Raw genomic sequence first — 54,933 nt, 5'->3', positions numbered from 1 at the left:
GGCCCCGCTAGTCGTGGGGGCCGGTGCGCCCGGCGGGGGAGGCGCCGGTGAACACCCGGTCCAGGTGGTAGGCGAGCACCGCCGAGGCGTCTTGGGGGGTGCGCCTGCCGGTGAGGAGGTCGGTGCCCAGGCCGTGGGTGAGGGCGAGCAGGCGGGCGGCCTCGGTGCCGGGGTCCAGCCCGGTGGCGAGTTCGCCGCCGTCGCGGGCGCGGGCCATGAGGTCGGCGAGGCGGCGCTCCAGCCGGTCGGTGCCGGCGACGAACGGCTGGTCGGCGAGGCCGGGGTCGGTCATGGCGAGCACGGCGAACGAGGTGAAGACGAGATGGAACACGCGGGTGTGCTCGTCGGTGGGCAGCGCCTCGGCGAGGAACCCCTCGACGGCGGCCCGAACGGACCCCTCGGGGTCACGCGCCACGCGCTCGGCCCAGCGCCGGTTGCTCTGCTCCTCGAGGTGGGTGAGGGCGGCGTTCACCAGGCGGCCCTTGCTGTGGAAGTAGTACTGCACCAGCCGCAGTGAGACCCCGGCCTCGGCGGCCACCGAGCGCATGGTGACGGCGTGCAGCCCGTCGCGTCCCGCGACGCGCAGCAGCCCCTCGATGATCTGGGTGCGGCGCTGCGCGTGGTCGGCGGTCCGGGGCATCCTCCGATTGTCCCCCATCCCCCGGACCGGCTCCCGATCTTGGCGGCCAGGTCCGCGCCCGTGAGGATGCCCACCCCGCGCCTCAGCGGTCGGGGGCGTGCCGTCCTTCCGCGCCGGGTGCGCGGTCTTGGTCCTGCCGCGTCGGGGCGTTCACCCGGTCACCGGTCCTCCCCGGCGGAGCGCGGCCTGCTGATCGGCCTTCTCCAACGCCCGGCCGCCGCAGTGAACCGGCGGCTCGCCGAACGGGTGATCCCGCGCCGCCGTGCCGTCGAGTCCCTCCGGTCCGTCGACCTCGCGCCTGCGCCCGCACGCTCCAGCCATCGGGCTGGCGGAAGGCGTCCACACGGCCCAAGGCTCTCTGACCTGCGTCTCTGCGCTCGGGAGAGCGTGCGGCGCAAGCCGGAGATGCCGCGACGGCTTTATGATACGCACGTATCATAAAGAGTCCCCGCACCGACGCCCGACCACGGAAGGACCCGCCGCGCCATGGCATCCCGATCACCGCGCCGCCCCGGCAGCACCTCCGGTTCCGGTTCCCGTCCCGGCCGGTCCGGCGCCGCTCCCATCCCCGCGCGCATCTGGTGGACGGCCGCCGTCACCGGTTCGGGCGCGTTCATGGCCATGCTCGACTCCACGGTCGCCAACCTGGCCCTGGAGCCGGTCCGCGCGGAGTTCGGGAGCACCCTCGCGCTGGTGCAGTGGGTGGCGACCGGGTACCTGGTCGCGGGCGCGGTCTCGCTTCCGGCCGCCGGCTGGCTGGGGGACCGGTTCGGCCACGGGCGGGTGTGGGCGGTGTCGCTGGCCGTATTCACGGCCGCCTCGGCGCTGTGCGCGCTGGCGACCGGCCCGGCGGCGCTCATCGCCGCCCGCGCGGTCCAGGGCCTGGCGGCCGGGGCCATGGTGCCCGCCGGGCAGGCGGTGATCGCCTCCGAGGCGGGGGCCGAGCGCCTGGGGCGGCTGATGGGGGCGCTGGGCGTGGTGGTCAGCCTCGGCCCGGCGGTGGGGCCCGCAGTGGGCGGCCTGCTGGTGGAGGCGGTGTCGTGGCGGTGGGTGTTCGCGATCAACGTGCCGGTGGGGATCGCGGCGCTGGCGGCGGCCCGCGCGCTTGTGCCGGCCGGCCGGGCGGACCGCTCCCGCCGCCTGGACTGGCCGGGCCTGCTGCTGCTCGGCTGCGGGCTGCCGCTGCTGCTCTACGGCGCCACCGAGGTCGGCGCGGGCGGCGCCGCGCCCGTGCCGCTGCTCGCCGCCGCGTCGGGCGCGGTGCTGACGGCGGTGTTCGCGGTGACGTCGGTGCGCACCGCGTCCCCGCTGCTGGACCTGCGGCTGCTGCGGCGCCCGGCGTTCGCCGCCGCGACGGCGACCACCACCCTCACGGGGGCGGCGATGTACGGCGGCCTGCTGCTGCTCGCGGTCTACCTGCCCCAGACGGGGCGCGGCGGAACCGAGGCGGGGCTGCTGCTCCTGGCGATGGGGCTGGGCAGCGCCGCCGCCCTGTACGCGGGCGGGGCGCTGACGGACCGCCGGGGGCCGCGCGCGGTCAGCGTCGTGGGCGCCGTGCTGCTGGCCGCCGCCACCGCCGCCGTCCTGGTGCCGGGACCGGCGGGCGCGCTGCCGACCGCCGCGCTGGCGGCGGTGCTGGTGGTGCGGGGCGTGGGGATGGCGCTGGCGCAGATGCCGGCGGTCACCGCCGCCTACGGCGCGGCCCCGCCGGAGCGGGTGGGCGACGCCGCGACCCTGGTCACCATCTCCCAGCGGGTGGGCGGGGCGCTCGGCTCGGCGGGCGTGGTGCTGGTGGTGGTCGCGGGCGGCGGCGGCCCGCAGGGGTACGCGATCGGGTTCGCGGCGCTGACGGCGGTCGCACTGCTGGCCGCGCTCACCGCCGCCGCACTGCGGCGCGGCGGCCCCGGCCCGGCAGCGGAGAGTCGAGGGGAGAGGGCCGACCGGTGAGGAGCCACGCGGCGCCCCTTCCTCACCGGCCTGAGGGGTCCCCGTCAGCGGACTCGGCCGTCCCCGCACCGGTCCGCAGGCGGAAGGCCGATGGGAGAGCCGACGAGGAGCGGTATCCGGCAACCGGCATCCAGCGCCGAGCATCGCCCCTCAGGCGCCGACGCATCCGCCTTCCCCCCGGTTCATTCCGGTCCTCCCGGGTGACCGGTCCCAGGTACCCGCGCCGATGGTGGAGCCTGCTGCACTGCGGCGGGCGCCGCAGGCCGAGATAATGCCTGACATGTTGCCGTTCCTCCGCCTCACCGAGCGTGCCGAGAAGGGCACGCGGGCGGCGCTCTACCTGAGCGTCGGCCTGGGCACCGGCCTGGTGTCGCTGCTGATCCTGGCGACGCTCCTGGTGTCGGTGGCGCTCGTCGCCGTGGCGGGCGCGGGCCTCATCGTGCTGCCGGTGCACCTGTCGCTGGTGCGCCGGTGGGCCGACGCGGAGCGGCGCCGCACCGGCAGCTTCCTGGGGCGGGTGATCCCGCCCCGCCACCGGCCGCTGCCCGCCGGGTTCGGCGCGCGGCTGCGGGCCACGCTGCTGGACACGGTCACCCTGCGGGAGGTGGCCTGGCTGGTCTGGCAGGCGGTCGCCGGCGTGGCGCTGGGCCTCATCGGCATGGTGGCGCTGGTGGGTGTGCCCAGCACGCTGCTCCAGACGGCGCTGTGGTGGATGGCGCCCGACGGCGAGCCGGCGACGCTGGCGCTGCGGCCGGTCTCCGACTGGCCGTCGGCGCTGCTCCTGGGGGCGGTGCAGTTCACGGTGCTGTCGGCGCTGCTGCTGTGGGGGGCGAGGCCGCTGGCGCGGCTGCACGCGACCGTCGCGGCGGCCCTGCTGGGGCGGTCCCGGGTGGACCGGTTGGCCGAGCGGGTGGAGACGCTGAGCCACACCCGCGCGGGGGCGCTGGACGCCCACGCCGCCGAGCTGCGGCGGATCGAGCGCGACCTGCACGACGGCACCCAGGCGCGGCTGGTGGCGCTGGCGATGCGCCTGGGACTGGCGCGCAGCCGCATCGACGAGGACCCCGAGCAGGCGGCGCGGCTGCTCGCCGAGGCGCAGTCGGGCGCCGAGGAGGCGATGACGGAGCTGCGGCAGGTCATCCGCACGATCTACCCGCCGGTCCTGTCGGACCGGGGGCTGGTGGGGGCGGTGGAGGCGCTGGCGGCGCGCAGCGTCGTGCCCGCGACGGTGTCGGTGGACGACCTGGGCGCGGTGCCCGCGTCGGTGGAGGCCACCGCCTACCACCTGGTGGCGGAGGCGCTGACCAACGTCGCCAAGCACGCGGAGGCGTCGCGGGCGGAGATCAGCCTGTCGCGGATCGGGGGGTGGCTGCGGATCGCGGTCACCGACGACGGGCGCGGCGGGGTGGAGGAGGGCAGCGGCACGGGAGTGGGCGGGATGCGGCGCCGCGTGGCGGCGCTGGACGGGGAGTTCACCGTGGTCAGCCCTGCGGGGGGACCGACGAGAGTGGAGGCGTTGCTGCCGTGCGGGTCGTGATCGTGGAGGACAGCGCGGTGCTGGCCGAGGGCCTGAACCTGCTGCTGAGTACCTCGGGGTTCGAGGTGGTGGCGACGGTGGACCAGGCCGCGCCGTTCCTGAAGATCGTGGAGGAGGGCGGCACGGACGCTGCGGTGGTCGACATCCGGCTGCCGCCGACGTTCCGCGACGAGGGGGTGCAGGCGGCCCTGGCCGCCCGCCGCCTGGTGCCGGGGCTGCCGGTGCTGGTGTTCTCGCAGTACGTGGAGCAGGTCTACGCCCGAGAACTGCTGTCGGACGGCCGGGGCGGGGTGGGCTACCTCCTCAAGGACCGGGTAAGCCGGGTGGGCGACTTCATCGACGCGCTGAAGCGGGTGGCGGCCGGAGGAACGGCGATCGACCCGGACGTGATCGGCCAATTGCTGGTGCGTCGGGACAGCCCCCTCACCCGCCTGACGGCGAGGGAGCGGGAGGTCCTGGAGCAGATGGCCCAAGGGCTGAGCAACGCCGAGATCGCCGCAAAACTGGTGGTGACGGAACGAGCCGTGCACAAGCACATCGGCAACATCTTCGCCAAGCTGGACCTGGACCCGGGAGATTCGGGCCACCGCCGAGTCAGGGCGGTGCTGACGTACCTGGACGCGTAGCGGGGGCGCACGAGGCGGAGGTGCCGTGGGCCATCCCCGCAGTGCGGGGAGCACCTCTGTACCAGACCGTCCCAGGAGTCCAGCAGCGGACCATCCCTGCAGGTGCGGGGAGCACTCGTCCGACGCCTCAATGATGATGTCCCGCGCGGGGCCATCCCCGCAGGTGCGGGGCGCACGGCCCGGGCGTAGTTTCTCCGCTGGAATCCACGGGACCATCCCCGCAGGTGCGGGGCGCACCCATGGGTGACCTCCGGGGCCGGTTACTTGGCGGGACCATCCCCGCAGGTGCGGGGCGCACTCTTCGTGACGTGGGGGAACAGTGCGGCGTTATGCGTTTGAGACCGAATGGGAGGTCATATACGCCTGTCGCGGCCAGGAACTGACTTCCTCTCACATCGCTTGCCACACCGTACATTCCCACGGTGACGCCGTTCCCCCCATGGCGTCCTACTCACCGGTATCAGCCACCCGGCGGAAGTACTGGCGCTTGTTCATGTCGCGCACCACGATTCCCAAGGCGTTGATTTCCTCGCGCAAATCCTCCGCGTCCGAGGACTGGTCCTTTTCCAGAGCCTTGGCTCGGGCGGCGAAGAGCGCGTGGGCTCCCACCGACAGTTCCGGCAGGCCGGGGACCCAGCGGCGGAAGTCCTCGGCGTGGGGGTCGCCGTCGTCGCGCCACGGGTAGGCGTGGGCCCGGAACGCCTTCGCCAGCCGGTGCGGCTTCAGGGCGACGACGCCGCCCGCCACTTCTTCACCTCGCGCGCCCAGCAGGACCAGCCGCTTGCCGTCCTTGAACACCGCGCGGACCTGCCCGCGCGGCGCGGTCCGTGTGCGGCCGTTGGCCGTCACGGACGCCTCGTGGTCCGTGACGGTGACCGTTCCGGCCTCGCTCTCGCCGATCATGGCGAGCACCAGCCCCGCCACCACCCCCACCACCGCGCCGCCGATCGTGGCGGGCAGGTCGGGGATCGAGGTGATCAGGCGTATCGGGCCTTCAAACGGCGCCCACGGCAGGGTCAGCGCCCATTCGGCCAGTGGGTTGAGCAGTGCACCGAGCACGCCTCCCACCAGCGGGAGCCCGCCCCACATCAGCAGCCGTTCACCGACAGGCGCGCCGACCACCGTGGCGTTCGGCGCCGACCTCGCTCGCGGACTCATCTCCCGTGCCCCTCCGTCCGGCCCGTCCGGGCCATCCGATCCATTGGTTCGCCTCCCGGCGCCCGCCCCGCCGCCCGCCGCTTCGGCATCCGCTCCGGCCTTGGCTGCGGCCCGCGCCCCCGCGCCCTCCTCCTCGCGCGCCGCCGCCCTCAGCCGGTCGACGGCGACGACCACGGCGGCTCCGGCGATCGCCACCGACGCGTTGGCGAAGACCTCGTATCCGGCCAGCAGCGGCACCCGGTTGAGGAGGAACACGCCCTCCCACGCGCGCGGACCGAGGTGGTCGGCCAGCCCGCCCGCGCCGAGCAGGAAGACCACCAGGCCGATGACCTGCACGACTCGTGCCATGCCTCGACGCTAGGCGCCGCCCCGCCTCCGGCGCGTCGGCCGCCGGTATCGGGCTTCGCGACGACGGCATCGACCTCGCGCGCCGCCGTGCGACGAAGGTCGCCCCGGGCCGCGACTTCGGTCGTCGATCGGGCCCGGAGGCGCCGCATCCGCCCGCTCGGCGAGTAGGTTCGCTGGTATGGACGGCTCCGCGCCCTCTTCCTCGCCCTCCCCGGACCACCGGCCCGGCGGCCGGGCCGCCGCCGCGAGCGCCGCGAGCGCCGCGAGCGCCACGAGTGCCATGGGCGCCACCGCGACCACGGACCCGACCGCCACCACGCCCACGTCGGCGACAACGGGCACGACCGCGAACGGCCCCCTCACCACCCCCGCCTCCCCCTCGGGGGCGCGGCGGCGGCGCGGCCCGCGCGAGTGGGTCGTGGACATCGCCCTGTTCGCGGTCGCGGTGCTCTACGGCCTGGCGTGGGCGATCGCGCTGGAGGAGGACCCCCAGGTCTCCGACGTGGCGCTGGTTCGCGAGCAGACCGTGTGCGTGCTCGCGTGCGCCGCGCTGTGGCTGCGCCGCCGCTGGCCGGTGGGGCTGGCGCTGGGGCTCATCCCGCTGTCGTCCTACGCCACGCTCGCCGACGGCGCCCAGTTCGTGGCGCTGTTCACGCTGGCGGTGCACCGGCCCGCCAAGGTCGCCGCGCCCGTGGGCGTCGCCGTCATCGTCGCCCAGGCGCTGTACTTCGGGCTGTACCTGCTGCTGCGGAGCGATGTCCGCGCGCCCGAAAGCGACATGCTGTGGATCGTGGGGTTCACCGCGATCACGGTGCTGGCGGTGCTCGGCTGGGGGATGATGGTCCGCCACCGCAGGCAGTTGGTGGTGTCGCTGCGCGAGCGGGCGGTGCGCGCCGAGGCCGAGGCGCAGTTGCGGGCCGAGCAGGCGCAGATGCGGGCGCGCGAGCAGATCGCCCGGGAGATGCACGACGTCCTGGGGCACCGGTTGTCGCTGCTGAGCGTGCACGCGGGGGCGCTGGAGTACCGCCCCGACGCGCCCGCCGAGGAGGTCGCGCGGGCGGCGGCGGTGATCCGGGGCAGCGCGCACCAGGCGTTGCAGGACCTGCGGGAGGTCATCGGGGTGCTGCGGGCGCCGGTGGGCGAGCTGCCGCAGCCGACGCTGGCCGACGTGCGGAGCCTGGTGGCGGAGTCGGTGGAGGCGGGGACACCGGTGACGCTGGTGGAGGAGGTGGCGGGGCGCGCGCCCGACACGGTGGGGCGCACGGCGTACCGGATCGTGCAGGAGGGGCTGACCAACGCCCGTCGGCACGCGCCCGGCGCGCCGGTGCGGGTGTCGCTGCGCGGCGCGGCCGGTGAGGGGCTGGAGGTGGAGGTCCGCAACGCGGCGGCTCCGGCCGGGGGGCCGGACGGGATGAGGGCGGTCGGCGTGCCGGGCGGAGGGCCGGGTCGGAGGGCGGATCCAGAGCCGGGCCGGGGCTCGGGGGTGTCGGCGCCGCCCGCCGGGGGTTCCGGTGTCCCCGGCGGGGGCCAGGGCCTCATCGGGTTGGCGGAGCGGGTGTCGCTGGCGGGCGGGCGCCTTTCCCACGGACCCGACGGAGAGGGCGGGTTCGAGCTGGCGGCCTGGCTACCCTGGCCCGCATGACCGACTCCTCCGCCGCCTCTTCCCCCGCATCCGATTCCGAGTCGGGCTCCGGCACCGGGGCCGGGGGCGGAGCGCCGTCCGGGGCGACGCCCGCGCCGCCGCCCGGCGAGCCCGTCCGCGTCGCCATCGTGGACGACGACCCGCTGCTGCGCGCGGGGCTGGCGATGATGCTGGGCGGCGCCCCCGACCTGGCGGTGGTGGGTGAGGCGGGCGACGGCTCGGAGGTGCCCGCGCTGGTGGAGCGGCACCGGCCCGACGTCGTGCTGATGGACATCCGGATGCCGGTGGTGGACGGACTGGCGGCCACGGAGGCGCTGCGGGCGCGGGGGAGCGCGCCCGAGGTGGTGGTGCTGACGACCTTCGACGCCGACGAGCACGTGCTGCGCGCCCTGCGCGCCGGTGCGGCGGGGTTCGTGCTGAAGGACACGCCTCCGGCGGAGATCGTGGAGGCGGTGCGGCGGGTGGCGCGCGGCGAGCCGGTGCTGTCGCCGCCGGTGATCCGCCGCCTGATCGCCCGCGCGGCGGGACCGGCGGCGGAGGAGGACCGCCGCCGCGCGCGGGCGCGGGAGCGGCTGGCGCAACTGAACGACCGGGAGCGGGACGTGGCGACGGCGGTCGGCGCGGGCGCGTCCAACGCGGAGATCAGCGCGTCACTGCACCTGAGCGTGCCGACGGTGAAGACGCACGTCTCGCGGATCCTCGCCAAGCTGGGCCTGTCCAACCGCGTGCAGGTAGCCCTGCTGGTCCACGACGCGGGGTGGGTGGAGGAGGACGGGCGCTAGGGCTGGCTCGGGGCGGGCGGTCATCGGCCCGCGCGCCAGTGGTCGGGGTTGGCGACGGAGCGGCGACGGCAGCCGGTGGCCCCGGCAGGCGTTCAACGGCTCCCGCACCGGTGGTCGGCGCGGGCGACGGCGGCAGCGACGGCGGCGGACGCTCGGGGCGGGCGGTCATCGGGTCGCGCGCCCGTGGTTGAGGTGCCCGACGGGGCGCCGAGGGCGGCGGGCGGCCCGGGTGGGCGGGACCGGTTCGGCCTGTCGGCGATTCCCGTTGGCCACCCCATTCCCAAACCGGGACGAATGCGTCACGAACCCTCTGGAATCTCACGCGGTGAGACAGAAACGGCCTCATTTGCGACGAGGTGCGGCTACGAGTCGCCGTCTCGAACGAAAGGCGCATCTCGCCGCTCATGAAAGCGGGCATAACAGACAAAAGGGCGCCGCGCATCCCTGGGTTGTCTCGCAATGTGGACACCGAAGCCTCCCAAAGGCTTCCCCAGTGCCACTGCGGCCGCCTTGGCTAGGGGTAAAAGGGGCAAAAAATGAGGAAACGCTGCGCCGCGCGCCGACGAGATGCGGATTCGACTCCCTCTGGCCCTCCGCAGGACTACTGCGCGCCCGGATGAGGCCACGGACCCCGCTGCGCCCGGCGCCTCCCCGACCATCCGCCCCGGCGGACGATGACCGCGCGCCCGGCCCCGCGCCTCGCCTTGGCGCCGCGTCGCTGCCTCGGTCAAGCGTCCGAGGACCGGTGTTCACGGGCTCGGGTCGGCGCTTCCCCTCGGCGCCTCGACGCCACCTCAGCCAACCTCGGCCATCCGCCCTGCTGGCCGATGGCCGCGCGCCCGGCCCACCGCCTCACCTCGCCTGCCGCCCCCGCCCCCGTCCCCGTCCCCCCGTCCCCGGCGGTGGGTCCCACCGGGGACGGGAGAGGGGAGGGCGGCCGGAGTTGGAGGCCGCGAGCGCCGCCCCCGAACCCCCGCCCCCACGCCCCCACCCACCCCCGGCCGTCCTCAGTCGCCTCCGCCCGGAGCCGGACGGCGGGGGTCCAGCGGTCCCCGCAGGGACTCGGTGATCTCCCAGAGCCGCCGGGCGTCGGCCTCGTTCATCGACGCGGCCGACGACGCGCGCGGGGTGAACCGGTCGTAGTAGCGGCCGTTGGCGATGCCGGGCGCGGTGGCCAGGTGCGCCAGCGGCCTGCCGCCCTGGGAGGGGTGCAGCAGCGTCGGCCGCATCGCCTGGTACAGCAGCCACAGCGGCGGGTTGCGCAGCCCCGTTCCCCGGATCAGCCGGGTGCTGACCATCCCGGGGTGCAGGGCCGCGACCGTGAAGCGGGGAAAGCGGCGGTGGAACTCGTAGGTGAAGAGCAGGTTGGCCAGCTTGGTCCGGCTGTACGCCTGGAACATCGAGTAACGGCGGCTCTCCAGGTCGTCGAAGTCCAGGGTGACCCGCATGCCGGTCAGCGTCGTGTGGTGCCCCTCGGAGTTGGTGTTGACGACGCGCCCCTCGCCGCGCTCCAGCAGCGGCAGCAGCAGCCCGGTCATGGTGTAGGGCGCCAGGTGGTGCACCGCGAAGTTCATCTCGTGGCCCTCGGCGGTGACCTGGCGGGTGGGCAGCATGCCCCCGGCGTTGTTGACGAGGGTGTCCACCCGGTCGGTGAGGTCGGCGACCCGCCGGGCCACCGTCTCGATCCCGGCGTGCGTGGCGACGTCGCCGGTGATGAACACGGCGGGGCGGGCGCCGCCCGCGCGGGCGTTGACGGCGGCGGCCACGGACTCCCCGCGCCGGGTGTCGCGCCCGACGAGGATGAGGCGGTGTCCCTGGCGGCCGAGCCGCAGGGCGGCGTGGCGGCCGATCCCCGAGGAGGCGCCGACGAGCACGATCGTGCGCGGGCGGATCTCGGGGGCGGCCGAGGCGGCCGATGACGGGCTCATGGCGGCGGACCTCCGGCTACCTGGCCGCGCCGCTGTCGGCGGCGCCGTTGACACCGTTGGCGCCGTTGACACCGCTGGCGCCCTTGGCCCCGGCCCCGCCGGCCGCGTGCCCCGCTCCAGTCGCACCGGCCCGGTCCAAGCCCATGACCTGGCGGACCAGGCGGTCGCGGGTGCGCAGGGGCAGCGATCCCAGCAGCCCCAGGACGCGGGTGTCGCCGCCCACGCTGTAGCGGGCGCGGGGCCGGGACGCGGTGACGGCGGTGGTGATCGCGTCGGCGACCAGCCGGGGCGGGCCGGGCTTGGCGTTGGCCTGCATGCGCTCCACGGCGGCGACCTGGTCGCGGTAGAGCGCCAGCACGGCGGGGTCGGCCCCGGCCTGCGCCTTGGCGGCGGCCGCGGCGGCGGTGGCGAAGATGGGGGTGTCCATCGTGCCGGGTTCCACGACGACCACGTCCACGCCCAGGTGCGCCAGCTCCACCCGCAGCGCGTCGGAGATGGACTGGAGCGCGGCCTTGCTCGCCGAGATGGGGGCGAGGAAGGGGGCGGCCAGGCGGGCGGTTCCGGCGGTGACGTTGACGACGCGGCCGCGCCCGGCCCGCAGCAGGGGCAGGAACGCGCGGATGACGCGGGCGGGGCCGTAGACGTTGACGTCGAACTGGCGGTGCAGTTCGTCGTCGGGCACGACCTCCAGCGGCCCCTGGACGATGACGCCCGCGTTGTTGACGACGGCGCGCAGTGACGTGACGCCCTGGGCGCGAAGCTCGGCGGCTGCCGCGGCGACGCTCGCGGGGTCGGTGACGTCGAGCCGCACCGGGTGCACGCCGGTGCCGCGCTGGACCGCGTCGGGGTTGCGGGCCGCAGCGTAGACGCGGAAGCCCTTCGCGGTCAGCGCGCGGACGGCCTCGGTGCCGACTCCGCCGGTGGCCCCGGTGATCAGCACGGCCGCAGACGTGGTGGCGTCCGCCATGGGAAGGCCCTCTCTCTCCAGTCAATCGACACGTGTGTACCGACATGTCGGTATGTACATCTCAGAGGGTAGCCGTGGTTCGGGGCATGTCAAGATGGTGTTAGTGCTGATCACGAAGGAGCCAGGACATGTCGTTGCGCCACGGACTGCTGGGTCTGCTCGCGGAGGGCCCCGCGAGCGGCTACGACCTCGCGCGTCGATTCCAGGAGTCCCTGGGGCTGGTGTGGCCCGCGCAGCACCCGCGGATCTACGTCGAGCTGACCCGGCTGGCCAAGGAAGGGCTGGCCGAGGTCGAGAGCCACGGGCCGCGCGGGCGCAAGGCGTACCGCATCACCGACGCCGGGGTGGCGGAGGTGCGGCAGTGGCTCACGGCCGAGGACACCGACCACACGCTGCGGATGGAGACCGTGCAGCGGGCCTACTTCTGCTGGCTGATGGAGCCGGCCGAGCGCAAGGCGTACCTGGAGCGGGAGCGCGCGCACTTCACGGCGATGGCGGCGACGCTGCGCGGCTACGCGCAGGCCAAGGACCGCGGCGAGTGGGGCACCGCGCCGCCGACGCGCGCGATGCGGGTGGCGATCGAGGCCGGGATCAGGGTGAACGAGGCGCTGGCGGACTGGGCGCGGTGGGCGGAGGAGGCCGACGTGATGTCCGACGAGGGGTTCGGCGCCGCCGCCGGCCCTCCCGCCGACCCCTCCGCCGCCGCCGCCCCCTCGGGCGGGGTCCCCGGCGGGGACGCTGGCGGGAAGCCCGGCGGACACGGGCGCGCGGCCGGGGACGGCGGCGGGCGCGCGGCGGGCCGGGCCCACCGCACGCCGGAGGGCTCCGGTGGCACGGCTGCGGGCTCCGGCGGCGCCCCGCCGCACGAGGACGAGGAGCCGACGTCCTGACCCCGCCCCCGCCCCTGCCCTCGGCCGGGTCGTCGACCCCGGCCGGGGCCTCGCCGCCTCGGCGGCGCGCCGCCGCACCCGGCCCCCGCCGCGCGGCGGCCAACGCGGATAATCGAGGCATGGCTGCTGGGCGTGAGAAGGAGACGGTGACGGATCGGACGCTGGACGTCCTGGAAGCTCTGGCGCACACCTCGCGGCTGGCCGACATCGCGGCGGCCACGGACCTGCCCAAGCCGACGGTGCACCGCATCCTGCAACGGATGGTGGCGCGCGACTTCGTCCGCACCGACGGGCAGGGCCACTACACCGGCGGCCCGCGCGTGCTGTCGCTGGCGGGGCGCTACATGCGCCAGCTCGACCTGCCGCAGCGCTCCTACCCGGTGCTGAACCGGCTCCAGCAGAGCACGGAGTGGACGGTGCACCTGGCGGTGCTCACCGGCGACGAGGCGGTCTACGCCGCCAAGCTGGAGGGCTCCAAGCCCTACCACCTGGCATCGCGGGTGGGGATGCAGTTGGCGCTGCACTGCACCTCGGTGGGCAAGGCGATGCTGGCGCGGCTGCCCGAGGACCGGGTGCGCGCGCTGCTGGCGCGCACGGGGATGCCGCCGCGGACGCCGAACACCATCACCGACGAGGAGCGCCTGCGCGCGGAACTGGAGGCGGTGCGCGCCCGGGGCTACGCCGAGGACCGCGAGGAGAACGAACTGGGCGTCCACGCGGTGGGCGCCGCCATCACCGACTACACCGGCGAGGTGGTGGCGGGGGTGAGCGCGGCGGCGCTGGTCCACCTGCCCACGGAGGGCACCGCCGCCTGGCGGGGCGAGCAGGTCGCGGCGGCGGCCCGTGAGATCTCCGGCCTGCTGGGGGCGCCCTGAGCGCCGAACCGGGTGGCCAGGCCGGCGGCGGGCCGACCCCCGGCGAGAGGGATCCGGCGAGGAGGATTCCGGCGAAGGGGATTCCGGGGCGCGAGATCCAGCGGAGGGGGTCCGGGGCGGCGGGAGGCCGCCCTCATCCGAGCGTCTCCGAGCGTCAGGTGACCTGCTTGAGCTGAGCCGACATGAAGGACCGCACCTCGTGGCCGCGCGCGGCCATGTCCCAGGCGTAGCCCAGGGTCTCGCGCTGGTCGCCGAACAGGCCGTAGAGGCGGCGGCCGGCGGTGACCTGGTCGCCGGTCTCGGTGCGCAGAACCGCGTCGGTCACCAGTTCCACGCGGCTGGCGAAGACGGTGCCCAGGTAGACCTCGGTGTAGCCCTCGGGGTGGGAGATCAGCGTCTCGACGTGCACCGGCGCGGCGTCGGGCTCGGCGGGCGCCGCGGCCTCGGCGGGGCGGCAGCGCCAGTAGCCGGACTCCGACGTCCACAGGTCGGCCAGCGAGCCGTCGGACGTCAGCCGCCACACGCGGCTGCGGTAGGTCAGGTGGGGGCCGCCGTCGTTGGTGAACTCGATCTCCTGGCCGAACTGGAACTCGTCCATGTCCGCGTAGCCGGCGACGCCGACGCCTTCCCAGCGACCGATCAAAAACGACAGCTTCTCCAGATCGGGGTGCACCTCGGGCTGCATAGTCCCCGAGCGTAACGGGCGCGGCCGGGTGGGCCGTACGCAGCGCGCCGCCGGGCCGGAGCCGGGGTGACACTTCGTGTTCGCCGCGCGGGGTGCGTAATCCAACTGTTATTCACGGTCCGGTCTCTCCTCTCAGGTATTACGGTGTTCACTCGAACACGCGCGGGCGCTCGCCGGTCGGGACGCGGCGCCGCGCCGTGCCCGGGGTCCCCGCGGCACCTGGTAAAGAGGATGCAATCCGCGGCGCGGCGGGGCGGCGCGTACGCAGACATCCCACTCGCGACCCAGAGAGGCGGCCTTCAATGCTGGTGATCATCGGGGTGGCCCTCCTGCTCGGCGCGCTGGTGCTGGCACCGCTGGCGGTGCGGGCGCTGCGCCGGTGGTCGCACCAGCGCGACCTGGAGCAGGTGCGGCCGCGCGCCTTCGCGCGCCGGGTGGGCGGCCTGGTGACCGTGTCGGGTGTGGCGGTGCCGGGGCCGGCCGGGCCGATCGAGTCGCGGCTGGCGCGCCACGACTGCGTGTGGCACGGCCACGAGGTGCTGCGGCACTACTGGTCGCTGACGCAGGACGCGGCCACGGGCGAGCGGGTGCGGGTGCGCGACTGCGACTCCATCGCCGACTACGCGTCCACGGAGCGGTTCGGGATCGTCGCCGACCCCGAGCGCCCCCGCGACCCGATGCCGCTGCTGGTGGAGCCCGAGGACGCCGCCCTCAAGGGCGCGGACCTGTGCCTCCAGCGGGTGGTGGGCCGCCCGCAGCGGGGGGTCCCGGCGCCGGCCGACGACCTGCTGCCGCGGGTGAAGGGCCGCATCTCGGGGCTGTTCCGCGGCGAGACGATCGAGTTCGAGTACCGCGAGTGGATCATCCGCCCGGGGGAGCCGGTGGTGGTGACGGGCCGCCTGGAACTGCGTGAGGGCCACCCGGTGATCACGGCCCCGCAGGACGGCCGCCTACGCATCGAACACGGCCACCCGGCGGAGGAGCCGCCGGCGGCGGACCGCGCCAACGCCCTGCTGCTGTGCGGCGGAGCGCTGGTATCGGCCTGCGCGGGCCTGCTGCTGACCCTGGCGGGAGCCTGACCGCCCGAGGCCCGCGGAAGCCCGCCCGGGGTCATGAGGAGCCGGGCGCCGAGGTGCTGAAGCCCGCCCAGGCGGGGATGTGCGAGGACCGGCCCGGGTGCGGGAACGGGCACCGGGGCGTGTCGGAAGCGTCACCGGGCGCCGCTACGCTTCCCCCATGGACCGCACACTCGTGATCAAGGCCACGGCAGGCCACGACGACCCCGAACGCTGCAACCAGGCGTTCACGGTCGCGGCGGCCGCGGTGGCCAGCGGCGTGCAGGTGTCGCTGTGGCTGACCGGTGAGGCATCGTGGTTCGCGGTCCCCGGCCGCGCCGCCGAGTTCACCCTGCCGCACGCGGCCCCCCTGCCCGACCTGCTGGAGTCGGTACTGCTGGCGGGCACCCTCACGGTCTGCACCCAGTGCGCCGCCCGCCGCGAACTCACCCAGGCCGACCTCATGGAGGGCGTCCGCATCGCCGGAGCCCCCACCTTCGTAGAGGAAATCACCCGCCAGGGCGCCCAGGCGCTGGTGTACTGACCCGGCCGCCCGTCGGGGAGGGAGTCCGGCGTCCAGGGCCAGGCGGGGACGTGGGTCCACATCCACCACAGCGGAAGCGACCAGTCAGGGACGGGCACCAACAGCCCATCCCCGTCGCCTTACGCCCGCGCGCGGGCTCTGGCACCATCCCGTCATGAACCTCGAACCGCTGTCGGCGGTGGCGGTGGCCGCGCTGGGCCTGGCGGGCGTCTACCTCCAGAGCCGGCGCAAGGAGCACGCCTACGACGAGATCAAGCATGAGTTGGAACTGCTGTCCCTCCTCCCGGAAAACAGCGAGATGCGCGGCCCGTTGCAGTCCCGCATCGAAAGCTCCCTGGCCGACCTGATCGCCAACCGCTCCAGAAAGTCCCGCGACTGGACGGGGATCTCGTTCGCGTCCTTCCTCCTGGCGGTGGCGGCGGCCCTGGCGTTCCCCATGCTGCAAGGCGGCTGGTGGTGGCTCCTGTCCATCCCGGTCGCCATCTGCACCATGTTCGGACTCGTGGGCTTCTTCGACTCCCTAGCCCTCACCGAACGCGACGCCTCGGGCAAAAGGATCGTCCCCCCACCGCCCAGCCCTCCGGCCGCAGACAAGGACGCCCAACCCTGACCGCGCACCCGGCGCGCTATCGGTGGCCGACCCCGCACACGCGGTCCCGTCAACAAGGTCTCCTCGGCAGAACCGGCGGGCCGAAGCGCCACACGGTTTCCCGGAAGCGACCGCACAGCGAAAAGCCCCCTTCCAGCGGCGGAACCGCAGGCAGGGGGCTCGTTTGTGGGCTTGCTACTTCTTGCCCTGGTTCTTGACGGCCTCGATGGCGGCCTTGGCTGCCTCAGGGTCTAGGTACTCTCCGCCCTGCTTGCGCGGGGTGAAGTCGTCGTTGAGGTCGTAGACGAGCGGGATGCCGGTGGGGATGTTGAGGCCGGCGATGGTCTCGTCGTCGATCTTGTCGAGGTGCTTGACCAGCGCGCGCAACGAGTTGCCGTGGGCGGCGACCAGGACGGTGCGGCCGGCGGCGAGGTCGGGGACGATGACGTCGTACCAGTAGGGCAGCATGCGGTCGACCACGTCGGCCAGGCACTCCGTGCGGGGCATCAGCTCGGGCGGGAGTTGGCCGTAGCGGCGGTCGTTGGCCTGCGAGTAGGGGTCGTCGTCGGCGATCGGCGGCGGCGGGGTGTCGTAGGAGCGGCGCCAGACCATGAACTGCTCTTCGCCGTACTCCTCACGGGTCTGAGCCTTGTTCTTGCCCTGCAAGGCGCCGTAGTGGCGCTCGTTGAGGCGCCAGGAGCGGCGCACGGGCAGCCAGTGCAGGTCGGCCGCTTCGAGCGCGATGTTGGCCGTGCGGATCGCGCGCTTGAGCACCGAGGTGTGCACGATGCCGGGCCGGAGGTCGGCGTCGCGCAGCAGCTCCCCGCCCCTGCGCGCCTCCTCCTCGCCGGTGGCCGACAGGTCGACGTCCACCCAGCCGGTGAACAGCCCTTCGGCGTTCCAGACACTTTCGCCGTGTCGCAGTAGAACGAGAGTCGCCATGGTGGCCAGCCTAGCGACTGGCGCGCCGACGGCGGTCCAACGGCGGCCCTACGGGGGGATACGGGGGCGTGAATGGTCCAGACCATTGACCCCCTTCCATCCCGCTGCGGGCGAACTCCTAGCCGCGCGCGGGCGGGGCCTCCCGGTCCTCCGCCGCGGCCGCCTCGGTGTCCTCCTCCACCAGGTGGCGGAACGCCTCCAGGTTGCGCAGGCTGTGGCCGCGCCGGTGGCGCCAGTCCCACTCCTTGCGGATGGAGGTGGCGAACCCGCGCTCCAGGGCGCCGTTGAAGTTGTCGTCGGAGTAGCTGAGCACGCAGCCCAGCAGCCGGTCGACCTCCTCGGGGGTGATGCCCGCCAGCGGGAGGCGGCCGGCGATGTAGACGTCGCCGACCTCGTCGGCGGTGAACGCCATGCCGTACATGGCATCGTTCTTTTGCAGCAGCCACCGGTAGAACTCGGCGTCGTTCTCGTCGGGGCGGCGGCAGAAGAACGTCTTCACCAGCAGGCTGTGCTCGCCCACGCTGATGACGACCATCGTCTTGAGCTTGCGCCGGCCGGGCAGCGCCACGACGAACGACTCGGGGGAGGACCGCTCGACCTCGAGTTCGGCCTCCTTGACGGCGGCCTCGACGGCGGCGATGGCGGCCGCCCTGACTTGCTCTGACATGCGTCCTCGAAACTGTCGACCCTGGCCGGCGGGCGGGCGCCCATCCCGGCTGTCCCCGCCGCGATCCGGTTCGCCTCCCGCCGGCGTCCTCTGCCGTCTTTCCCTTCCGCCGCGGTCGCCGCCGCTCCCGCGGCGCGCTCCCTCATGCTTTCGCGGCGGCCTCTACTGCCCCGCGGCGAGCGGGAGGCGCCCGCCGACCAGGGTCTCACGGTAGATCCCGAGGAGACCGTCGACCGTGGCGTCCCACCCCAGCCCGGCCGCGTGGCGCACCCCCTCGGCGCCCAGGCGCGCCCGCCAGGCGGGCTCGCGGACCATGCGGTGCAGCACCCGCGCGTAGTCCTGGGGAGAGTGGCCGTCGATGAGCACGCCCGACGCCCCGTCGCGCACCGCCGTGGGCAGCCCGCCCACCCGCGAGGCCACGACCGGGGTGCCGCACGCCTGGGACTCCACGGCCACCAGCCCGAACGACTCCGAGTAGGAGGGCACCACCGTGGCGGTGGCGGCCCGGTAGTAGGAGACGAGTTCGGCGCGCGAGCGCGGCGGCTCCCAGCGGACGATGTCGGCCACGCCCAGCGAGCGCGCCAGTTCGGCGAGCATGCGCGGCTGGGACAGGTCGCCGCCCGACAGCCCGCCGACGATCGCCACCACGAGGCGGTCGCGCAGCGCGGGGTCGCGCTCCAGCAGCGCGGCGGCGGCCCGCAGCAGCACGTCGGGGGCCTTGAGGCGCTGCACCCGGCCCACGAAGAGGAGCAGTTCGGCGTCGGCGGGCAGCCCCACCGCGCGCAGCGCCTCCCTGCGGGAGCCCGGGGTGAACAGCTCCAGGTCCACGCCCGGCGCCACGGTGCTGACGCGGCCGGGGTCGGCGCCGTAGTGGTCGATGAGCTGGCCGCGCTCCACGGCGGTGTTGGCGACCAGGTGGTCGGCCTGGCGCACGAGTTGGTCCTCGCCGCGCACCCGGTGCTCGGGCTCGGCGGTGTCGCCCTCGGCCAGCGCGAGGTTCTTCACCCGGGCCAGGGTGTGCATGGACTGCACGAGCGGCACGCCCCAGCGGTGCGCGGCGGCCAGGCCGGCGCGGCCCGACAGCCAGTAGTGGCCGTGGACGAGGTCGTAGTGGCCGGGTTCGTTGCCCGCCTCGGCCTGGAGGACCCCGAAGATGAACGGGCACAGGTAGTGCGCCAGGGCGTGCTTGTCGAGGGAGCCGTAGGGGCCGGCGGGGATGTGGTGGACGGTGACGCCGGGCAGCATCTCCACGACGGGCGGCTGGTCGGGGGCGGTGGCCCGGGTGAACACGTCGGTGGCGATGCCGCGCCGGGCGAGCCGCTTGGCGACCTCGACGGTGTAGACGTTGAGCCCGCCGGCGTCGCCGCTGCCGGGCTGCTCCAGGGGAGAGGTGTGCATGCTGACCGACGCGATCCGGCGGGGCGGGTCGGCGGCGTGGGGCGCGGCGGGGTCCGCGAGGGGCGGCGCGGCGGCCGGGGGGGTGGAGGGGCCGACGGATGCGCTGGGCGGGGCGCCGGCGGGTGCGCCGGGCGGGGCGCCGCCCGGCCGGGGTCTGCTCCCGGGGGCGGCGGGTTGGGTCTTGGGCGCGTCAGGACTGTCCGGCACCACTTGCAGTCGTCCCCTTCCCGGTGCTCATCGGCCTGTCTGCCCGGTCCGGCCGCGCTGCCGGAGCGCGCGCTCCCACCGCGCCCGGCACGGGGCGGCCGAACGCGGGTTTTACGTCTCGTTCACACAACAGGGCCGGGCCGCACGGTGTTCCATGATGGACGCGCAGTGTCGGGAAGGGTTCACCCGGGGTGGCCCCAAGGGGTCCCAGGGGGTCCGAAATGCACCCAAAGGCTACGAAAGGCTTCTGAGAGGCCCAGAGGACCCTCCGGGGCGGGCGCCGCGTCGGCCCCGCCCGCGTTCGCGCCCGGCCGCGCCCGCCCGGGCGCGGCTCAGTTGCCGCCCGGTGCCGCCATCGGCGCGGTCCAGCCCTCCACCAGGAAGTCGACCGCCTGCGGGAAGGTCGGCACCCAGGTCTCGAAGTCGTGGCCGCCCTTGGGGAACAGCGTCTCGACGGTCATGTCGCGCTCGCGCAGCAGGCCGGCGAAGCGTTCGGCCTCGCCGTGGATGCTGCCCTCCTGCAACGGGGTGTGGTCGTCCTTGCCCTCGATCAGCATGAACCTGATGTCGCGGACGCCGGGGTCGTCGAGGAGCTGGTCGGGCGCGTGGGCGTCGGGGTTGTCGCCGAAGGTGTCGCTGGGGTCGTCCACCTTGAAGTAGCCGGCCCAGCTCACCGCCTGGGAGTAGGTGTCGGGGTGGCGCAGCGGCAGCGCGGCGGCGCCGTAGCCGCCCATGGAGAACCCGCCGATGGCGCGTAGCTGGCGGGGGCGGGTGTGGTCGCCCTCGACGGCCTCGATCGCCTTCTCGGTGACGAAGGTCTCGATGTGGAACTCGCCGTCGGCGTCGTCGCCCCATTCGGTGTCGCGCCCGCCGACCTCCTGGCCGAAGGGCGCGGCGATCACGAACTCCACGCCGGTGCGGCACATCTGCTCGTCCATGGCCTTGCCCACGCCGGCGTCGCGGACGTCGAAGTGGGTGGTGGTGGAGCCGTGCAGGAGGTACAGCACGGGCAGGTCGGCGCTGTCGGGGCCGGGCGGGCGGCGCACCCAGATGGGGCGCTCGCCGTCGGGGGCGCCCTTGTCGGGGACGGTGATGATCTCGTCGGTTCCGGCCCGCTCGCACGAGGCGACCTCGCCGGGGCGCGGGTGCACGGCCGGGGCGTCCTGCGCGGCGCCGGGCAGGAACGCGGCGCCGGCCACCGGGGCGCTGGCGCCGGGCGGGTCCTCGTCGGCCCGCAGCGAGGCGAGCGTGCCCGCGGTGGCTACCACGAGTGAGGAAGCCACGAGCACCGCGGTTCTGCGTGAGAGCGTCGTGAACACACCGAGGTCCTAAGGGTCAAGGTCAAGGGAATGGTCCGGGGTCAGCCGAGCGCGCGTGCGAAGGCTTGATACGCTTCCCTGCCGAACAGCACGAACCGGACCTCACCCACTGTAGTCGACGCATCCTGGGTGGCGACCGCCCGGACGGTGCGCACCGCGATGCGGGCGGCGTCCTCCAGCGGCCAGCCGTAGACCCCGGTCGATATCGCGGGGAACGCCACCGTGCGCGCGCCCAGTCCGGCGGCCACCCGCAGGCTGCCGCGGTGGCAGGCGGCCAGGGTGGCCGACCGGTCCTCGCGGAGGCTGTGGACGGGTCCCACGGTGTGGATGATCCAGGTGGCCGGCAGGTCCCCGGCGGGTGTCGCCACCGCCTCCCCGGCCGGCAGGCCCTCGGGCAGGGTGGTGGCCCGCAGTTCCCGGCAGGCGGCCAGGACGCTGGGGCCGCCCCGGCGGTGGATGGCGCCGTCCACGCCGCCCCCGCCCAGCAGGGTGGAGTTGGCGGCGTTGACGACCGCGTCCACGCGCTGCTCGGTGATGTCGCCCTCGACCAGGGTGATGTCCATCGCGTTCCTCTCTCGGCCGTATCCGGGTGCGCCTCCAGTGTGGGCCGTTCCCCGCGAGGGCCGCCGCCGCTTTCGCGTGCTCGCGCCGAAGGCGTTCCACTACCCTCCGCGCGGGGGTTGCGCCTCCGCGCGGAGGGTTGCGACGGCCCTCCGGGGGGCGGCTGCGGCGGTGCCCGCCCGCCCGGGGGATGGGGCCGGTGAGGTGCGCAAAGCCCGGTGTGGCAGGGGGTCTGGGAGTTCACGAATCGGAAACGCGCCCCGCGACAGCGTGTAGTACTACCCGGGGTAGACTCCGGTTCATGAATCGGCTCGGCGACCTCGAACGCGCGGTGATGGATGTACTGTGGCAGCGGAACGAGCCTTTGACGGTCCGTGAGGTGGGCCGTGCTCTGGCGGACCGCGACCTCGCGCACACGACTGTCATGACCGTGCTCGACCGGCTCGCCAAGAAGGGGGTCGTCGCACGGGCTCGCGAAGGACGCGCGTGGCGCTACCGCCCGGCGGCCAGCCGGGAGAACTACGTCTCGGAGCTGATGTTCGACGCGCTCGGCCAGACGGGCGACCGCGATGCCGCCCTGGCCGCGTTCGTCCGCTCGATGAGCGGTCCCGAGGCCGAGGCGCTGCGCCGCGCGCTCGCGGAAATCGACGAGCCGAGGACGTAGCCGAATGGTCAGTGCCGCACTGCTCACCACCATCGCGGTTGGCTGCTTCGTGGCCGCGGCACGACTCCGGCGGGCCTCCTGGCCCGCGCGCGGACCCTACGTCGCCGTGATCGCCTGGCAGGTGCTGGGCCTGGCCTGGGGCTTCTCCACCATCGGCGCGCTGCTGGCCTTCGGTCTGGCGCCCTACGGCCGCGGCGTCATCGGCGGGTTGTTCGCGCTGACCGAGGACGCCTGGGCGCACGACCTCTACCTGTCGCGGATCTCGGGCACCACGCTGGGCGCCAGCCAGGTGGGCGCGGTGGTGCTCGCCTTCAGCCTGACCCTGCTGCTGTTCAGCGGGTTGACGGCGTCGTTCGTGCAGGTGCTGCGGGTGCGCCGCCGCCACCACGACCTGCTGCGGCTGGTCGCCCACGACGACCCCGAGGTCCCCGGCGCGCGCATCCTGGACCACCCCACCGCCGCCGCCTACTGCCTGCCGGGCGTGCTGCGCTCGGAGGTGGTGATCAGCGCGGGCGCGCTCAAGGTGCTCGACCCCAGCGAGCTGGCCGCCGTCATCGCCCACGAGCACGCCCACCTGCGCCAGCGCCACGACCTGGTGCTGCTGCCGTTCTCGTCGCTGAAGCGGGCGTTTCCGCACGTGAAGGTGGTCGAGACCTGCTACCGCGCGGTGGCGCTGCTGATCGAGATGTGCGCCGACGACCAGGCGCGGCGGGAGCGGTCGCCGCGCGAGCTGGCGATGGCGCTGCTGCGGTTCGGCGCCTCGGGGGCCTCGCCGGTCCCGGCGGGGGCGCTGGCGGTCACCACCGACGAGCCCGAGGTGCTGACCCGGGTGTCGCGGCTGCTGAACCCGGCCAAGGCGCTGACGCCGTCGCAGAGCGCGGGCGTGCTGGGCGCGGCCGTGCTGCTGATGGCGGCGATCCTGACCCTGTGGCACGTGCCGCTGTAGCCGCGCGGGCGAGGTGGGGCACGACGGCGGCTCCTTCGCCGCCGGTCGGCGTGCCGCTGCGGCCGCGCGGGCGGGTGCGGGGCGGCGCCCCGTCGGGGCGGCGCTGAGCGGGCACCATCGCGGGGTGCGGGCCGTTTAGTGTGGGAGAGGCCGGCGGCCCGCCGCCGGCCCGTCAGCCGCCGTCTGAGGTTCGGAGGGGTCCTGTGCTCGGCACGCTGAGTTTGGTGTGGTGGCTCATCTACGTCGCGATCTTCGTGACCAGCCTGTTCGCCCTGGTCGACGCCGCGCGCACGCCCTCCCAGGCGTTCCCCGCCATGGACAAGCAGACCAAGAAGATGTGGCTGATCCTGCTGGGGGTCTCCACGTTCGTGTCGTTCAGCGCGGTGTTCACCTCAGTACGGTTCTTCGTCTTCATCGCGCTGATCGTCGCGCTGATCTACCTGCTCGACGTCCGCCCGGCCGTGCGCGGTATCGGCCGCAAGGACGGGCCCTACGGCCCCTGGTAGCACCGGGTGCGCCTGGGCGGCGACGCCCTCGGCCGGCGGGCCGGGGTCCGCGCCCTGCGCACGGCCGCCGGCTCCCCCCTCCACAGCGGCCCGGGCGGCCCCCGGGCGCGCGGTCGGCGCCGCGAGCGCGCCGGCGTCCTCCTGGGCGCGCGGGTGCGCGCGTTCGGCCAGCAGCTCCACCGCCTCCGCCATCACCATCGCGTACACCGGGTCGCTGGTGTAGAGCGAGTGGCCCAGCACCTCCGGGCACAGCGCCTCGCCGGGCCGCACCCCGTAGTCGCGGGGGTCGGGCAGCGGCTCGGCGAACTCCACGGGGTGGGGGCCACCCTCCCGCGCCACGCACACCGGCCCGCCGATGGGGTCGGTGGCCCGCCACAGGTTGCGCCAGCACAGCGCCCGGGAGCCCAGGTCGCCCAGTGACGCCGGGCCGAAGTAGGCGGGGAAGTAGCGGGCGTAGAGCCGCGACAGCGGCGAGCCGTGGGTGAGCAGGACGATCCGGCCGCCGAGCCGGCGGGGGAGCTGCCACAGGGTGGCCGCCGCCAGGACCGACCCCTGGGAGTGGCCCGAGAGCACCACCCCGGTGCCCTCCTCGGCCATGTGCGCCACCCGCGCCGCCAGTTGGGGCACGGCGCGCTCGCCGTAGCTGGGCGGGGCCAGGGGGTGGGCCAGGCGGGGCCAGAACGTGCCGACGTCCCAGAGCACGCCCACGGCCTGGCGGGTGGGCTGGTTGCGGTAGGCGGTTCCGCCCAGCCACATCAGGGCCAGCAGGAACGCGCCGCCCAGGAACGAGCCCACGGTGACCATCACGGTGACGGCGGACTGGAGCGCGCCGGCGGTGACCGACTCGGGGCCGCCGGTGGTGCGGGTGCCGCCGCCTTCGGGCACGGCGGTGAGGTGGCCGGTGATCGCCGAGTACAGCACGAGCGCCACCAGCAGGCCCACCGGCACCAGCAGCGCGGCCACGCAGGCGGGCAGGAGTTCGGTGACGTCGCCGAAGGCGCGGGCGCGGGCGATCTCGCGGGTGCGGGCGGGGTCGTCGGCCCCGGGGTACATGACCCGTACGGTGCGCTCCTCCTCGGGTGCGCGGCGGCGCAGCACCACCAGGAGGGCCGCCGCGCACGCCAGCGCGATGGCGCCCTCCATGGTGAAGGCCAGTTGCAGCCAGGAGTAGGCGCCGGCGGGTTGCAGGCTGATGCAGCCGTCGTCCTCGGCGCCGGGGTAGTAGCAGCCGCCCAGCCAGCCGGCGGCCTGGTAGACGGTGGCGGCCGACAGCGCGCCGCCCAGCAGGGTGCCCAGGATCGCGGCGGCGGGTCCGGCGGTGCCGCTGAGGGGGGTGCTGGCGCGGGTGCCGCGCCGCAGGTGCAGGACGATGGCGGCGGCCAGCAGCACCGCGCCCAGCACGCACTGCACCGCGAACAGGGTGTTGAGGATGGTGCTGTACCAGGGGAGGGCGCCGTGGGCGCTCCACCCGGGGCGGGGCCACAGCGCGTAGGCCAGGGCCGCGACGAGCAGCCCCAGCGACAGGTCGCGGGCGACGCGGCAGACGAGGTCGGCCAGCCGGTGGCGGCGCGGGGTGTCGTCGGGCAGCACCACGCCGGCGGCGCTGAGCAGGACCACGGCGGCGGTGAGGACGGCGAGGGCGGCGCCGAGGGGTCCGGGTCCGCTGAGGCCGTCGGCGGTCAGGGGCGGGGCCAGCAGCAGCGCGGTGACGACGGCGACCGCCGTGGCGATGTGGGCGGAGCGCAGCCGGGCGGTGGTGGGTTCGCGGCGCCAGAACCCGGGGGTGCTCAGCGGCGCCTCGCCGGCGGGGTCGGGGTCGGGCAGGGCGCCGGTGACGGTGTAGGCGGCGGTGCGCCGCGACAGCCGCCACAGCACCGCCACCACCAGCAGCGGCAGCAGCGCGCCGACGGCCAGGGCGCGCGCCGGCTCGGCCATCGCCGCGCCGGGGGCCGACAGGGGGCCCAGCAGCGGGCGGAGTTCGGCGCAGGCGGCGCCGTGGCCGGCGCACTGCCAGCCGATGAGGTCCATGCCGATGCCGGCGGCGGCCAGGATGAGCAGGGCGGTGAGGCTGAGCGCCAGCAGCCGCACGGCCGAGCCGAACACGGCGTCGGCGGCGGCGCCGAGTTGGGAGCGGGGGTCGTCGAACCGGCCGGGCCGCATCCAGTAGGCGATGTTGACCAGCATGAACGGTAGGAGCAGCAGCCACAGCGCGCGGGAGGAGCGACCGGAGGTGAGGGTGCCCCAGGTGAAGATCTCGCGGGGGACGTCGGGCACGGTCTCGGTGTCGGGTTTGCGCCGCCAGCGGAAGAAACCGGCCAGGCGGTCGCCGGAGACCCGCACGGCGGGTTCGACGTCCAGCAGTTCCTCGGCCTCGCCCCCGCTTACCCCGTGGACCCGCAACTCCACCGCGCGTAGCTGCATGCCGCGATTTTCGCACGCGGCGCCGGGGCGTAGGCGGGATAGGGCGGTCCGGATTTGCCCGTGGCGGGGCGGCGCGGGGCCGGAAACCGGTGCGCCCGCGCGTTTCGGGTGCGCGGGGGTGCGCCGGTGCGGGGTGCGGGCGGCGCCGCAGGCCGGGTGACCAGGTCGTTCGCCGCCGAGGCGGTGCGGCGGGCGGGCGCGGCGGGGCCGCTACTGCACGAGGGCGTCGTCCTCAACGGCCCAGGTGTTGCAGGCCCCCGGCGACTGGTCGGCCATGCCGTGCTCCAGCCACAGGACGCTGTTCTCGGCCGAGCCGTGGGTGCGGTCCTCCTCGGGGCCGTTCTCGCGGTCGGCGGTGGCGGCGGCGTCCTCCAGCACGGCGTCGACGTCGGCGTCGGTGAGGGGGTAGGTGACCCGCACGGCGCCGAGGAAGACCCCGGCCAGGCAGTTGGCCTGGAGTTCGCTCTTGCGGGTCCACACGTTCTGGTCGATGCGGGTGGTCTCCAGGCTGCGCTGGTGGTGGTAGTACTCCAGCAGCCCGGCCTCGCCCTGGACGTGGTGACCGTACTCGTGGGCCAGGAGCGAGGCGTAGACGGCGCTGGTGTCGTTGCCGCCCCACTTGTCGACCACGTCGGAGGTGCCGATGTAGATGCTCTTGACGGCGCGGCAGTAGAACGCGCCGGCCGCCGAGGGGTAGGCGCGGCAGGGGCTGGTGCCGGGTTCGCTCCAGAACACCCGGCGGGGCGGTTCGAAGGGGACCCCGGCCTCGCGGAACTGGCGCGCCCAGGCGTCGTCCAGGCAGTCGGCGACGGTGTTGAGGAAGCGCTCCATGGACGCGGGGTCGCGCACGTGGAGGTCGGGGGCGGGGCAGGGCAGCGGCATCAGCCGGCCGGTGTTGTAGAGGGGGTTGGCCACCAGGGCGCTCTGGCCCGAGGGGCGCTGGGTGTCGCCCTGGTCGGGGGAGGCACCGGCCTGGGGCGGGGCGGCGGCACCCGGCCCGGCGCCGGGGGTGTCGCCGACCACGGCGATCCCGGTGAGGGCGGTGAAGGCGGCCAGCAGCGCGGCCAGGGCGGCGTAGAGCGCGCCGCGGCGGCGCGCGGGCGCGGCGGTGCCGCCGGCGGGGCCGGGGAGGGTCGCCATGGCGGGCGGGGCGGGTCAGCCGCCGTGCGGCCGGGCGGCGGCGCGTGGGGCGGTCAGCGGGCGCGTGGTGTTCAATCGACCAGTTCCTCCCGCGCCTCCCAGGTGTTGCACGCCGCCGGGTCGACCCGGTCCATGCCGTGCGCCGTCCACAGGCGGCCGTTCTCGGGTGAGCCGTGGGTGCGGTCGCCGGAATTGTAGTCGCCCCGGCGCTCGGCGTCGTCGAGGACGGCGTCGTGTTCGGCGGCGCCGAGGGGGTAGGAGCCGGCGGCGGCGCCGAGGAACACCCCGCCCAGGCAGTTGGCCTGGAGTTCGCTGCGCCGGGTGAGGAGGTCCTGGGCGGCGGGGTCGTCCTCGGCGGCGCGGGTGTGGTGGAAGTACTGGAGGACGCCGGCCTCGCCCTGGACGTGGTGGGCGTACTCGTGGCTGAGCAGGAAGGTGTAGGTCTCGCGGCGGGTGCTGTCGTTGGAGCTGTCGACGATGTCGGAGATGCCGAGGTAGAGGCCCTTGTTGGCCTGGCAGTAGAACGCGGCGGTGCCGGCCGTGGGGAAGTTGCCGCAGGGGCTCTGCCCGGCGGTGTACCAGTAGATGCGGCTGGGGGGCTCGAAGTCGGCGCCGGTGCCGGCGAACTGGTCGGCCCAGGCGCGGTCGAGGCAGTCGGTGATGTCGTGGAGGAAGTTCTCCATGGAGGTGGGGTCGTGGGCGTCGAGCGGGGGCGCCTCGCACTCGACCTCGGCCATGGCGCCGGTGGCGTAGAGGGGGTTCTGGGTGAGGACGTCGGAGCCGGTGTCGTCGCCGGCGGGGGTGTCGTCGGCGGCGGGCGCGGTGCCGGCGGGCAGGCCGGTGGCGGGGCCGGCGTGGGCGGGCGGGCCGAACATGGCCGAGACGCTGAGGAACGCCGCCAGGCCGATGGCGGCCAGCCCGGTGCACAGCACGATGCTGACGCCGGTGCCCAGCCGCTGGCGCGGGGGCCGGCGGGCGTAGCGGGGCAGCGGGGCGCGCCGGCCGGTGGCCGCCGTGCCGAACCCTCCGAAGCGTTCTGCCACGCGCTGGTCCCCCTCCCCGTTCGGTATACGTCCGTGTGTGCGGCAGCGCGACCGCACCACACCGATTATGGCGGTAGGCGGCGACAAGTTCGGGTGCCGCGTCGGCGGCGGCGCTCGCGTACCGGCCGCCCGACGTCGACCGATAGGCTCTCACGACATGGGCGGGACAGGACTTGCGCGTGCGGCGGCCGCGGCCGTCGTGCTGGCCGTGTCCGCCTCCGGCCCGGCGCTGGCCGAGCCGGCCGCCCCCGCCGAGCCCTCCCCCGCGGAGTCGCTGCCCGCGGCGCTGCCCGGTGACGACGAGCGCCGCCAGACCAGCAACGCCATCCGACTGGAACTGGGCGAGAACGGCGTCCTGCACGCCGAGGAGGCCATCTCCTTCGGCGCCGAGGTGCCCGAGGAGTTCGTGCGCACGCTGGTGGTGCGCGAGCCCTACGACGCCGACCACGACCGCCTGTTCGAGGTGAGCGACGTCTCAGCCGTGGACGTCTCCGGCGGCGCGGTCGAGGTGGAGCGCGCCGAGCGCGACGGCACCCTGGACCTGCGCATGGACACCGAGGGCCGCTCGGAGGTGGTGCTGCGCTACACCGTGCGCGGCGCCGTGGACCCGGTGGGCACCGGCACCGAGCTGGAGTGGACCGCCGTGGGCGGTTACAGCGCGCCCGTCGCCGAGACCACGGTGGTGGTGGACGCCGCCGTGCCGCCCAGCGCGCTGTCGTGCACCGCCGGCGCCCCGCGCAGCTCCATCTACTGCACCTCCTCCGACATGGGCGGCCACCAGGCGCTGCTGGCGCGGTTCCTCCAGACCGACATGGAGCCGGGCGACTCCCTCTACATCGTGGTGGGCTACCCGGCCGGCTCGATCGGCGGCGAGGCGATCCTGGCGCGCAACTGGACCCTCCAGTCGGCGTTCGCCATCACCCCGGCCACCGCCACCGTCTTCGGGCTGCTGCTGCTGGTGCCGGTGGGCGGGCTCGTCGCGCTGATCCGCATCCGCGGGCGCGACGAGCGCGCCCTGCGCAGCGAGGCGGCGGCCGGGCGGGCGCCGGTGGCCGCCGACGGCGGCGGCAGCGGCGAGCCCGACGCGGTGCGGTTCCGCCCGCCCGACAACGTCCACCCCGGCCAGATCGGCACGCTCATCGACGAGCAGGCCGACGTGGTCGACATCACCGCCACCGTGGTGGACCTGGCGGTGCGCGGCCACCTCACCATCCGCGAACTGCCCCACGCCCAGTACTCGGCGACCGACTGGCGGCTGGACAAGCGGCCCGGCCCCGTGGACGACGACCTGCTGCCCTATGAGCGGATGCTGCTGGACGCGCTGTTCCACCAGTGGCACCAGGTCAAGCTGTCGGAGCTGGGCCGCAGCGAGTTCCCGGCGCGGCTGTCGGAGGTCCGCGACGAGCTGTACCGCGACATGGTGCGGCTGAAGTGGTTCGCCAACCGGCCCAACGTGGAGCGCAACCGGTGGGCCACCGTGGGCATCGCCATCACGGTGGTGGGGGTGGCGCTGACCGTGCTGCTGGCGGTGTTCACCCAGGCGGCGTTCACCGGGCTGGCCGTGGTGATCGCCGGCGCCGCGGTGACGGTGGGCGCCCAGTTCATGCCGGCCAAGACCCGGCAGGGCAGCGTGGTGTTCGCCCACACCCTGGGCTTCCGCGACTACCTGCTCAGCGCCGAGGCCGAGGACGTGCCGCCCCGCCACCGCGTGGCGCTGTTCTCGCGCTACCTGCCCTACGCGATCATCTTCGACAACGTCGACCGGTGGGCGGCGATCCTGGCCTCGGCCACCAGCGAGGACCCCGCCGACGGGCTGCCGTGGTACGTCGGCCCCGACGACTGGCAGCTCCAGGACTTCGCCGACTCCATCCGGTCCTTCGCGCTGACCCTGACCGGGGTCATCTCCAACACGCGCCAGTTCCGCACGCTGCGCTGAGGCGCCGCGCGCGGCACACCCGGCGGCCCGGCGCCGCCGCCGTCCTGGAAGGGGGATCCGCATGCGGGCGGTCCTGCAACGGGTGTCGCACGCCCGGGTCACGGTGGCGGGCGCCGTCACCGGCGAGATCACCGGCCCGGGCCTGCTGGCCCTGGTGGGGGTGACCCACACCGACACCGCCGCCGAGGCGCGCCGCATGGCGGCCAAGATCTGGGGCCTGCGGATCCTGGAGGGCGAGCGGTCGTGCTCCGACGCCGGCGCGCCGGTGCTGGTGGTCAGCCAGTTCACGCTGTACGGGGACGCCCGGAAGGGCCGCCGGCCCACCTGGCAGGCGGCGGCCCCCGGTCCCGTGGCCGAGCCGCTGGTCGACGCCGTTGTCACTGAGCTGCGCGACCTGGGAGCCCACGTCGAGACGGGGGAGTTCGGCGCGATGATGTCGGTTGCGCTGACGAACGAGGGGCCGTTCACCGTCGTCGTCGAGGTGTGAACGGCGGCCGGCGGCGACGCTGCCGCTGGGTGTACCCGGCACCGGGCCGGGCGGTGGGTGCGCGCCGGTGAGGGCCGGTGCGCGCTGGTGGGGCGCCGTCGCGGGCGCGGGGGCTACTCCGCGGCCACCGGCTCGAACTTGTAGCCCAGGCCGCGCACCGTGACGATGAACTCGGGGTTGCCGGGGTCGGTCTCGATCTTGGCGCGCAGCCGCTTGACGTGGACGTCGAGGGTCTTGGTGTCGCCCACGTAGTCGGCGCCCCACACGCGGTCGATGAGCTGCATGCGGGTCAGCACCCGGCCGGCGTTGCGCAGCAGGACCTCCAGCAGCTCGAACTCCTTGAGCGGCAACTGGATGTTCTCGCCGCGCACCGTGACCACGTGCCGCTCCACGTCCATGCGGACGGGGCCGGCCTCCAGGGCGGTGGGCAGCAGCGCCTCGTCCTCGCCGCGGCGGCGCAGCACCGCGCGGATGCGGGCCACGAGTTCGCGGGAGGAGAACGGCTTGGTGACGTAGTCGTCGGCGCCCAGTTCCAGACCGACGACCTTGTCGATCTCGGAGTCCTTGGCGGTGAGCATGATGACCGGGACGTTGGACTTCTGCCGCAGGGTCCGGCACACCTCGGTGCCGGGCAGGCCGGGCAGCATCAGATCGAGCAGCACCAGGTCGGCCCCGGTGCGGTCGAACGTCTCCAACGCCACCGTTCCGGTCGGTGCGACCGCGACCTCGAACCCTTCCTTGCGCAGCATGTACGAGAGGGCATCGCTGTAGGATTCCTCGTCCTCAACGACGAGTACACGCGTCACTGTGCTGCCTCCTGATTGGTGTTCTCACCGGGGCTGAGCGGCTCCCGGGTCTGGGCGCGGGGCAGACGCAAGGTGAACGTCGACCCCGATCCCTCCTTGCTCCACACGGTCACTTCCCCGCGGTGGTGGGTCATGATGTGCTTGACGATCGCCAGGCCGAGGCCGGTGCCTCCGGTGGCCCGGCTCCGAGCGGCGTCCACACGGTAGAACCGCTCGAAGATGCGTTCCAGGTCCTGGGCGGGGATGCCGATCCCCTGGTCGGCGACGCTGATCTCGACCATGTCGTCGACCGCCTCGGCGGTGACCGAGACCCGGGTGCGCTCGGGGCTGTAGGCCACGGCGTTGGCCACCAGGTTGCGCATGGCGGTCACCAGCAGCCCTTCGTCGCCCAGCACGGTGGCGTCCTCGGTGCCGCTGGCCACCAGCTCGATCTCCTTGGAGTCGGCGGCCATGCGCACGGCGTCCAGCGCCTCGTCGACGACGCTCTCGACGGAGATGCGGTCGGGTTCGGCCATCGGCTCGGCGCCCTGGATGCGCGACAGGGTGATGAGGTCCTGGATGACGCTGGTCAGCCGGGCGGCCTCCTGCTGCATGCGGCCGGTGAAGCGGCGCACCGCCTCGGGGTCGTCGCTGGCGTCGGCCACGGTCTCGGCCAGCAGCGACAGCGCGCCGACCGGGGTTTTGAGCTCGTGGCTGATGTTGGCGACGAAGTCGCGGCGCACGGCCTCGACGCGGCGGCGCTCGGTCTGGTCCTCGGCCAGCACCAGCACCAGCCCGGTGCCGCCCAGGGGGGCCACGCGCACCGCGAAGGAGGTGGAGTCGGGGCCGAACTTGTGGACGGCGACCTCGATCTCGGTCTCGCGGATCACGCCGTCGCGGCGCACCTGGCGGGCCAGGGCCAGCAGGTCGCTGATGACGAGTTCGTCGCCGCGCACGATGCCGTAGGCGCGGGCGGCGGAGCTGGCGCGCAGCACCCGGTCGGCGGAGTCGAGGACGACCGCCGAGGAGGGCAGCGCGGCGAGCACCTCGGCGATGCCGGCGGGCAGTTCGGTCCGGCGCTGCGGCTCGTGGGGGCGAGGGCCGCCCGACTCGCTGATGCGGAACGCCAGACCCGCCGCGACGCCTGTCACGAGGCCGACGAGTCCCGCTATAGCGGCGAGCAGTTCTCCTTGCACAGTCCGATCGTAAGCGGCGGCTGGCCTGCTTTACCCTTCTGACCACGGGTTACAACCGAGGTTTCGGCACTATTCACCGATGATTCCGAAATGATTCAGCTACGACCTGGGACGATGTGAACCATGCGCGATACGTATCATGAGGAGCTTGACGCCCTCGGTGAGCGCCTCGTCGAGATGACGCGGCTTGCCCGGCACGCCATCGCACGCGCCACCACGGCGCTGCTCGACGCGGACCTCAACGCCGCGCAGGAGGTGATCTCCGGCGACGTGGAGCTGAACCGGCTCGACGAGGAGATCGAGGCCAGCGCCTTCGACCTGATGGCGCGCCAGCAGCCGGTCGCCTCGGACCTGCGGGTCATCATCACGGCGCTGCACATGTCGGGCGACCTGGAGCGGATGGGCGACCACGCGGTGCACATCGCCAAGATCGCGCGCCGCCGCCACCCCGACTCCGCGATCCCCGCGGAGCTGCGCTCCACGGTGCTGGAGATGGGCCACCAGGCCGAGCTGCTCGTCATCAAGGCCGGAGAGGTCGTGGCCCAGCGCGACGCCGACACCGCGCTGGAGCTGGACAAGGACGACGACCGCATGGACCGGCTGCGCCGCCGGCTGCTCACCCGGATCCTGGACCCGGGGTGGAGCCACGGCGTGGAGGCCACCATGGACGTCACCCTGGCCGGGCGGTTCTACGAGCGGTTCGGTGACCACGCCGTGCACGTCGCCGACAACCTGGTCTACATGGTGACCGGCCAGCGGCCCAAGGACATGGAAACCGAGAACTGACCCCGCCCCCATCCGATCCGCGAGACGGCGCGCCGCCCCCCCCCCCGGGCCCGCAAACAGCGTGCGGGGCGCCCCGCGGCCCGGGGTGCCAATACCCCCGGGGCGCCGCGGCGCGGTCGTTGGGGGCGCGGCGCGCGGAGCGAGGGGGCAAAGGTCGGGCCACCGCGCGGTGGTGAGATCATGGGGGGAGGTCTTCACCTTCACCCTGCGTGCTCGCCGGGCGGCCGCGGAGCCTGGCCGGCGGTGCCGGGAGCGCCCCGCGCGCCAGGGCGGCCGGAGCGTATTCCACCAGGTCCGAAGCACCTCGGGTGAGCTTTGTCAAGACCCCGAAAGCGGCATTGACCTGCGCGTACGTAAACCGAATAGGTACGTTAAGTCACAGATTCGTGGTATCCTGGTGGTAGCGGAAGGGGTACTTGTCACATGACTTTCAAGGTCGGCGACACCGTTGTCTATCCCCACCATGGGGCTGCCCGCATTGAGGCGATCGAGACTCGCACCATAAAGGGCCAGGATAAGACCTACCTCGTTCTGAGGGTCGACAAGGGTGATCTCACAGTACGCGTACCGGCGGACAACGCCCAGGATGTCGGCGTTCGTGACGTGGTCGGGCAGGATGGCCTCGACCGCGTCTTCGAGGTGCTGCGGGCGCCGCACACCGAGGAGCCCACGAACTGGTCGCGGCGCTACAAGGCGAACCTGGAGAAGCTCGCCTCCGGCGACGTGAACAAGGTGGCCGAGGTCGTCCGCGACCTCTGGCGCCGCGACAAGGAGCGCGGGCTCTCGGCCGGCGAGAAGCGCATGCTGGCCAAGGCGCGGCAGATTCTGGTAAGTGAGCTCGCCCTCGCCGAGAAGACGAACGAGGACAAGGCCGAGGCACTTCTCGACGAAGTTCTCACGAACTGATATTCAGCGACGCAGAACAATTCATTTGATGGTGAAAATGCCGAGGGTGGGCGTCGGGACCGACGTCCACCCTTTCATGTCCGGAAGAACTCTTTTCCTGGCCGGTTTGGAATGGCCGGGCGAGGACGGTGTGAGCGGGCACTCCGACGGCGACGTCGCCGCCCACGCCGCCTGCGACGCGCTGTTCTCCGCCTGCGGGCTGGGCGACCTCGGCGCGCAGTTCGGCACCGACGACCCCCGCTGGAAGGGCGCGTCGGGTGTCGCGCTGCTCACCGAGGCGGCGGCGCGGGTGCGGGCGGCCGGCTTCGAGATCGGCAACGTCGCGGTGCAGGTCGTCGGCAACCGGCCGAAGTTCGCGCCCCGGCGCGCCGAGGCCGAGAAGGTGCTGTCGGCGGCCGCGGGCGCGCCGGTGACCGTGTCGGCCACCACCACCGACGGCCTGGGGCTGACCGGCCGGGGCGAGGGGATCGCCGCGATCGCCACGGCCCTGTGCGTGCCGGGCGGCGACTAGCCGCCGGGAGGCGCGGGGCGGCGGCTCACACGCACAGACCGCCGCCGACCAGGCCGGGTCCACCCGCCGACACGCGAAGCGCCCTGCCCGCCCGTGAGGGACCGGCAGGGCGCTTCGCGCTGCGCTGTGCGGTTCCGGGGGCCGGGCGGCCCCGCTGAGCCGCAGCAGGGCGCTCAGTCCTCGTCGGGGGGTGTGGGCTGGCTGCGCACCCGGTTGGAGGGCGGCTCCGGCGGGAACGGCGAGGTCCCCTGCCGCCGGGGCGAGCGCCGGGGCTTGAGGACCATCGGGCGCTTCTCGATGGGCGGCGCCGCCGGGTGCGCCGGGCCCTCCGGGGGTGCCGGCGGTCCGGGCTCGGCGGCCTCGGCCCGCTCGGGCTCCTCGGCCCCGGGCTCCTCGGCCCCGGGCTCCTCGTCGTCGGAGGGCGGCGCGGGTGCGGGTCCGGGCTCGGGCTCTCCGGGGGCGGCCTCGGCGGCGGCCGGCAGCGGCTCGCCCTCGTCATTGGTCGGATCACCCGGCGGCAGGTCGTCCACGAACCCGTCCTCGCCGAGGGCGTCGGCGGGGCCGCCGGCGCCGGTGGTGCCGTCGATACCGCCCTCGGCGGCGCCGGGGTCCTCGGCGCGGTCCGCGCGGCCGTCGCGGCGGGCCTCGGGAGCGGTCGGCGGCGCCTCGGCCGCCCGCTTGATGGGGTTCTCACCGGTGGGCGTGCGCTTGGGCAGCCCGCCGGCCGCACCCGCGCGGGCCTCGCCGCCGTCCTCGGCGGTGCCGGTGTCGTCGGCACGGCCGTCGCGGGGGCCGGGAGGTCCGGGCCGCGCCGGCTCGGGCGGGTCGCGGTCGTCGTCGGCGGCGCGGGTGCGCGGCACCGCGCCCCAGGCCGCGTAGACGTCGTCGGCGTCGTCGGGGTGGGCGGAGTCGTCGGCGCCGTCGCCCCCGCGCGCGGGTGCCGCCGCGCCGCTCGCGGCGAAGGCGGCGGGGCCGGTTCCGGCGCCGACCGGAGCGGCACCGGTGTCGTCGGGGCTGTCCTGGGCGGCCGCCGCGTCCCCGGGGTCCTCGTCCTCGTCGCGGTACGGCCGGTCCGGGACGTCCGGGCGGTCCGGGACGTCCGGGCGGTCCGCGTGCTCCTCCTCGGTGCGCCGCGCGTGGCGCAGGGCCAGCGGGTGGGTCCGCACGGCCCCGGAGGCGGCGGCGGGCTCGGCGCCGTCGGCCGGAGGGGCGGCGGCGCCGTCGGCCGGCGGGGAGTCGGGGCGGGCGCGCTCGGGCGCCTCGGGCCACAGCGGGGCCGTGTCGGCGGCGTCCTCGGCCGCGGCGCGGTCGGCCGGGGGAGCGGTGCCGGCGGGGCCGGGCTCGGGGCGGGCCGCGCGCTCCTCGGGGAGGCGCCCGGCCGCCGGGGGCGCGGGCTGGGCCGCGGCGGCGACCCCGGCCAGCCCGTGGTCGTCGGCGCCCTCGCGGTCGAACAGCTCCTCGCGCCCGCCGGCGGCGCCGGTGTCGACCCCCACGGGCCGGCCCTCGTACCGGGGGTCGGGGAGGTCGGGCGCGGGGTCGCCGGGCGGGCCGGGGTAGTCCAGGCGGTGGGTGGGGTCGTCGTCGCGCAGCAGCCGGGGCGCCTCGTCGGCCGGGCGGGGGCGCCGCGCGGGCGCGGCCTCCTCGGGCAGGGCGATGGGCTCGGTGAGGGCGGTGACCGGTTCGGCCGGCGGCTCGGTGTCCTCGGGGTCGGGGCCGCCGCGGCGGCGGGCGGACCGGGGCCGGGTGCCGGGGACCTCGCCGCGCACGTGCATGACGACCGAGAGGAAGATGCGGAAGGCCGCGAGCAGCGCCACCCACGGCGCGACGGCGGCCACCACCACGGCGACGTCGGGCAGCAGCACCATGCCGTAGGCGCGCAGCGCGCTGGCGCCCGCGGCCAGGGCGATCAGCAGCAGGATGAGCGCGTCGACCCACAGCCGCCGGGAGCGCCGGGCGGTGCGCAGCACGTAGCTGCCCCAGAACGCCATCAGCATCAGCAGGGTGAACGCGCCGGGGTAGAGGTGGGCGTAGCGGCGGTCGATGTTGCCCTGCACGGCGATCTGGTAGATGCCGTTGTAGGAGAGCAGGACGGCGCAGGCGGCGATCACGAGGACGCCCAGCGCCGCCACGGCGACGGGGGCGAGGCGCGGACCGGACCGGGACGGCGCGTGTGGGCCGCCCGCATCGCGTGCACCTGGGCTTTTGGAGGAGGGTGTACCGGCCATGGTGCGCAGAAGGGTAGCCCAGCGGACCCGGCGAACACGAGGTAGCGCCCGAAACCGGCCGGACGGCGGGGGCGGCGCGGCCGCGGTGGAATGGGAATTTGTCCAGTTCGGTGGCGAATGTATTGCTCTGGGTCACGGGTGCGCGGGCCGCCGGTAGCGACACGCGGGATTCAGCTCACAGAACTCGCGGAATTGCGGTCGGCCATTTTCCAGGGAAGCGGGGAACCGCATTTCGGCGGACCGCATACCGGCCTTCGGACGCGGGGCGGTCGGCGGGGCGGCGGGGGCGGAGCGGTGGCCTCGCCGCAGGTGAGGGGGCGGGCGCCGCCGTCGCGGGAGCGGCGCGGACGCCGTGCGGCGGGGGGCGGTCGGCTGTGGACGAACCGGCCGTGGTACACGGGGAAACGGCTACCCTTGGGGTGTGAGTCTGCGCTTCTACGACACCAGTGCCCGGCAGGTCCGCGACTTCACCCCCCTGCGCGAGGGGTGTGCGTCGCTGTACCTGTGCGGTGCCACGGTGCAGGCGCCGCCGCACATCGGGCACATCCGCTCGGGCGTCAATTTCGACATCCTGCGGCGCTGGCTCACCTACCGCGGCCTGCGGGTCACGCTGTGCCGCAACGTCACCGACATCGACGACAAGATCATCAACGTCGCCCGGGGCGAGGGCGTGGCGTGGTGGGAGGTCGCCGAGCGCAACCAGCGGGCGTTCACCGCCGCCTACGACACCCTGGGCTGCCTGCCGCCCACGGTCGAACCCCGCGCCACCGGCCACGTGCCCGAGATGATCGAGCTGATGCGGCGGCTCATCGACCGCGGCCACGCCTACCCCGCCGCCGACGGCTCCGGCGACGTCTACTTCGACGTCGCCTCCTACCCCGACTACGGCGCGCTGTCCAACCAGCGCCCCGACCAGATGCGGGGCGCCGCCGACACCGACGACGACCGGCGCAAGCGCGACCCCCGCGACTTCGCGCTGTGGAAGGGCGCCCGGCCGGGCGAGCCCAGTTGGGAGACCCCGTGGGGGCGGGGGCGGCCCGGCTGGCACCTGGAGTGCTCGGCCATGTCCACCAAGTACCTGGGCAGCGCGTTCGACATCCACGGCGGCGGGCTCGACCTCGTCTTCCCCCACCACGAGAACGAGGTCGCCCAGTCCCGCGCCGCCGGCGACGGCTTCGCCCAGTACTGGCTGCACAACGGCCTGCTCACCATGGGCGGCGAGAAGATGAGCAAGTCCCTGGGCAACTCCCTGCTCATCCCCGACATGGTGCGCAAGGTCCGGCCGGTGGAGCTGCGCTACTACCTCGCCCAGGCGCACTACCGCTCGGTCATCGACTACTCCGACGACGCGCTCGCCGAGGCCGCGGCGGCGTTCCAGCGGGTCGAGGGCTTCGTGACCCGCGCTGTGGAGGTCGTGGGCGCGGTCGAGCCCGCCTCCCGGGTGCCCGACCCCTTCGCCGCCGCCCTCGACGACGACCTCGGGGTGTCCCAGGCGCTGGCGGTCCTGCACGGGCACGTGCGCGACGGCAACACCGCGCTGACCGAGGGCGGCAAGGAGCGCATCGCCGAGCTGGCGGGGCAGGTGCGGGCCATGCTGGCGGTCCTGGGGCTGGACCCGCTGTCCGACACCTGGGCGCAGGGGGCCGACTCCGGGCTGAGCGACGTCGTCGACTCCCTGGTGGCGGTCGCCCTGGAGCAGCGGCAGGCGGCGCGGGCCCGCAAGGACTACGCCGCGGCCGACGCCATCCGCGACCAGCTCCTCGCGGCGGGCGTGGTGGTCGAGGACACCCCGCGCGGTCCGCGCTGGGAGCTGCGCCGCTCCTGAGGGGGCGGCGCGGGCGCGGCGCCGGCCTGTGGACCGACGGCGCACGCGGTCCCCGGCATCGGCGACCATGGAAGGGCGGGAGGGGCACGACCGCGTCGCGGACCGTGCCGGCACCCGGCCAACGGCAATCCACCAGACGATGAGGACGAACACCCATGCCCGCGAAGAAGAGCAAGAAGGGCCCGACCAAGGGCAGCGGCGGCAAGGGGCGGCGTGCTCTGGAAGGCCGCAAGGGCACCCTTCCCGCTGAGGAGCGCCACTGGTACGCCGACAAGCAGCGCCGGTCGACCAAGCGCACCGACAAGCCCGCCGCGGGCGCGCCCGCCGGGCCGGGCCGGGGCGCCGCTTCGGCGCGGGCGTCGGCGGCGGGCGGCGGCGCGGAGTTCCTGGTGGGGCGCAACCCGGTGGTCGAGGCGCTGCGGGCGGGCGTGCCCGCCACCCGGCTTTTCCTGGCCAACAGCCTGGACCAGGACGAACGCGTCACCGAGGCCGCCCGCCTGGCCGGTGCCGCCGGGGTCGAGATCCGCGAGGTCCCCCGCGCCGAACTCGACCGCCGGTGCGAGAGCAACGGCCAGCCCGGCGCGGTGCACCAGGGCATCGCCCTGCACACCCGCCCCTACCGGTACTGGGACCCCGCCGACCTCCTCGACGCCGCCCGGCGCACCGAGCAGGAGACCGGCACCGCGCCGCTGTTCGTCGCGCTCGACGGCGTGACCGACCCGCACAACCTGGGCGCGGTGGCCCGGTCGGCGGCGGCGTTCGGCGCCAACGGCCTGCTGATCCCCGAGCGCCGCGCCGCCGGGGTGACCATGGCGGCGTGGAAGACCTCGGCCGGCACCCTGGCCACCCTCCCGGTCGCCCAGGCCACCAACCTCACCCGCACCCTGGAGGCGTACAAGAGCGAGGCCGTGTTCGTGGTCGGCCTCGACGGCGACGGCGACACCCGCCTGGACCACCTCGACCTCGCCACGGGCCCGCTGGTGATCGTGGTGGGTTCGGAGGGCCGCGGCCTGTCCCGCCTGGTCCGCGAGACCTGCGACCAGATCGCCGCCATCCCGATCACCGGAGCCGAGTCCCTCAACGCCTCGGTGGCCGCCGGAGTAGCCCTCTACGAGGTCACCCGCCGCCGCACCACCGACCACTAGCCCGAACCCGGTACCATGCCCTTGGGCACCCCATGGGGGTGTCATCAGCCGACGTAGCTCAATTGGCAGAGCAATCGCCTTGTAAGCGATAGGTTAGGGGTTCAAGTCCCCTCGTCGGCTCTTTTCCTGCCCGTAAGCGCAGGCCAGAGCGGAACTCAGAACCACCGCGCGGGTTTCCCGATCAGCTTCCGGGACTGACCATTCCGCCGTTTATCCGCGACGCCGTCAACAGGGTCCTCACGGAAGCACGCTGAGTCGATGCGGGCGGCGGCCGACGGATTACCGGCTGCCGCCCGCTCTTCTTGCCGCACAGTCGACGGGCTACGCCGCTTGGCAGCGGGATGGGCGCTCAACCGGTCTGGGGCCGGCCGTACTGTGGTCTGCCTCCATCGTGTAGGCGGCTGTTTCCGCGGGTGTCTCGGGGCGCGTTCGCCGATCACTCCGCGTCCTTGGCGGCCTCGGGCGGCGGGTCGCTGTGGCGGCGCAGGGTGACCGCTGAGACGACGCGGCCGTTGGTCTCGGCCACCCGGGCGGTCCACTCGCCGAGGCCGACCAGGTCGCCCGGCTGCTCGGGGATGCGGCCCAGGAGCGCGATGACGAGTCCGGCCACGGTGACGTAGTCGCCTTCGGGGCGCTCCTTGAGGTGGACGTCGATGTCGGGCAGGTCGTGGACCGGGTAGGTGCCCGGCAGGGTGATGGAGCCGTCGTCGTGGCGCACGGCCGTACGGATGTCGGAGTCGGTCTCGTCGTAGATCTCGCCGACGATCTCCTCCAGCAGGTCCTCCAGGCTGACGATGCCGTCGATGCCGCCGGTCTCGTTGACGACCACGGCCAGTTGCTGGCGCTCGGAGGTCATGCGCTGGAGTGCCAGGGAGACCACCAGGGAGTCGGGCAGCAGCAGCGGGCGCCGGGCCAGGTCGCGGGCGGTCCCCTCGCGCTGGACCAGGTCTGACCAGTGCACGACGCCGATCACGTCGTCCAGGTCGTCGTCGGTGACCACCGGCGCGCGGGAGTGGCCGTGCTCGGCGAGCATCCGCGTGGCCTCCCCGGCCTCGGTCCGGGCGGGGATGACGAAGACGCTGCCGCGGGGGACCACGACCTCGCGCAGTCGGCGGTCGTTGATCTCGAAGGCGCTGGTGATGATGGTGCGCTGCTCGCGCGTCATGCCGCGCTGCGTGGCGACCATGTCCCGCAGCTCCTCCTCCGACACCTCTTCGCGGGCGGCGTTGGGGTCGCCGCCGGTCAGGCGCACGACCAGGTCGGTGGAGACGCTGAGGAGCCACACGGCCGGACGGGAGAGCGCGGCCAGCAGGTTCAGCGGGCGGGCGACCAGGAGCGCCCAGCCCTCGGCGCGCTGCATGGCGATCCGCTTGGGCGCCAGCTCGCCGAACACCAGCGTGATGAAGGTCAGCACGATGGTCACCAGGACGATGGCCACCGGCCCGGCGGCGTCGCCGAGGAAGCCGAGCGGTTCGATCAGCGGCTGCGCCAGGGACACGGCGGCGGTGGCCGAGGCGAGGAACCCGGCCAGGGTGATGCCGATCTGGATGGTCGCCATGAAGCGGTTGGGCTCGCGCGCCAGGCGGGCGACGGTGCGTCCCCCGGCCCCCCGCGCCTCGAGTTTCTTGATCTGGCCTTCGCGCAGGGTGATGAGCGCGATCTCGCTGCCCGCGAACAGGGCGTTGAGAACGACCAGGACCAACACGAGGCCGAGTTGGACCCCGTAGTTCTCCATAGCGTCCTTCCATGCTGATGTCGGAACCGCCTGGCGGTGGCCAGACCGGCGGCACACGTTCCAACGATCACCTACCCGTCGCGGTGCCGGATGCGGCGGCATTCTCCGCGGTGAGGCGTAGGGCACAGGGGACGGCCGGGCGCCGCGCGGGCCGGACCGCTCGGCCGCCTAGCGGTTTCCGTGCCAGATGAGGCGTTGGGTGAAGGCTCCGCGCTCCGTGGCCTTGGTGCGGCGGGTCTTCTCCAGTTCGGCCGGGTCGGCGCCGTGCACCGCGGCCAAGGCGTGCACGACCTCCAAAATGTCGGCCAGCTCCTCCAGGGCTGAGGTGGCGTCGGCCGCCAGGTACTCCTGGGTCTCCTCGGTGAGCTTGGCGCGGAGTGCGCGCCGGTACTCGTCGTCGGCGGCGACGGTGATGTGCGGGTCTGCGCCGTCGGCGCGGATGATCTCGGGGATGCGGTCGCGGACCAGCTTCGGCGGCATGGTCGTCTGTCTCCTCCATCGAAGATGTGTGGCGGTGCTGGCGGTTCCGGGCGCACAACGGGGCCGCCGCCCGGCGGGCAGGGGGTCAGTGCAGGGGCTGGGCGCCGATGACGGACAGCAGTTGCAGCTTGTCGTAGCTCTCGCTGCCGGGGGCGGCGGTGTAGACGAGCAGGAGGTGCGACTGGTCGGGGTCCAGGAGGGTCTGGCAGGTCAGGTCCAGGGCGCCGAGTTCGGGGTGGATGAAGTGCTTGACCTCGCCGGGGCGGATCCCGACCTCGTGGGCGTCCCACACGCGGCGGAACTCCTCGCTCTGGGCGAGGAGCAGGTCGGCGTAGTGGGCGGCGCGGGAACCGGGGCCCCGCAGGGTGGCCACCCCGCGCAGGCCCGAGGCGAACATGCGGGTGAGGAACGCGTGGTCCTCGGGGGCGTAGCGCGCGCGGGTGGCGGGGTCGGTGAACCAGCGGTAGCCGATGCTGCGGTCCGGGCCGGTGTAGGCGGTGAGGTCGCCGGTGAGCGCGACGGCGAGCGGGGTCTGGCGCAGGGTCTCGCCGAGTTCGGTGACGATCTCCGCGGGGGTGTCGTGCAGGCGGTCGAGGATGCGCAGCAGCCCGGGGCTGATGTGCTCGCTGTCGGCGCCCCGCGCGGGCGGGGTGTGCCCGGCGAGCCGGAACAGGTGGTCGCGCTCGTCGAGGGAGAGGTGCAGGCCCTGCGCGATGGAGGCGATCATCTGCTCGGAGGGCTGGGGGCCGCGCCCGCGCTCCAGCCGCGCGTAGTAGTCGGTCGACATGTGGCAGAGCGCGGCGACCTCCTCGCGCCGCAGGCCGCTGGTCCGGCGGCGGCGCCCGCGCGGGAGGCCGACGTCCTCGGGTTGCAGCGCCTCACGGCGGCGCCGGAGGAACTCCGCCAGTCCGGTCCGATCGATCACCGTGCGCGCTCCCGTCGCCGTGTGTGCCCTCGTCAACGCCCCTCAGCGCCTCTCAGCCCTCTTTCTACCGTCCGCGCGACCGGGCATCCACTGACCGCCGATCCCCCCGTGCGGGGTGGCGTGCGCGGGTGGGGTGCGGGCGGGCATGGGGGGGCGGGACGCTCGCGCTGGTCGCGGCCCTGGGCGGGGCGCCCCGCGCCCGGCCGCGCCGCGGCGGGCGCCGCCGGGTCCTGGGCCCGCCGATCAGTGGATCGGGCGGCCCTGAATACCGGCGCCGGATTCCACCACGGTGGAGGCACCGACACGACCCAGGAGTGCGCACATGCCACGCAAACCGATCGACATCACCGTCCCCGACCTGTCCGGCAGGCGCGCCGTCGTCACCGGGGCGAGCGACGGCATCGGGCTCGGCCTCGCCACGAGGCTCGCTGCCGCCGGAGCCGAGGTGGTCCTGCCCGTGCGCAACCCGCGCAAGGGCGAGGCCGCGCTGACCGCGATCCGGCGGTCGGTCCCCCGCGCGGAGGTGTCGGTGCGCGAACTGGACCTGTCCTCGCTGGCCTCCGTCCAGGCTCTCGGCCAGGCCCTGCGGGAGGAGGGCCGGCCGATCCACATCCTCATCAACAACGCCGGGGTCATGACCCCGCCCGACCGGCAGACCACCGCCGACGGGTTCGAGTTGCAGTTCGGCACCAACCACCTCGGCCACTTCGCCCTGGCCGCGCACCTGCTGCCGCTTCTGCGCGCCGGCCGCGCGCGGGTGACCTCGCAGGTCAGCGTCGCGGCCAACCAGGGCGCCATCAACTGGGACGACCTGAACTGGGAACGCTCCTACGACGGCATGGGCGCCTACAGCCAGTCCAAAATCGCGTTCGGGCTGTTCGGGCTCGAACTCGACCGGCGCAGCCAGGCCCACGGCTGGGGCATCACGAGCAACCTGTCGCACCCCGGGGTGGCGCCGACGAACCTGCTCGCCGCCCGCCCCGAGGTCGGGCGCGGCCGGGACACCATGGCCGTGCGCCTGATCCGGGCGCTGTCGGCGCGCGGGATCGTGGTGGGCACCGTGCAGACCGCGCAACTGCCCGCGCTCTACGCCGCCACCTCGCCCGACGCCGAGCGCGGCGGGTTCTACGGGCCGCGCGGCCCCGGGCACATGGGCGGTCCTCCCGGCAGCCAGAAGCTCTACTCGCGGCTGCGCGGCGCCGAGGAGGCGCGGCGGGTCTGGGAGGTGTCGGAGAAGCTCACGGGGGTGTCCTTTCCCATCGGGTGAGCACGGTGGCCGGGCGGGGGCACCGCGTGCGCGTGCGGGGGTCAGCCCAGGGCGACGACGCTGCGCATGTGCTGGGGGATGTGGTCGGTCTCCTTGCCCGCGCCGAGGTCGAACCAGTCGTCGAGCCACAGGCCGCCCTGGAGGTCGGCGCAGGGGTCCTTGGTGATCATGACCGTGACGTCGGTGCCGTTGTGGAACTTCGCGATGACCCGCTCGATCTGGGTCTGGGTGTCGGTCCACTGCTCGGGGAGGGGATGGCAGCCGCCCGCCGCCGGGTCCTCGATGATGATGGTCTCGGTCCGCAGCCAGTTGTCGCTGTTCTCGACGATGTCGTACTCGACCACCTCGATGGTGATCGAGCCCTCGGCGGCCTCGGCCGGGGCGGCGACCAGGAGGGATGCGGCGAGGGCGGCGGTGGACAGGGCGGCGGCGGTGGTCAGGCGCCTCATGGTCGTCCTTTCGGGGGCAGGCGGCCGGGGCGCGCGGTGGCGCCGCGCGTGCGGCCGGGAGGGAGCGGCGGAGGCGGCGCCGCCCCGTGGGGTGGGCGGCGGCGCGGGAGGCGTGGTCGGTCGGTTACCGCGGGTGGTCCGTCAGATAGGTACCACGCCGCTGACCTGCCCACACGTCACCCATGTCCCGAACGTCCGCCACTTTCGACCCGGAAAACCATGCCGTGGCCGCGTTTCCGGGAAGAACGGGGCTATGGACGGTCGTGATCCCCATGTGCACGTCACTGAGCGGTTCGGCCAGGACGGCGTAGCCGTCCGCGACATGATGGCGGCCGCGTTCGGACTGGCGGGGGACCTGCCGTCCCGCGTCGCCACCGGCTGCGGGCTGCGGGTGCCCGTGGCGATGACCTCTCCGCGCCCGGACCGCGTCACCTGCCTGGCCTGCCGCGAGCACGCGCGGCGCGAGCACCTGCGCCTGGCGGAGCAGGTCGAACGCCTGGCGCGCATGCCCGGATCGGTGGTCAGCCCCGCCCAGGGGAGGGCGGCGGCGGACCGGCACCGCGACGCCGCACGGCGGTTCGGCGCCCCGGGCTGATGCCGCGCCGCCGGCGGCGACGGCGGTGGCCGGGCGGGGCGGGTCGGGACGGCCGGGCGAAAACGGGTCGAGATCGCGGGGCGTTTCATGGGACCGTGCCCCTGTGCCCCTGTCCACCGCTCGTGAGAGGTGTCCCATGCCGCGTGCCGTCACGCTGATCCGCTCCGCCTCGCTGTCCGACGTCGCCGAGTACGCCTACGCGGCCACGGCTCCGGCCGAGGCCCGGCTGATCTTCCTCGCCGGGGCGTGCCCGCTGAACGCCGACGGCTCGACGGCGGCGGTGGGCGACGTCGCCGGGCAGGCGGCGAAGGCGGTGGAGAACCTGCGGACGGCCCTGGCCGACGCCGGCGCCGACCTGGAGGACGTCATCAGCACCCGCGTGCTCGTGGCGTCGGACCGGCAGCCGGACCTGGTGGCGGCGTGGGAGGTCGTGCGCGACGCGTTCGGCGACCACGACGTCCCCAGCACGCTGATGGGCGTGACCGTCCTGGGCTACGACCACCAGTTGGTCGAGATCGAGGCGGTGGCCGCCGTCCTCGACTCCTGAGCACGGCGCACGCCCTCGGCGAGGGCGCGCCCGCCGCCGCTACCCCGGGTCCGCGCCGCCCGCCGGGCCGGGTGCGGCCGGGCGGTCCGCCGGGGGCGGCAGGTGCAGGTGGAGGTGGTCGATGCGCCCGGCCTGGACGGCGGTCCCCCAGATGTCGCCGTGGACCTCGTTGCGCAGGTCGCCCGGCGGCGGGTCCGGCGGCCGGGGGGACGGGCCGGGCGGCGGGCCGGGGGAGCGGAGGGCGGGCCACCGGCGTTCGGCCGCGCGGTTGAGGATCCGCAGCAGGAGCAGCGCCGACCCGACCGCCACGACGCAGGTGAACAGTCCGGCGGCGATGGCGGCGAAGTAGGTGAGGAGCTGGGTCGGGCTGAGGAGGAAGGCGGTCGGCGGCGGTTTTTCGGGCAGCCTGACGACGGTTAAGGGCCACCCAGAGGGTGGAGGACACCGAGCACCAGGTCGTCGATCTCCGCGCGCGCCTTTCCCGTCGACCGCAGGTTCAGGGCGAGGATACCCCGGCCCGCAGCGCCGGGGAATACCCGTTTCCGCGTTCCCGCGGCCCCCTCAGGGGCGGCGCCGGCGCTCCCGCACCAGGTGCGCCACGCGCATCGCGGCCACGACGGCGCAGGCCAGCGCGGCGACGGCCAGCAGGACCAGGAACGCGGGGTAGAGGTAGGCCACCTGGATCCAGGCCACGTCTCGGCCCCGGTACAGGAAGCCGACGACGCGGTGGACCTCGGCCAGCAGGAGCGGGGGCAGCGCGAGCGGCAGCAGCCGCAGGACCGCCCACACCGGGCGCGCGGCGCGGGCGCGCGCCCAGCGGCCCGCGCGGCGCGCGCCGCGCCAGCCCGCCGCGGCGGCGGCCAGCGCCAGCGCGAGGAACCCCGCGTCCAGCCACACCAGGGCGGTCTGCGCCGGGGCGGCGGGCGCCCGGCCCTCCTCGATCAGGGCGACCAGCGCCGCGCCGATGGCCTGCGCGTCGCCGTGGGCCATACCGGTGTTGGCCATGACCGCGACACCGTGCCCGGACTCCGGCAGCAGCGCCTGGTAGGCGGTGGAGGTGAACAGGTCGCCGCTGTGCTCGATGACCGGCGCGCCCGAGGGGGTCTCGCCGGTGGACCAGCCCAGCGCGTAGGAGCCGGAGTCGGGTGAGGGGGTGTGCGCGAGCGCGGTGCTCTCGGGGGAGAGGATCCGGGCGCCGCCGGGGCCCCGGCCGCCGCTGTTCTGCGCGATCAGCCAGGCGGCCATGTCCGAGGCGGTGCTGACCACGCCGCCGGAGCCGGCGCCGAACGCGCACGGCTCGGGCAGCGCCACGGCCTGCCCGGCGACCCTGAGGTGGCCGTGCGCGCTGGGCGGCAGGTCGCGGTCGGTGTTGAGCGTGGTGCTGCGGTCCATGCCGAGCGGTGCGAAGACGCCGGCCCGGAGTTGCTCGGCGAACGGGCGGTCGGCGACCACCTCGACCAGGCGCGCGGCGACCTGGAAGTTGGGGTTGTGGTATTCGTACCGTTCCCCGGGGGCGGCGGCGAGCCGCCCGGTGCGCATGCCGGCGACCGCCTCGCGCAGCGTGTCGGGCTGCTCGCGGGTGAAGGCGGGGAAGGTGGTGTCGGACATGCCCGAGGTCTGGTCGAGCAGTTGCCGCACGGTGATGTCGGCCGCGCGCGGGTCGGCCATCGTGAACTCGGGGAGGTAGGCGGCCACGGGCCGGTCGAGGTCGACCTCGCCGGCCTCGACCAGTTGCAGCACCGCCGTCGCGGTGAAGGACTTGCTGACCGAGGCCACGGCCATGGGGGTGTCGGCGGTGACGGCCGCGCCGGAAGGGGTGGTGCCGTAACCGGCGGCGTGGACGGTTTCGCGGCCCCGGGTGACGGTCACCGCGACGCCGGGGACGTCCAACGCGGCCCGGTACTCCCGCACGAGGGCGTCGATCGCGGCGGGCGTGGCGCCGGCGCCCTCCGCGCCGCCGCCGGGGTCGGCGGCGGCAGCGCCGGGTGCGATCGACGCGGCGGTCAGGACGGCGGCGAACGCCGCGGCGACGAGGCGGCCGGCCCGCGCGGTGGTGAAGGCGCGGCGGAGCGGGAGGGAGCGGGGTGTGGGCACTGCGGCAGCCTACGCGCGGGTGCGGGGGGCGCCTCAAGGGCGCTGCCACGCCACTTCCGGGGGTGCCGGCCCCCGTGCCGGCGGGCGTGGTGCCGCGCCCGGGTACGCGCCCGGGCACGGGCACGGGGTCAGGAGGTCTTCCGCCCGGCGGAGAGGTTGAGCCTGCCGCCGGTGGCCTTGTAGAGGAGGCGGGGCAGGAAGGAGACCGGGACGCCGGGAAGGGCGCGCAACTGCCTCTCGTAGTCGGTGGGGGCGCGCGGCGGGAACCGGCGCTGGTGGCCGGTGGCGGGGGCCGAGGGCTGCGGCCCGGTGGGGCCGTGCATGAACGCGCGGGCCGTGGCCGATCCGGGCACGGCCGAGACGGTGGGGCCGGTGGCCGGATCCGGCGCGGCGGGCACGGGACCGGCCACGCCGTGGGACGGCGGGGCGGGCGATGCGGCCGGGTCCGCAGGTGCGGCGGGCGTGACCGGCGCCGCCGACCGGGGGTGGGCGGTCGCGGCGGCGCGCGTGTAGGCGGCCGGAGCGGGCGGCGCGGTGGAGGCACTCGGGGCGCCGGGGGTACCCGGGGCCGCAGCGGGGGCGGGACCACCGTGCGGCGGCGTGCCGTGGGCCGGGGTGGCGCCGGCGGCGGCTGCCGACGCGTGCGGGCCGGTTCCGTGGGCCGGGGCGGCGCCGGGGGCCGCCGACGCGTGGGGACCGGTGCCCTGGTGCGGGGTGGTGCCGGGGGCGGCTGAGACGTGGGGGCCGGTTGCATGAGGCGACGCGGCGCCCGGGATGGCCGACGAGTGCGGCTCGGTGCCGGAGGCTGCCGACGCGTGCGGGCCGGTGCCCTGCGGCGGGGTGCTCTGGCGGTAGGCGGGGTCGGAGCGCCAGGCGGACGAGGGCGCGGTGGGCTCGGGCGCCGGCGTGGTGGGCGGCGCCCCAGCGGCTGACGGGTGCGCGGGCGGGGCTCCGGTTCCGCCTGCGGCGGGGTGGCGCGGGTGCGCGTGGGCTGCACCGGGTGCCGGGGCGGCGGGTTCGGCCGTCGGCATCGGCTTCCGCCGCGTGGGTGCGGTGCGCGGGGTGGGCGCCGTCGGATCGGTCGGGGCCGGGTGCGGCGACGGGGCGGCTGCCGGCGCCCGCCGTGCGGGCGCGGGACGCCGCCGCGTGGGGGCGGGCCGTGTGGGTTGTCCCCAGGCTGTGGACGGCGCGGCCGGTTCTCCCGGCGAGCCGGCGGTGCCCGGCTCCTCCGGCCGGCCGGCGGCGGCCGCCTCCCCCCGCATGCCGGCGGCGCCCGGCTCGCCCGGCCGGCCGGGGGCGGCCGACGGCTCGGGTGGGCGGCTGTAGGGCGGGGGCGGCGGGTCGACCTCGGGGTAGAAGGGGGACGCCGCGGCGGGCTCCGCCGGCTCGGGCGGCGGCTGCGGGGGTTCTCCCGGGTGCGGGCGGTTCGGCATGCTGGGGGTCTCCTGGCGGGCGGGGCGGCGCGAGGGCGGCCCGGTCACCCGGTCGCCGGCGGTGGTCCGGTGCGGTGCCGGGGCGGCGCCCGGCGCGGTGTCTGCCGGTCCCATGGTCACATGGCCCGGCGCAGGCACTCCACGGCCACGCGCGTGGCGGTGGCGTGGGTGGCGGCCGAGATCCGGGCGGGGTCGATGGGGGCGGGGGCCGCCAGGTGGCGGTCGTAGGCCAGCCGGAACACCTCGGCGCCGCTGTGGCGCAGGATCTCGGCGGAGCCGGGGTAGTCGAACGCGGGATCCTGGCCCCGCTCGTGCTCGGTGAACACCACCACGATGCGGCGCGGCAGGGAGTCGGCGCCGTTGGCGGTCATCCAGTCGAAGGCGCGCCCGATGTCGGCCGCGCCCTCGCGGGTGGCCGGCACCACGAGCACGTGGGCGTGGGCGCTGGCCTGCGCCGCGCGGTTGAGGCCGTCGGAGATGTCGGCCGCGCGGTCGATGACGGTGAGCCCGAAGAACCGGGTCAGCGACAGCACCTTGTTCTGGTAGGTGCGGGCGTCCAGCCGGCCTTCGGCGATCACCTCCTGGAGGCCGGGCAGCAGCCACAGCCGCTCGCGCACCGGCGCCAGGCACGGCTCGACGTGCTCGAAGGAGTCGGACTCGATGCCGGGCGCCGCCAGGCCGGTGTCGGGCCCGCCGTGGCCCGTGCCGAAGCGGGCCGCCAGCGAGCCCGTGCCCGGGCCGAGGTCCATGGCCAGCACGCGGTCGTTGCGGTAGTGCGCGTAGACGGTGGCCAGCAGCGCGCTGACGGTGCTCTCGGCCGGGCCGCCGCGCGGGCGGCTCACCACGATGCGGCGGCCGGTGGTGACCGACCGCTGGAGTTCGCGGCCCAGCGCGATGGGTGTCAGCACGTCCTCGGGCGGCCGGAACGGCCACACCGCGCCGCGGCCCACCCGGCGCAGCAGGGAGTCGCCGCGCCGTCCGCCGCCCGGCCCCGCGGTCGTCGCGGTGTCGCGCATGACCCTCCCCTTTCGTCGGTCAGAACGTGTTGATCAGCCGCTCGTAGGTGCCCAGCGACCCGATCGCCACCGGGATGAGCACCACCACCGCGACCGCCTCGAAGCGGTTGGCGATGCGCCGCAGCCGGGCGCGGGTGTGCTCGGGCTGGTCCACGGTGAGCACCACGACGGGGATGAGCAGGCAGGCCGCCAGCACGCCCGCGGCCGCCCACAGGGTCCAGCCGCCGGTGTCGGCCCAGGCCGTGGCCAGGGCGACGACGACGAGCAGGGCCGCCGCCATCAGCGGGACCTTTTGCAGGATGAGGGGGAACAGCCGGGACCGGCTGGCCACCACGATCGCCAGCAGCGCGGCCAGGGCGGCGGTCCAGCCGCCGAGGTCGCGGGTGAGCCACACCCCGGCGGCCGCCGCCGACACGGCGGTGGCGACGGTGGCCAGGGTCATGGTGCGGTGCGCGCCGGCGAGCGCGGTCATGACGTCGGAGCGCGCCACCGGAGAGCCCGAGCCGCGCCGGTCGTCGAGGACGGTCAGCCCCGACATGGCCATGGCGACCCGCAGGATCAGGCTGAGTACGACCACGCACACCACCGCCACGGCGGCGGCGATCCGGGGGAGCTCCAGGCCCAGGGCCGCACCGCCCGCCCACACCAGGGCGTAGGCGGCGATGACCGCTCCGCCGATGACCCCGCCGCGCCCCAGGCCGGTGGTCAGGCCCAGCCCGGTGGCGAGGGCGGCCACGACGGAGGCCAGCCCGCCCCACAGCACCCACCCCGGCCAGCCGAAGGCGGCGGTGGCGGTCCACAGGGTGGAGGCGGCCACGGCGCCGCCCGCGATGGCCAGCGCGGTGCCGAAGGGCTCGCGCCAGGTGGCGGCGACGGCCCAGCCCAGGCCCAGCAGGGCCACCGCGACGGTGGCGAGCACGGCCGCGCCGGTGGTGGAGCCGGTGCCCTGCCACAGCAGGTGGCACACGGCCAAAGCCAGCGCGGTGACGGCGCCGGTGGCGCTCCAGCGGGCGGCGGTGGGGTTCCACCGGCCCTGGTTGCCGTCGAGGACGTCGCCGACGGCGTCGGGGACCTCGTGCACGACCGGGGCGGGGACGGGTTCGTCGACGCGCACCAGGCGCAGGACGTCGCCGTCGGCGATGCCGCGGTCGGCCAGGGTGGCGTCGGTGTCCAGGTGCACCCCGGCGGCGGTGGCCAGGTGCATCGGCAGCGCGGGGTTGTGCACGCGGTCGCCGAGCAGGCGCAGCACCTCGGGCATCAGCGCGCCGACCGGCTCCTGTGCGGGGAGAACGGCGTCGACCCGGCGGTTCTCGCCGACGAGGGTCACGCGGCTCCAGGAGGTCATCGGGCCCTTTCCCATCGCTTGTCTAGGTTGGCGGGAGGCGGTGCCGCCGGGCGCGGCGGCGGGAGTCAGGCGGGGACGTCGGTCACCTCGACGCGTTCGAGGTAGCCGTTGGCCAGCAGCCAGCGGATGCTCGGCAGCGCGGGCGGCTGGGTGAAGCCGCCGGCGTCGACGGTGAACCGGACGCCGCCGCCGGGGTGGGGGTCGCTGCTGGGCGACAGCGACGCCTCGACGCTGAAGGGGTGGGTCACCCGGTAGCGGTGGTAGTTCTGGGCGGCGGCCTGGTCGTCGGGGTCGCCCGAGGGGGTGGGGCTGGGGCCGGCCGAGGCCGAGGGAGAGGGGTCGGGCGGGTCGGCGGGGCGGAGTTCGTCGGCGGGCGAGCCGGAGGGCGAAGGCTCGGCGGTGGGGGCGGCGGGTTCGCCGCCGCGGCTGATCTCGGGCAGGCCGCGCTCGCTGAAGGCCAGGCCGTCGGGGAAGAGCAGGGAGCCGCTCTCGTTGCCGAAGGCGTCGAGCACGGTGCCGGCGCGCAGGGTCTGGCGCACGGAGTCGCCGCTGCCCTCGCGGATCTGCTGCTCGATCTGCTGGGTGAGTTCGGCGGTGCGCTGGTCGGCGGCCAGCTCCTCGGCCGCGCTGAGTGCCTGGGGTTCGGCGTCGACCAGGACGAGTTCGCTGTAGAGCCAGCGGGCGGCCTCGTCCTCGGTGGCGAACTCGGCGCCGGTGCGGCCCTGCTCGAACTCCACGATGCCGGCGGCGAATCCGCGCTCGTTCTCGGTGAGGAGGTAGTAGCTGTCGACGGTGCCGGGCTCGGGCCGGGGTTCGCCGGGCAGCACGTAGAGGCCGGGCGGGACCTCGGCGAGGTCGAGTTCCTCCTGGAGCATCTCCATGGTGACGTCGGCGCCCACCCAGTCGGCGGGCACGGGCGCCGAGGCGACCTCGGGCGGGGGCGAGGCGGCCTGGTCCTGCTCGCGCTGGGCCTGCTCCTGGGTGGCGAGCTGGTTCTGGAGGAAGGACCAGCCGATGCTGCCCGCGCACATGACCGCCGACAGCGCCAGGCCGATGAGGATCTTGCCGACGTTTTCGTCCAGCCGCCGGCGGGTGCGCTGGGGCCCGAACAGCACGGCCTCGCGGAGGCGCTTGCGGCGGACGGCGACCGACTCCAGGAGCTGGCTGTCGTAGTCGCGGGCCATCGGGCCTCCTTTCCGGGGGCGGCCGGGGCTGACGGGCGGGGCGGGCGCCGCGCGGGGCGGCCGGTGCGCCGTGGCGCGTGCAGGGTGGGGCGCATGGGGCGGGAGGGGCGCCCGTCAGCCTACGGGGCCCCTCCCGTGGGGCGTGGGGCGGCCGCGCGACGGCCGCGGGTGCGCGCTGGAGCGGTCAGATGGCCTGGACGGCGGCGTTGGCGCGGCCCAGGGCCTCCTGGGCGGTGCCGTCGTTGGCCTCAAGGGTGTCGCGCACCAGGCGGATGATCTCGCGGACCTCGTTGCCCGCGTTGTGCCACTTGAGTTCCTTGGCGCTGTACTCGTCGGAGACGCCGTCGGCCTGGAAGTCGGCCATGGCGTTGCTGACGTCGACGTCGTGCTCGCCGATGATGGCTTCGAGCTGGGACATCACCGCGTGGATGTTGGTCTGCGCCTCCTGGGAGGCGCCGATGTCGTAGCTGTTGCGTCCGTTGGTCATCGGGGGTCTCCTCGGCTCGGGGGCGGTCAGGCGGTGCGGAACTTGGCGGCGTCGAAGTTGGCCGCGCCCATGTTGCGGGTGGCGTCGTCGGCCATGGTCTGGTTACCGGTCGCGAACGCGGTCTGCATGCCGGTCTGGCCCTGGTTGATGGAGCCCAGCCCGGCGCTGAGGTCGGCGGTGATCTGCTCCGAGCGCGCCTTGAAGGAGTCGAAGGCGGCCTTGCCGGCGCCGTTGAACCGGCCGGAAAGGGGCTCGGCGGCGTCGATGAGCTGATTGATCAGCGTCGCCAATTGATCTCCGGAGGTGGAGGTGTTGCGGTTCAGGGTGGTAAGGGTCTGATCGCCGAAGTCCCAACGTGACATCTGTTCACCTGCTCCTCGGTTACCTGCCGTCTACTGCGGTAGGACGTCCAGTCCGTATCGCTGGTTCCCGCAATCCGCGTGTGGACCATATAACGGAAGAATTCATCGGGGAGGACAATTATATGGGCCATAATGACAGGCGGGAGTTGGTTGTTGCCGGTTGTGGATACGACGACTGGGGGGACTCTGCATGAAGTTCGAACTGGTGGATCCCGCTGAGTGGCCCGAGCCCGCGGGAGCGCGGGCCGAAGACGGCCACGACGACCCCGACACCCCGGCGGACGCCGAGGACACCTCCGCCGCCCCGCCCGAGGCCGACCCCAACGCCCGGCTGCGGATCGCCACTCGGCGGCTGTCGCAGCAGGTCAGGCACAACGCCGCGGCCATCCGCGAGAACCTCGCCCAGCTCATGGAGCAGGTGGCGCGCGCCGAACTGGCCGTGACCGATACCGGCCAGCGCCCCACCCGCGCGCCCTCCACCTTCCGCCCGGCCCGGTTCGGCCCGGACACCGGTGCGGCGGCCGCCGCACCCGCCGCGGCGGCCGCACCCGCCGGGCCCGCCGCCGAGCGGCCGGGCGGGGACGCCCCAAGCACCGGGCGGCGTCCGGAACCGGACGGGAACCCCGCGGCCGCCGCCGGCGCCTAACGTGGAGAAGCCTGACTCCGCCACCTCCGACCCTCCGACCGAACGATCACCCGTCCCGCACCCCGTGCCCGCCCGCGCGGGTGGACCCGGGAGCAGGGCAGAAGGGAGCCGGAACGACGATGACGACGTGGGACATTGAGGCCCCCCAGGTCAACGAGGTCGTGCAGACCGTCGGCGGGCATGTCGGCGGCGACGACGGCACAGGCGGCCTCGTGGCCAAGATCGAGACCTTCGGCGGCCACATCCAGGAGGCCGGCACGGCCGCGGCCAGCGGACCCATCGGCACCGCGCTGGAGGAGTTCGTCACCGAGTACGGCGGGACCCTGGAGAGCATGGTCCTCAAGACCGCCGCCGCCATCAACGGCTGCGTGAAGGCCACCGGCTACTACCTTGAGGGCAACCTCCAGATGGCGGCCGACGCCCAGAGCAACGCCGACAACATCGAGTCCCTCGACGTGTAGCGCGCGGCCCGACGCGGGTGGCGGCGGGGACACCGCGACGGCCCGGCGGCCGGGCGGCGCGCGAGGCGCCGCCCGGCC

At 74.8% G+C, this 54,933-nt stretch carries 53 protein-coding genes and 1 tRNA gene; 26 read left to right on the top strand and 28 right to left on the bottom strand.

Features of this window, described 5'->3' with window-relative positions; genetic code table 11:
- Nucleotides 1–7 precede the first annotated feature (7 nt).
- Nucleotides 8–640, bottom strand: coding sequence for a TetR/AcrR family transcriptional regulator (locus LG943_RS12040; RefSeq protein ID WP_270072336.1), 633 nt, complete (start codon nt 638–640; stop codon nt 8–10).
- Between the two features lie 486 nt (nt 641–1,126).
- Here LG943_RS12040 and LG943_RS12035 point away from each other — a divergent pair, with 486 nt between their 5' ends.
- The 3 genes from LG943_RS12035 to LG943_RS12025 all read left to right on the top strand — a co-directional run bounded on the left by LG943_RS12035 (nt 1,127) and on the right by LG943_RS12025 (nt 4,750).
- A complete protein-coding gene (locus LG943_RS12035; RefSeq protein WP_270072335.1) occupies nt 1,127–2,587 on the top strand; it encodes a DHA2 family efflux MFS transporter permease subunit in 1,461 nt (486 codons plus the stop codon).
- Between the two features lie 280 nt (nt 2,588–2,867).
- A complete protein-coding gene (locus LG943_RS12030; protein ID WP_270072334.1) occupies nt 2,868–4,124 on the top strand; it encodes a sensor histidine kinase in 1,257 nt (418 codons plus the stop codon).
- A complete protein-coding gene (locus LG943_RS12025; protein ID WP_270072333.1) occupies nt 4,112–4,750 on the top strand; it encodes a LuxR C-terminal-related transcriptional regulator in 639 nt (212 codons plus the stop codon). The genes LG943_RS12030 and LG943_RS12025 overlap by 13 nt, the downstream gene beginning before the upstream one ends.
- Before the next feature lie 447 nt (nt 4,751–5,197).
- On the opposite strand, the gene LG943_RS12020 is transcribed toward LG943_RS12025, so the two are convergent.
- Nucleotides 5,198–6,256: a YqeB family protein gene (locus LG943_RS12020; RefSeq protein WP_270072332.1), complete on the bottom strand. Its 1,059-nt coding sequence runs from the start codon at nt 6,254–6,256 to the stop codon at nt 5,198–5,200.
- A 178-nt stretch (nt 6,257–6,434) separates the two neighbouring features.
- Here LG943_RS12020 and LG943_RS12015 point away from each other — a divergent pair, with 178 nt between their 5' ends.
- Together LG943_RS12015 and LG943_RS12010 are read left to right on the top strand one after the other, a co-directional pair.
- Entirely contained in the window at nt 6,435–7,898 is a 1,464-nt protein-coding gene (locus LG943_RS12015) for a sensor histidine kinase (RefSeq protein WP_270072331.1), read from the top strand.
- Nucleotides 7,895–8,680, top strand: coding sequence for a response regulator (locus LG943_RS12010; RefSeq protein ID WP_270072330.1), 786 nt, complete (start codon nt 7,895–7,897; stop codon nt 8,678–8,680). Before LG943_RS12015 ends, LG943_RS12010 begins: the two co-directional genes overlap by 4 nt.
- 1,007 nt (nt 8,681–9,687) lie before the next feature.
- On the opposite strand, the gene LG943_RS12005 is transcribed toward LG943_RS12010, so the two are convergent.
- Both LG943_RS12005 and LG943_RS12000 read right to left on the bottom strand, forming a co-directional pair.
- On the bottom strand, nt 9,688–10,608 hold the full coding sequence (locus tag LG943_RS12005) for an SDR family NAD(P)-dependent oxidoreductase (protein WP_270072329.1): 921 nt from the start codon (nt 10,606–10,608) through the stop codon (nt 9,688–9,690).
- Between the two features lie 16 nt (nt 10,609–10,624).
- The gene (locus LG943_RS12000; protein ID WP_270072328.1) at nt 10,625–11,575 is read right to left on the bottom strand and encodes an SDR family NAD(P)-dependent oxidoreductase; all 951 of its coding nucleotides are present in this window, start codon (nt 11,573–11,575) and stop codon (nt 10,625–10,627) included.
- Nucleotides 11,576–11,703: 128 nt separating this feature from the next.
- On the opposite strand from LG943_RS12000, the gene LG943_RS11995 reads away from it, so the two are divergent.
- Both LG943_RS11995 and LG943_RS11990 read left to right on the top strand, forming a co-directional pair.
- Entirely contained in the window at nt 11,704–12,465 is a 762-nt protein-coding gene (locus tag LG943_RS11995) for a PadR family transcriptional regulator (protein WP_270072327.1), read from the top strand.
- Nucleotides 12,466–12,584: 119 nt separating this feature from the next.
- Complete coding sequence (locus LG943_RS11990) at nt 12,585–13,340, top strand: IclR family transcriptional regulator (protein WP_270072326.1); 756 nt, start codon at nt 12,585–12,587, stop codon at nt 13,338–13,340.
- Nucleotides 13,341–13,494: 154 nt separating this feature from the next.
- Here LG943_RS11990 and LG943_RS11985 read toward each other — a convergent pair whose 3' ends face one another.
- Complete coding sequence (locus tag LG943_RS11985) at nt 13,495–14,025, bottom strand: nitrobindin family protein (protein ID WP_270072325.1); 531 nt, start codon at nt 14,023–14,025, stop codon at nt 13,495–13,497.
- 302 nt (nt 14,026–14,327) lie between these two features.
- On the opposite strand from LG943_RS11985, the gene LG943_RS11980 reads away from it, so the two are divergent.
- The 3 genes from LG943_RS11980 (at nt 14,328) to LG943_RS11970 (ending at nt 16,234) form a co-directional block, all read left to right on the top strand.
- Nucleotides 14,328–15,104, top strand: coding sequence for a GIDE domain-containing protein (locus LG943_RS11980; RefSeq protein ID WP_270072324.1), 777 nt, complete (start codon nt 14,328–14,330; stop codon nt 15,102–15,104).
- 157 nt (nt 15,105–15,261) lie between these two features.
- Nucleotides 15,262–15,624: a DsrE family protein gene (locus LG943_RS11975; RefSeq protein ID WP_270072323.1), complete on the top strand. Its 363-nt coding sequence runs from the start codon at nt 15,262–15,264 to the stop codon at nt 15,622–15,624.
- A gap of 154 nt (nt 15,625–15,778) precedes the next feature.
- Nucleotides 15,779–16,234, top strand: a complete 456-nt coding sequence (locus LG943_RS11970) for a hypothetical protein (protein ID WP_270072322.1) — start codon at nt 15,779–15,781, stop codon at nt 16,232–16,234.
- Between the two features lie 174 nt (nt 16,235–16,408).
- Here the strand turns inward: LG943_RS11970 and LG943_RS11965 are convergent, their stop codons facing one another.
- From LG943_RS11965 to LG943_RS11945, 5 genes are all read right to left on the bottom strand, one after another.
- Nucleotides 16,409–17,155 carry a phosphoglyceromutase gene (locus LG943_RS11965; protein ID WP_270072321.1) on the bottom strand — a complete coding sequence of 249 codons (747 nt, stop codon included), beginning with the start codon at nt 17,153–17,155 and terminating at the stop codon, nt 16,409–16,411.
- 118 nt (nt 17,156–17,273) lie between these two features.
- Entirely contained in the window at nt 17,274–17,822 is a 549-nt protein-coding gene (locus LG943_RS11960; RefSeq protein WP_270072320.1) for a YbjN domain-containing protein, read from the bottom strand.
- Between the two features lie 162 nt (nt 17,823–17,984).
- The gene (gene mshA / locus LG943_RS11955) at nt 17,985–19,235 is read right to left on the bottom strand and encodes a D-inositol-3-phosphate glycosyltransferase (RefSeq protein ID WP_270072407.1); all 1,251 of its coding nucleotides are present in this window, start codon (nt 19,233–19,235) and stop codon (nt 17,985–17,987) included.
- Nucleotides 19,236–19,759: 524 nt separating this feature from the next.
- The gene (locus LG943_RS11950) at nt 19,760–20,746 is read right to left on the bottom strand and encodes an alpha/beta hydrolase (protein WP_270072319.1); all 987 of its coding nucleotides are present in this window, start codon (nt 20,744–20,746) and stop codon (nt 19,760–19,762) included.
- 41 nt (nt 20,747–20,787) lie between these two features.
- Nucleotides 20,788–21,309 carry an O-acetyl-ADP-ribose deacetylase gene (locus LG943_RS11945; RefSeq protein ID WP_270072318.1) on the bottom strand — a complete coding sequence of 174 codons (522 nt, stop codon included), beginning with the start codon at nt 21,307–21,309 and terminating at the stop codon, nt 20,788–20,790.
- Between the two features lie 299 nt (nt 21,310–21,608).
- Between LG943_RS11945 and LG943_RS11940 the strand changes: the two genes are divergently transcribed.
- The 3 genes from LG943_RS11940 to LG943_RS11930 all read left to right on the top strand — a co-directional run bounded on the left by LG943_RS11940 (nt 21,609) and on the right by LG943_RS11930 (nt 23,423).
- Complete coding sequence (locus tag LG943_RS11940; protein WP_179768829.1) at nt 21,609–21,971, top strand: BlaI/MecI/CopY family transcriptional regulator; 363 nt, start codon at nt 21,609–21,611, stop codon at nt 21,969–21,971.
- A gap of 4 nt (nt 21,972–21,975) precedes the next feature.
- Entirely contained in the window at nt 21,976–22,917 is a 942-nt protein-coding gene (locus tag LG943_RS11935) for a M56 family metallopeptidase (protein ID WP_270072317.1), read from the top strand.
- A 203-nt stretch (nt 22,918–23,120) separates the two neighbouring features.
- Nucleotides 23,121–23,423 (top strand): DUF2516 family protein, encoded by a 303-nt coding sequence (locus LG943_RS11930; RefSeq protein ID WP_270072316.1) that lies wholly within the window; start codon nt 23,121–23,123, stop codon nt 23,421–23,423.
- Here LG943_RS11930 and LG943_RS11925 read toward each other — a convergent pair.
- The 3 genes from LG943_RS11925 to LG943_RS11915 all read right to left on the bottom strand — a co-directional run bounded on the left by LG943_RS11925 (nt 23,310) and on the right by LG943_RS11915 (nt 28,027).
- Nucleotides 23,310–25,844 carry a hypothetical protein gene (locus LG943_RS11925; RefSeq protein WP_270072315.1) on the bottom strand — a complete coding sequence of 845 codons (2,535 nt, stop codon included), beginning with the start codon at nt 25,842–25,844 and terminating at the stop codon, nt 23,310–23,312. The genes LG943_RS11930 and LG943_RS11925 overlap by 114 nt on opposite strands.
- Nucleotides 25,845–26,054: 210 nt before the next feature.
- Nucleotides 26,055–26,984, bottom strand: a complete 930-nt coding sequence (locus LG943_RS11920; RefSeq protein ID WP_270072314.1) for a neutral zinc metallopeptidase — start codon at nt 26,982–26,984, stop codon at nt 26,055–26,057.
- Between the two features lie 71 nt (nt 26,985–27,055).
- A complete protein-coding gene (locus LG943_RS11915) occupies nt 27,056–28,027 on the bottom strand; it encodes a neutral zinc metallopeptidase (RefSeq protein WP_270072313.1) in 972 nt (323 codons plus the stop codon).
- 157 nt (nt 28,028–28,184) lie between these two features.
- Between LG943_RS11915 and LG943_RS11910 the strand changes: the two genes are divergently transcribed.
- Both LG943_RS11910 and dtd read left to right on the top strand, forming a co-directional pair.
- The gene (locus LG943_RS11910) at nt 28,185–29,963 is read left to right on the top strand and encodes a DUF2207 domain-containing protein (protein ID WP_270072312.1); all 1,779 of its coding nucleotides are present in this window, start codon (nt 28,185–28,187) and stop codon (nt 29,961–29,963) included.
- A 61-nt stretch (nt 29,964–30,024) separates the two neighbouring features.
- Complete coding sequence (dtd, locus tag LG943_RS11905) at nt 30,025–30,450, top strand: D-aminoacyl-tRNA deacylase (RefSeq protein WP_270072311.1); 426 nt, start codon at nt 30,025–30,027, stop codon at nt 30,448–30,450.
- 113 nt (nt 30,451–30,563) lie between these two features.
- On the opposite strand, the gene LG943_RS11900 is transcribed toward dtd, so the two are convergent.
- On the bottom strand, nt 30,564–31,256 hold the full coding sequence (locus LG943_RS11900; RefSeq protein WP_179768836.1) for a response regulator transcription factor: 693 nt from the start codon (nt 31,254–31,256) through the stop codon (nt 30,564–30,566).
- On the bottom strand, nt 31,253–32,431 hold the full coding sequence (locus tag LG943_RS11895; protein WP_270072310.1) for a sensor histidine kinase: 1,179 nt from the start codon (nt 32,429–32,431) through the stop codon (nt 31,253–31,255). Before LG943_RS11895 ends, LG943_RS11900 begins: the two co-directional genes overlap by 4 nt.
- Nucleotides 32,432–32,554: 123 nt before the next feature.
- Here LG943_RS11895 and phoU point away from each other — a divergent pair, with 123 nt between their 5' ends.
- From phoU to ispF, 3 genes are all read left to right on the top strand, one after another.
- Nucleotides 32,555–33,217 carry a phosphate signaling complex protein PhoU gene (phoU, locus tag LG943_RS11890; RefSeq protein WP_270072309.1) on the top strand — a complete coding sequence of 221 codons (663 nt, stop codon included), beginning with the start codon at nt 32,555–32,557 and terminating at the stop codon, nt 33,215–33,217.
- Nucleotides 33,218–33,640: 423 nt separating this feature from the next.
- A complete protein-coding gene (locus LG943_RS11885) occupies nt 33,641–34,123 on the top strand; it encodes a CarD family transcriptional regulator (RefSeq protein ID WP_270072308.1) in 483 nt (160 codons plus the stop codon).
- A 37-nt stretch (nt 34,124–34,160) separates the two neighbouring features.
- On the top strand, nt 34,161–34,634 hold the full coding sequence (gene ispF, locus LG943_RS11880) for a 2-C-methyl-D-erythritol 2,4-cyclodiphosphate synthase (RefSeq protein WP_270072307.1): 474 nt from the start codon (nt 34,161–34,163) through the stop codon (nt 34,632–34,634).
- Nucleotides 34,635–34,807: 173 nt separating this feature from the next.
- Here ispF and LG943_RS11875 read toward each other — a convergent pair whose 3' ends face one another.
- Complete coding sequence (locus tag LG943_RS11875) at nt 34,808–36,763, bottom strand: hypothetical protein (protein ID WP_270072306.1); 1,956 nt, start codon at nt 36,761–36,763, stop codon at nt 34,808–34,810.
- A gap of 517 nt (nt 36,764–37,280) precedes the next feature.
- Between LG943_RS11875 and cysS the strand changes: the two genes are divergently transcribed.
- The 3 genes from cysS to LG943_RS11860 all read left to right on the top strand — a co-directional run bounded on the left by cysS (nt 37,281) and on the right by LG943_RS11860 (nt 39,949).
- Nucleotides 37,281–38,684 carry a cysteine--tRNA ligase gene (cysS, locus tag LG943_RS11870; protein WP_270072305.1) on the top strand — a complete coding sequence of 468 codons (1,404 nt, stop codon included), beginning with the start codon at nt 37,281–37,283 and terminating at the stop codon, nt 38,682–38,684.
- A 155-nt stretch (nt 38,685–38,839) separates the two neighbouring features.
- Nucleotides 38,840–39,829: a 23S rRNA (guanosine(2251)-2'-O)-methyltransferase RlmB gene (gene rlmB, locus LG943_RS11865; protein ID WP_270072304.1), complete on the top strand. Its 990-nt coding sequence runs from the start codon at nt 38,840–38,842 to the stop codon at nt 39,827–39,829.
- Nucleotides 39,830–39,876: 47 nt separating this feature from the next.
- Nucleotides 39,877–39,949: transfer RNA gene (locus LG943_RS11860), tRNA-Thr, on the top strand.
- 316 nt (nt 39,950–40,265) lie between these two features.
- On the opposite strand, the gene LG943_RS11855 is transcribed toward LG943_RS11860, so the two are convergent.
- The 3 genes from LG943_RS11855 to LG943_RS11845 form a co-directional block, all read right to left on the bottom strand.
- Nucleotides 40,266–41,564: a hemolysin family protein gene (locus LG943_RS11855; protein ID WP_270072303.1), complete on the bottom strand. Its 1,299-nt coding sequence runs from the start codon at nt 41,562–41,564 to the stop codon at nt 40,266–40,268.
- Nucleotides 41,565–41,732: 168 nt separating this feature from the next.
- Nucleotides 41,733–42,044 carry a nucleoside triphosphate pyrophosphohydrolase gene (locus tag LG943_RS11850; RefSeq protein ID WP_270072302.1) on the bottom strand — a complete coding sequence of 104 codons (312 nt, stop codon included), beginning with the start codon at nt 42,042–42,044 and terminating at the stop codon, nt 41,733–41,735.
- An 85-nt stretch (nt 42,045–42,129) separates the two neighbouring features.
- The gene (locus LG943_RS11845) at nt 42,130–42,969 is read right to left on the bottom strand and encodes a helix-turn-helix transcriptional regulator (protein ID WP_270072301.1); all 840 of its coding nucleotides are present in this window, start codon (nt 42,967–42,969) and stop codon (nt 42,130–42,132) included.
- Nucleotides 42,970–43,291: 322 nt separating this feature from the next.
- On the opposite strand from LG943_RS11845, the gene LG943_RS11840 reads away from it, so the two are divergent.
- The gene (locus LG943_RS11840) at nt 43,292–44,236 is read left to right on the top strand and encodes an SDR family oxidoreductase (protein WP_270072300.1); all 945 of its coding nucleotides are present in this window, start codon (nt 43,292–43,294) and stop codon (nt 44,234–44,236) included.
- A 41-nt stretch (nt 44,237–44,277) separates the two neighbouring features.
- Here the strand turns inward: LG943_RS11840 and LG943_RS11835 are convergent, their stop codons facing one another.
- A complete protein-coding gene (locus tag LG943_RS11835; RefSeq protein WP_270072299.1) occupies nt 44,278–44,685 on the bottom strand; it encodes a hypothetical protein in 408 nt (135 codons plus the stop codon).
- Nucleotides 44,686–44,959: 274 nt separating this feature from the next.
- Here LG943_RS11835 and LG943_RS11830 point away from each other — a divergent pair, with 274 nt between their 5' ends.
- Both LG943_RS11830 and LG943_RS11825 read left to right on the top strand, forming a co-directional pair.
- Nucleotides 44,960–45,280: a hypothetical protein gene (locus LG943_RS11830; RefSeq protein WP_270072298.1), complete on the top strand. Its 321-nt coding sequence runs from the start codon at nt 44,960–44,962 to the stop codon at nt 45,278–45,280.
- Nucleotides 45,281–45,416: 136 nt separating this feature from the next.
- Nucleotides 45,417–45,827, top strand: coding sequence for a RidA family protein (locus tag LG943_RS11825; RefSeq protein WP_270072297.1), 411 nt, complete (start codon nt 45,417–45,419; stop codon nt 45,825–45,827).
- A 39-nt stretch (nt 45,828–45,866) separates the two neighbouring features.
- Here the strand turns inward: LG943_RS11825 and LG943_RS11820 are convergent, their stop codons facing one another.
- The 8 genes from LG943_RS11820 to LG943_RS11785 form a co-directional block, all read right to left on the bottom strand.
- Entirely contained in the window at nt 45,867–46,136 is a 270-nt protein-coding gene (locus tag LG943_RS11820) for a hypothetical protein (protein WP_270072296.1), read from the bottom strand.
- Nucleotides 46,137–46,388: 252 nt separating this feature from the next.
- Nucleotides 46,389–47,921 (bottom strand): serine hydrolase domain-containing protein, encoded by a 1,533-nt coding sequence (locus LG943_RS11815; RefSeq protein WP_270072295.1) that lies wholly within the window; start codon nt 47,919–47,921, stop codon nt 46,389–46,391.
- A 128-nt stretch (nt 47,922–48,049) separates the two neighbouring features.
- On the bottom strand, nt 48,050–48,331 hold the full coding sequence (locus LG943_RS11810; RefSeq protein ID WP_270072294.1) for a hypothetical protein: 282 nt from the start codon (nt 48,329–48,331) through the stop codon (nt 48,050–48,052).
- Between the two features lie 1,139 nt (nt 48,332–49,470).
- Entirely contained in the window at nt 49,471–50,370 is a 900-nt protein-coding gene (locus LG943_RS11805; RefSeq protein WP_270072293.1) for a MinD/ParA family ATP-binding protein, read from the bottom strand.
- Nucleotides 50,371–50,389: 19 nt separating this feature from the next.
- Nucleotides 50,390–51,715 carry a type VII secretion integral membrane protein EccD gene (gene eccD, locus LG943_RS11800; RefSeq protein WP_270072292.1) on the bottom strand — a complete coding sequence of 442 codons (1,326 nt, stop codon included), beginning with the start codon at nt 51,713–51,715 and terminating at the stop codon, nt 50,390–50,392.
- A gap of 65 nt (nt 51,716–51,780) precedes the next feature.
- Nucleotides 51,781–52,899, bottom strand: a complete 1,119-nt coding sequence (locus LG943_RS11795; RefSeq protein ID WP_270072291.1) for a TNT domain-containing protein — start codon at nt 52,897–52,899, stop codon at nt 51,781–51,783.
- 184 nt (nt 52,900–53,083) lie between these two features.
- A complete protein-coding gene (locus LG943_RS11790) occupies nt 53,084–53,386 on the bottom strand; it encodes a pore-forming ESAT-6 family protein (protein WP_270072290.1) in 303 nt (100 codons plus the stop codon).
- Nucleotides 53,387–53,412: 26 nt separating this feature from the next.
- On the bottom strand, nt 53,413–53,748 hold the full coding sequence (locus LG943_RS11785) for a hypothetical protein (RefSeq protein ID WP_270072289.1): 336 nt from the start codon (nt 53,746–53,748) through the stop codon (nt 53,413–53,415).
- Nucleotides 53,749–53,938: 190 nt separating this feature from the next.
- On the opposite strand from LG943_RS11785, the gene LG943_RS11780 reads away from it, so the two are divergent.
- Both LG943_RS11780 and LG943_RS11775 read left to right on the top strand, forming a co-directional pair.
- Nucleotides 53,939–54,394 (top strand): hypothetical protein, encoded by a 456-nt coding sequence (locus LG943_RS11780; protein ID WP_270072288.1) that lies wholly within the window; start codon nt 53,939–53,941, stop codon nt 54,392–54,394.
- A gap of 119 nt (nt 54,395–54,513) precedes the next feature.
- Nucleotides 54,514–54,855: a DUF6507 family protein gene (locus LG943_RS11775; RefSeq protein WP_270072287.1), complete on the top strand. Its 342-nt coding sequence runs from the start codon at nt 54,514–54,516 to the stop codon at nt 54,853–54,855.
- The last annotated feature ends 78 nt before the right edge of the window (nt 54,856–54,933 follow it).

Origin of the sequence: Streptomonospora mangrovi (genome assembly GCF_027604915.1) — a bacterium.
GTDB classification, from domain to species: Bacteria; Actinomycetota; Actinomycetes; order Streptosporangiales; family Streptosporangiaceae; genus Streptomonospora; species Streptomonospora mangrovi.
This window is presented reverse-complemented; position numbering and strand designations above follow the sequence as displayed.

Excerpts from the sequence above, each read along its gene's own strand:
- LG943_RS12040 (WP_270072336.1), bottom strand. The coding sequence starts at position 640 with ATGCCCCGGACCGCCGACCACGCGCAGCGCCGCACCCAGATCATCGAG.
- LG943_RS12035 (WP_270072335.1), top strand. The coding sequence starts at position 1,127 with ATGGCATCCCGATCACCGCGCCGCCCCGGCAGCACCTCCGGTTCCGGT.
- LG943_RS12030 (WP_270072334.1), top strand. The coding sequence starts at position 2,868 with ATGTTGCCGTTCCTCCGCCTCACCGAGCGTGCCGAGAAGGGCACGCGG.
- LG943_RS12020 (WP_270072332.1), bottom strand. The coding sequence starts at position 6,256 with ATGGCACGAGTCGTGCAGGTCATCGGCCTGGTGGTCTTCCTGCTCGGC.
- LG943_RS12015 (WP_270072331.1), top strand. The coding sequence starts at position 6,435 with ATGGACGGCTCCGCGCCCTCTTCCTCGCCCTCCCCGGACCACCGGCCC.
- LG943_RS12010 (WP_270072330.1), top strand. The coding sequence starts at position 7,895 with ATGACCGACTCCTCCGCCGCCTCTTCCCCCGCATCCGATTCCGAGTCG.
- LG943_RS12005 (WP_270072329.1), bottom strand. The coding sequence starts at position 10,608 with ATGAGCCCGTCATCGGCCGCCTCGGCCGCCCCCGAGATCCGCCCGCGC.
- LG943_RS12000 (WP_270072328.1), bottom strand. The coding sequence starts at position 11,575 with ATGGCGGACGCCACCACGTCTGCGGCCGTGCTGATCACCGGGGCCACC.
- LG943_RS11995 (WP_270072327.1), top strand. The coding sequence starts at position 11,704 with ATGTCGTTGCGCCACGGACTGCTGGGTCTGCTCGCGGAGGGCCCCGCG.
- LG943_RS11990 (WP_270072326.1), top strand. The coding sequence starts at position 12,585 with ATGGCTGCTGGGCGTGAGAAGGAGACGGTGACGGATCGGACGCTGGAC.
- LG943_RS11985 (WP_270072325.1), bottom strand. The coding sequence starts at position 14,025 with ATGCAGCCCGAGGTGCACCCCGATCTGGAGAAGCTGTCGTTTTTGATC.
- LG943_RS11980 (WP_270072324.1), top strand. The coding sequence starts at position 14,328 with ATGCTGGTGATCATCGGGGTGGCCCTCCTGCTCGGCGCGCTGGTGCTG.
- LG943_RS11975 (WP_270072323.1), top strand. The coding sequence starts at position 15,262 with ATGGACCGCACACTCGTGATCAAGGCCACGGCAGGCCACGACGACCCC.
- LG943_RS11970 (WP_270072322.1), top strand. The coding sequence starts at position 15,779 with ATGAACCTCGAACCGCTGTCGGCGGTGGCGGTGGCCGCGCTGGGCCTG.
- LG943_RS11965 (WP_270072321.1), bottom strand. The coding sequence starts at position 17,155 with ATGGCGACTCTCGTTCTACTGCGACACGGCGAAAGTGTCTGGAACGCC.
- LG943_RS11960 (WP_270072320.1), bottom strand. The coding sequence starts at position 17,822 with ATGTCAGAGCAAGTCAGGGCGGCCGCCATCGCCGCCGTCGAGGCCGCC.
- LG943_RS11945 (WP_270072318.1), bottom strand. The coding sequence starts at position 21,309 with ATGGACATCACCCTGGTCGAGGGCGACATCACCGAGCAGCGCGTGGAC.
- LG943_RS11940 (WP_179768829.1), top strand. The coding sequence starts at position 21,609 with ATGAATCGGCTCGGCGACCTCGAACGCGCGGTGATGGATGTACTGTGG.
- LG943_RS11935 (WP_270072317.1), top strand. The coding sequence starts at position 21,976 with ATGGTCAGTGCCGCACTGCTCACCACCATCGCGGTTGGCTGCTTCGTG.
- LG943_RS11925 (WP_270072315.1), bottom strand. The coding sequence starts at position 25,844 with ATGCAGCTACGCGCGGTGGAGTTGCGGGTCCACGGGGTAAGCGGGGGC.
- LG943_RS11920 (WP_270072314.1), bottom strand. The coding sequence starts at position 26,984 with ATGGCGACCCTCCCCGGCCCCGCCGGCGGCACCGCCGCGCCCGCGCGC.
- LG943_RS11910 (WP_270072312.1), top strand. The coding sequence starts at position 28,185 with ATGGGCGGGACAGGACTTGCGCGTGCGGCGGCCGCGGCCGTCGTGCTG.
- dtd (WP_270072311.1), top strand. The coding sequence starts at position 30,025 with ATGCGGGCGGTCCTGCAACGGGTGTCGCACGCCCGGGTCACGGTGGCG.
- phoU (WP_270072309.1), top strand. The coding sequence starts at position 32,555 with ATGCGCGATACGTATCATGAGGAGCTTGACGCCCTCGGTGAGCGCCTC.
- LG943_RS11885 (WP_270072308.1), top strand. The coding sequence starts at position 33,641 with ATGACTTTCAAGGTCGGCGACACCGTTGTCTATCCCCACCATGGGGCT.
- ispF (WP_270072307.1), top strand. The coding sequence starts at position 34,161 with ATGCCGAGGGTGGGCGTCGGGACCGACGTCCACCCTTTCATGTCCGGA.
- rlmB (WP_270072304.1), top strand. The coding sequence starts at position 38,840 with ATGCCCGCGAAGAAGAGCAAGAAGGGCCCGACCAAGGGCAGCGGCGGC.
- LG943_RS11855 (WP_270072303.1), bottom strand. The coding sequence starts at position 41,564 with ATGGAGAACTACGGGGTCCAACTCGGCCTCGTGTTGGTCCTGGTCGTT.
- LG943_RS11850 (WP_270072302.1), bottom strand. The coding sequence starts at position 42,044 with ATGCCGCCGAAGCTGGTCCGCGACCGCATCCCCGAGATCATCCGCGCC.
- LG943_RS11840 (WP_270072300.1), top strand. The coding sequence starts at position 43,292 with ATGCCACGCAAACCGATCGACATCACCGTCCCCGACCTGTCCGGCAGG.
- LG943_RS11835 (WP_270072299.1), bottom strand. The coding sequence starts at position 44,685 with ATGAGGCGCCTGACCACCGCCGCCGCCCTGTCCACCGCCGCCCTCGCC.
- LG943_RS11825 (WP_270072297.1), top strand. The coding sequence starts at position 45,417 with ATGCCGCGTGCCGTCACGCTGATCCGCTCCGCCTCGCTGTCCGACGTC.
- LG943_RS11805 (WP_270072293.1), bottom strand. The coding sequence starts at position 50,370 with ATGCGCGACACCGCGACGACCGCGGGGCCGGGCGGCGGACGGCGCGGC.
- eccD (WP_270072292.1), bottom strand. The coding sequence starts at position 51,715 with ATGACCTCCTGGAGCCGCGTGACCCTCGTCGGCGAGAACCGCCGGGTC.
- LG943_RS11795 (WP_270072291.1), bottom strand. The coding sequence starts at position 52,899 with ATGGCCCGCGACTACGACAGCCAGCTCCTGGAGTCGGTCGCCGTCCGC.
- LG943_RS11790 (WP_270072290.1), bottom strand. The coding sequence starts at position 53,386 with ATGACCAACGGACGCAACAGCTACGACATCGGCGCCTCCCAGGAGGCG.
- LG943_RS11785 (WP_270072289.1), bottom strand. The coding sequence starts at position 53,748 with ATGTCACGTTGGGACTTCGGCGATCAGACCCTTACCACCCTGAACCGC.
- LG943_RS11780 (WP_270072288.1), top strand. The coding sequence starts at position 53,939 with ATGAAGTTCGAACTGGTGGATCCCGCTGAGTGGCCCGAGCCCGCGGGA.
- LG943_RS11775 (WP_270072287.1), top strand. The coding sequence starts at position 54,514 with ATGACGACGTGGGACATTGAGGCCCCCCAGGTCAACGAGGTCGTGCAG.